Genomic DNA, 57,671 nt, shown 5'->3' on the forward strand with positions numbered 1-57,671 from the left:
TATGCGAAATGATATGGCTTCCTACGATGCAGATTCATCTAATTATACACAATCTCTAGGATGTTGGCATGGATTTGTAGCACAACAAAAAATGATTGCTGTTAAGAAACATCATAAAACAACAAGCAAACGTTATTTATATCTATCAGGATGGATGGTAGCTGCGTTACGTTCAGAATTCGGACCGTTACCAGATCAATCAATGCATGAAAAAACAGCAGTTGCAGCATTAATTGAAGAAATTTATGATTTTTTACGTCAAGCAGATGCTATAGAATTAAATGATTTATTTCGAAGATTAGAAAACGGAGAAGATGTACAGAGTGAAATTGATAATTTCGAAACACATATAGTACCAATTATAGCTGATATCGATGCAGGTTTTGGAAATGAAGAAGCAACATATTTATTAGCTAAAAAAATGATTCAAGCAGGTGCTTGTGCTATTCAAATAGAAAACCAAGTTTCAGACGCTAAACAATGTGGGCATCAAGACGGGAAAGTAACCGTACCACATGAAGATTTTATAGCAAAACTAAATGCCATTAGATATGCTTTCTTAGAATTAGGGGTTGACAACGGAATTATTGTTGCAAGAACAGATTCTGAAGGAGCAGGATTAACACAAAAATTACCAGTAAGTCAAGAACCAGGAGATTTAGCTTCTCAGTATTTAGCATTTGTAGAAGCTGAAGAAATTACGATTGATGAAGCAAGAGAAGATGATGTGCTGTTAAAACGTGAAGGAAAGTTAGTGCGTCCTGTACGTTTAGCAAATGGACTGTATAAATTTAGAGAAGGAACTAATATAGATAGGGTGGTGTTGGATTGTATAACAAGCTTACAAAACGGTGCAGATTTATTATGGATTGAAACGCCCACACCTCACGTTGGTCAGATAGCAAATATGGTAAATAGAGTGAGAGCAGTAGTGCCAAATGCAAAATTGGTATATAATAATTCGCCTTCATTTAACTGGACGTTAAACTTCCGTAATCAAGTATATGATGAAATGGTAGTACAAGGGTATGATGTTTCAATGTACGACAGAAATAATTTAATGGATATTGCGTATGATGGTTCAGAACTTTGTCAATTGGCAGATGAGAAAATCCGCACTTTCCAAATAGATGGAGCAAGAGAAGCAGGAATCTTCCATCACTTAATAACTTTACCAACGTATCACACAACAGCGTTGCATATGAATGATTTAACAGAAGGGTATTTTGGAGAAGAAGGAATGTTAGCATATGTAAAAGGTGTACAACGACAAGAGATTAGAAAAGGCGTATCGTGTGTAAAGCACCAACGAATGGCAGGTTCTGACTTAGGTGATGATCATAAAACATTTTTTGCAGGTGATAAAGCATTGAAAGCAGGAGGAGCAAAAAATACATCTGATCAGTTTGAAGCAAAAAATAAAGTAGAATTACAACAAGCACCTGTAGTAGCTTAGTTTGTAAGTAATTCATTCATTTTTAAATATATAAAAACTTATAAAGTTATTATCTTTCAGCTAAATAGCTTTATATTATTTTGAAGTAGAACTCCGCTTGTAAAAGTGGAGTTTTTTTATAGAAATAATTAGCTTCAAATACTAGCTATATCATTTTAGTGCTCCTATAAAAAATAATTAATTTATTTTTTATTACTAAGATTATTGCTCTTATGTATGAAAATGATATACTTATGACTTTTTTTCTGAGATTAACGGATTAATTCTTCAAATTTGAATAATCTGATAATATAATGAATGAAGGTTATTTTATCAGAACTTTTAGGGGTATTAAATACTTGTAATATAATGACAAGATATTTAATGAACTATAATCAATTTTTATTGGCATAGGTGGTATCCGAAAAACCTCTAATAAAAGAGTAGGAATTATTCAATAACTTAACTAATTATGGAAACAGGCACAACTATTGAAATTCATGAAGCAGTTGTAGAGCAACTGAAAAGTATTATAGATGGTAATCCAGCAATGGAAAAAAGTCTTGGAGAATCATTAAAAAAAGCGGTAGAATTATCAAAAAATGGAAGTTCTGACAAAACTATACCACCTTTAAATAAAGAGCTATACAAAGCAATTGATAAAGAGTTTAAAGGAAAAGGGTGGCCAGAAACTGTAGCTACATATTATGACTACTTAGATATCTATGTAAAAATGATTCCTAACGAAAGTAGAGATCCAGAATACCCTAATGCTTGGACAAGTGATGGAACTAAAAATGGATACAACCAAAAAGTATATGATTTACTTTGTCAATCTTATTGGTTAATTGATCAAAAAGATTCAGAAGGAAAAACGATGCAGAGTTATCCTGAGTTTGCTAATTGGTTAGTGAGTTTTGCAAATGCTTGGGGTACTTTTTTAGATACGGAAGCTTCTTTAACAGAAGAAACCTTACAATCGTTTAAAGATGATAAAAATAATCAAGGCGAAAGTGTGTATAATTTTCCTTTGTATTCTGATAATGAAAGTAGTTGGAAAACATTCAATCAATTTTTTTACAGAGAATTTAATCATGCGGATCCAAAAACAGGAATATCTCCTTTGCGTCCTATAGCAGCTCCAGATGATAATACAACTATTGTTTCTCCTGCAGATTGTACTTTCAAGGCATATTATCCAATTGATAAAAAGGGGAATGTAGATGAAATTACGTTAAAAGGAACACATACTATTGGTAGTGTAGATGAGTTGTTAGAGTTTAGTAAGTATGGAGAAAATTTTTATGGAGGTACATTTATTCATTATTTCTTAAGTCCGTTTGATTATCATCGTTTTCATACACCAGTTAGTGGAAAAATTTTAGAAATTCTTCCAGTAGAAGGAAAAGTGTATTTGAATGTTGAAACAGCAGCTGATGGACAGTTTGATGCTCCTGATGGTGGAGAAAATGGATATGAGTTTTCTCAAGCTAGAGGATTAGTAATTATGGACGCGGGGCCTGAAGTAGGGAAAGTAGCTATTTTACCAATAGGGATGTGTCAGGTTTCTGGGGTAGATATGTATACTGAACTACAAGGACAAACAGTAGTGAAAGGTCAAGAGTTTGGTAAATTTAGGTTTGGAGGTTCAGATATTATTATGTTATTTGAAAAACCACCTCATGAACTATATATGTTCCAAAATAATCCTTCGCATATGCCAATTCATTTTCAGTATGGACAAGCTTCGGTTTATTGGAATAAGTAATGTCTTTTAAAAAAGGTAGTTGCCATTTAAGCAACTACCTTTTTTAATTGGTGTAATTTAATAAAGATTAAACTATACTTTTTATCTTGATATTTTAATACTTTTGTTTCTCAATAGATTTTGTGATAGGGGTTATTATCTCACCAGTATGTTTGGTAGATTTTGTTTCAATAAGCATAATTAAACAATCTTCCGAAGAACTAACTCTGTGATTTACACCTTTGGGAACTACAAATAAATCACCCTTTTTCATGGTGAAACTAGGTTGACTCTCTATTTCCATTAAAAGATTTCCATCAATAATATAAAAAAGCTCATCTTCATTTTCGTGATTATGCCATGGAATATCTTCCCCTTTAATTTTGGCGAGCTTAACATATTCATTGTTAACTTCTGAAATTATTTTAGGAGAAAAGTAATTTTTCAATTTTTCAGCTTCCTGTAGGGTATTAATTGTTTGAGTTGTATTCATATCGTAAATTATCAATATTTTGTTTTTAATTCCATTTTAATATTGCAACGTTCATAAGGACAACCTTCCTCAACAGGAATTTCTAAGAAACCAAATTTTCTATAAATGTAAATAGCGTTTTCAAGTCTAGTATTTGAGTATAAAACTAATTTATCAAACCGTTTGTCTTTTGCAAAATCAATACAATGTTGCATAAGTTGTTGTCCTATTTTGTAACCTCTATGTTTTGGAGAAACAGCCATTTTAGTTAATTCATAAACATTAGGTTCATTCATAGGCATTAAAGCAACAGTACCTACAACTTCATTATTTAATTTAGCAAAAAAAATGTGTCCGCCTTTGTCAATAATATACTTATGAGGATTACTTAAAACCTCTTTGTCATAAGGTTCTACATAGAAAAAGGTTTGTAACCATTCAATATTCAAATCATAAAAAGAAGTACTATATTCTTCTTTAAATGTGGTGATTGTCATTGAGTTTAGTGTTGTATTCATTTTTATGTGTTCTATAATAGCTTTGCTAAAGTCCTTTTCGTTAAACTTAATTTCTAATTTATTTATAAGTTCAGTAAGTGAGTCAGATTTAATACTTGTATATTCTTTTAAAATATTTTCAATACCGTTCCATATAGGAGTGATATCCTTTATAAGTTGTTTTCCTTTATCTGAAACAAAAACAACTTTTTTTCTTTTATCTACTTTATCTTCTTTTAAGATAACAAGCCCTTTTTTATAAAGCTTATTAATGGATTGGGTTGTAGATGGTTGTGATGTTTTTAAACTGTTAGTAATTTCGGTATTTGTAACGCCATTTTTATTCTTAATAATTTTAAAAGTTGGAAATAAATAAGGGTCAAAATCAATATTAAACTCATTATATACCAATTGCGTTTCACGCATCAAGTAATCACTAGTTCTTTTTAATCTAGAACCTAAACCAATCTCTCCTAAACTTTTCAATACATCCATAATTTATATAAATACTTATATAAGTGCAAATATATGTGTTTTTTAGAATTCAAACAATTCTTGTAGAATTAAATAAATACCTAGAGAATATATACCGTGGTAAATAATTTTCATATATTTGTTTAATAAATTTAAGAACAAGTAAAATGAAAAGAGATAAAATTATTTTTTACGTAGCTACAGGCTTATTAACATTATTAATGTTTTTTTCGGCAGGAATGTATTTTTTTAATCATGCAGAAGTAGCAAAAATGTTTATGGCATTTGGGTATCCAACATATATTATTTATCCGTATGCAGTAGTCAAACTATTAGGAGTAATAGCTTTGTGGTTTTTAAGAGGAAAATTTTTAAACGAATGGGCATATGCAGGTTTTTTCTTTGCATTTGTTCTCGCTTTTTTTGCTCATATTATGATTGGAGATGGAGAACAACTAGGAGCTGCAATTGCAATGGTACTATTAATAGTTTCATATATTTATAGTAAAAAAATATAATGAGCAACAATCCAACAGCAACAGTTACTCTAACTAGCCGAAATTACTTAGCAGAAAGTAAAATGAGAAATCATTTTGCAGTTATAGATGAACCTTTAGACAAAGGAGGAAATGATAATGGCCCCACTCCTGTAGAATACTTACTTACAGCAATTGGTGGATGTGTATCAATTACCTTACAAATGTATGCAGAAAGGAAAGGTTGGGATTTAGGAAGAATTATAGTAAATGTTAGTCAAAAAGAACAATTAACTTCTGAGGGAATAAAAAAAAGATTAGTAGAAGAAATTTCCTTTGAAAAAGAAGTTACTAATGAGCAACGTCTAAAACTATTAGAAATTGCAGGTAAATGTCCCGTAGCAAAAATGGTGAAAGGAGCAACAGAAATAGACTCAAAAATAACAACATAAAATGAAGAAAATAATCGCTTTTGCAGGTAGTAATAGTAAAAAATCAATTAATAAAGAATTAGTAACCTACGCTTCAAGTTTACTAAAGGATGCTGAGGTTACAGTAATAGATTTAAATGATTATCCATTACCTATCTATGGGATTGATGAAGAAATGGAGAATGGTATACCAGAAAACGCAATAAAATTCCTAGAAAAAATTAAAGAAAAAGATGGAGTAATTTTATCGCTAGCAGAGCATAATGGAAATTTTACAGTAGCTTTCAAGAACATATATGATTGGATGTCACGTGTAGAACAAAAACTATGGCTTAACAAACCTATGTTGTTGCTATCAACCTCACCAGGAGGTAGAGGAGGGGCTTCAGTTATGCAAATTGCTAAAAATGGATTTCCACATATGGGAGGTAATATCATAACCGATTTTTCTTTACCAAAATTTTATGATAACTTTAAAGATGGAAGTGTTGTAAATGAAGAGTTTAATAAAAAGATAAAAGAAGCAGTTACCACTTTCTTAAAAGCAGTATAAACATAAAAAGTAATAGTATGTCAGAAGCAAAAGAAATTATAAAAAAATATAGTAATAATGATATCACTGTAATTTGGAAACCCAGTATGTGTATCCATTCAAAAAAATGCTGGAAAGGTTTACTGCAAGTCTTTAATCCTCAAAATAGACCCTGGGTAAACATGGATGGAGCAACTACAGAAAGAATAAAAAAACAAGTAGAAGAGTGTCCGTCAGGAGCCTTATCATATACTTCAAAAAAAGAAGGCAGTCCTGTAGCAGCTCATACAGAAACTAAAGTAGAAGTATTAGAAAACGGCCCTCTATTAATTTATGGAACCTTGCATGTAACCAATCTAGATGGAACAACAGAGAAGAAAAACAAAACAACTGCTTTTTGTAGATGTGGAGCTTCCCTTAATAAACCTTATTGTGACGGTACGCATGTAAAAGTTGAGTTTAAAGGATAATTGAGAAGATTAGAGTAAAAAATGTTTCTTTTCATTATTTGCAAAGAATTTATTTTCCTTGGTATGTAAATGTTGTTTTTGTATTTTTGCATTCAAAATAAGGAAGCTAAAATAAAGATAGTTTTATATGGAAGAAAAGGATATGCACACACTGTTGCATATAAAAAAATCCTAAAATCTGTAGAAGTACTACTTGACTGCAAAGATGTTTCTGTTGATAATGAAGCAAAAGAACATAGTAAAGAGCTTTATGAAGGACAAGTGAAGTGCCCAACTTTATTTGTTGACAACGAAGTGTATTTAACACCATCATCAAATACGTTTAATAAGTTAATGTTAGACTTAATGTTAAAAGGCTAATCTTATCTAATTCAACAATAAAACAAGGGGCTAGTAGCTAATAGCTAATAACCAAAACAATGGGAGATATTTCAAAAGACATCAATTCAAAATTTCAAAATAATAAAGTTAAAGCATTCATTAATATTAAATATACTGCTAATTGGATAAATAGTAAAGAGAATAAGTTCTTTAAGCAGTATGGTATTTCACCACAACAATTTAATATTCTTCGTATTTTAAGAGGAGCAAAAGAAGCGATAAAAGTTCAAACAATAAAAGATAGAATGATTGAACGCGCTCCTAATGCCACGAGGTTGATGGATAAATTATTTGAAAAAAAATTAATAGATCGAGTACGATGTAAACATGATAGAAGAGTAGTGTACATAAGTATTACACAAGAAGGTAATAAACTATTAAAAGCTATCGACAATAATCTACATTTAGATTTTATTGATAATCTTACAGAAGAAGAAGCTCTTCAGTTAAGTAATTTACTGGATAAAATAAGATAACTTTAAGCATCAAATAACGATTTTTCCCTTGGTCGTATCTATTAAAATATTAGTTAGTGTATTTAAGAATTTGTTTTTAACCTAAATTAAAAACAATAGAAGGTAAAATATAATAAACTAATAAAGAGGATAACTAAATTTAAAAATATAAATTTACTCGAAGAAAATTTCTTCGAGTTTTTTATTTTCTAAAAAATCGTATCTTGCAATTTGTTATGCATGCATAATACTTTATAAAAACACGACAATGAAATACAAACATATTTTTGAACCCCTAGATTTAGGTTTTACAACCTTAAAAAATCGAGTATTAATGGGCTCAATGCATACTGGACTAGAAGAAGAGAAAAATGGAATAAAACGTATTGCTGCTTATTATGCAGAACGTGCTAAAGGTGGAGTAGGTTTGATTGTTACAGGAGGAATCTCTCCAAATATTCAAGGATGGACAGCTCCTTTTTCTGCTCGTATGAGTACAAAAAAACATGTACGAGAACATAAAAAAATAACAGAAGCAGTACATAAAGAAGGAGGTAAGATATGTATGCAAATTTTACATTCTGGACGTTATGGCTATCATCCATTCAATGTAGCACCTTCAAAAATTAAATCACCAATAACTCCTTTTAAACCTTTTGCCTTAAAGCAATCGGGAATACGAAGAACTGTAAAAGACTTTGTAAACTGTGCTAAACTATCACAAGAAGCAGGATATGATGGAGTAGAAATCATGGGGTCTGAAGGATATTTAATTAATCAGTTTATAGTTACAAGAACTAATAAAAGAACTGATGATTATGGAGGGAAGTATGAAAACAGAATTCGTTTAGCTGTTGAGTTGGTACGTAAAACTAGAGAAGCTGTTGGAGAGAAGTTTATCATTATTTATCGTTTATCAATGTTAGATTTGGTAGAACAAGGAAGTTCTTGGGAAGAAGTAGTACAATTAGGTAAAGAAATAGAAAAGGCAGGAGCTACAATTATTAATACAGGTATTGGTTGGCACGAAGCACGAATTCCTACCATTGCTACATCAGTTCCTAGGGCAGCATTTACTTGGGTAACTAAAAAAATGAAAGAAGAATTGTCTATTCCATTAATTACCTCTAATCGAATTAATATGCCTGATACTGCTGAAAAAGTATTAGCAGAAGGACATGCAGATATGGTTTCAATGGCACGTCCATTTTTAGCAGATCCAGAATGGGTAAACAAAGCCAAAGAAGAAAGAGTAGACGAAATAAATACGTGTATAGCCTGTAATCAAGCTTGTTTAGACCATGCTTTTCAGAAAAAAGTGGCAAGTTGTTTAGTAAACCCAAGAGCATGTCATGAAACAGAGCTAAACTACAATCCAACATCAAAAAAGAAAAAAATAGCAGTTGTAGGTGCAGGACCAGCAGGATTAGCAGCTTCAACAGTAGCAGCACAAAGAGGACATGATGTTACTTTATTTGATGCAGATAAAGAAACAGGAGGACAATTCAATATTGCAAAACAGATTCCAGGAAAAGAAGAGTTCTATGAAACCATTCGCTACTTTAATAAGCAGCTAGAATTACATAAGGTAAATTTAAAGTTAAACACAAGAGTTTCTGCAGAAGACTTATATAACGGTAATTTTGATGAGGTTATTTTAGCTACTGGAATAATACCTAGAACACCAAGAATTGAAGGTGTAGAGCACGAAAAAGTATTGAGTTATATTGATGTTGTAAAATTAAAGAAACCTGTAGGTAAGCGTGTTGCGGTTATTGGAGCAGGAGGAATTGGTTTTGATGTTTCAGAATATTTAGCACACGAAGGTGAAAGTACTTCACAAAATATTGATGCTTGGCTCGAAGAGTGGGGTATTGATAAAAGTCTAGAAGCACGTGCAGGTATAGAAGGAGTTACTCCAAAAATACACCCATCACCTAGAGAAATTTTTATGTTTAAGCGTAGCGAAGGAAAATTTGGAGCCAATCTAGGAAAAACTACAGGTTGGATTCATCGTTCGGTATTAAAAAAGAAAAAAGTACAATTTATAGGAGAGGTACAGTATACAAAAATAGATGATGAAGGTTTACATTATGTTCAAAAGGAAGAGCAAAAAGTATTGCCAGTTGATAATGTAATTATTTGTGCTGGTCAAGTCCCATTCAAAGAGTTATTAGAACCGCTAGAAGCGAAAGGAATGAAAGTTCATGTAATTGGAGGAGCAGATTTTGCGTCAGAATTGGATGCTAAAAGAGCCATAAACCAAGGAAGTAGACTGGCAGCTGAAATTTAGTTTTAGCTGAAATTTAATAATAGAAAAAAGTCTTACTGTGGTAAGACTTTTTTTATGAGAGAAACTAAAGTGAATAAGTCTAAATAATTACCGATATTTGTAGCTCAAATTTTTTGAAAAAAGTAAATTATGGCAATGAATAAAAACACTGTTCTTGGTTGGGCAACGCTTATAATGGTATTAATGGGAATTTTACTTATTGGATTAGCAGTATTTAAATATGATGAAATAGCTGGTTATGGTTTTGGTGCTGTTGGTTTAGGATTTTTTGCAAATGCATGGGTGTTTAACGCCTTAAAAGGAAGAGTTTAATTAAAGAAAATATAGAGAAATGAGCGACGATAAAAAAGTCATTTTTTCAATGAATAAGGTCTCTAAGACCTATCAAAGTACAGGAAAACAAGTTTTAAAAGATATTTATTTAAGTTTCTTTTACGGAGCTAAAATTGGTATTTTAGGTTTAAACGGTTCAGGTAAATCTACCTTATTAAAAATTATAGCTGGAGTAGAAAAAAATTACCAAGGAGATGTTACTTTTTCTCCAGGATATAAAGTAGGATACTTAGAACAAGAACCTAAGCTTGATGAAGATAAGACAGTAATGGAAGTTGTAAAAGAAGGGGTTGCAGAAACAGTTGCTATTCTTGATGAATACAACAAAATCAACGATATGTTTGGTTTAGAAGAAGTGTATTCTGATCCAGACAAGATGGAAAAGTTAATGAATCAACAGGCTGAGTTACAAGATAAAATTGATGCTTCTAATGCATGGGAACTTGATACGAAGTTAGAAATTGCAATGGATGCATTACGTACACCAGATGGAGATAAGAAAATAGGAGTATTATCAGGAGGAGAGCGTCGTCGTGTAGCTTTATGTCGCTTATTATTACAAGAACCAGAAATTTTATTATTAGATGAGCCTACCAACCACTTAGATGCTGAGTCTGTACATTGGTTAGAGCATCATTTAGCGCAATATAAAGGAACTGTAATTGCTGTAACACACGACCGTTATTTCTTAGATAATGTTGCAGGATGGATTTTAGAATTAGATAGAGGAGAAGGGATTCCATGGAAAGGAAATTATTCTTCTTGGTTAGATCAAAAATCACAACGTTTAGCACAAGAAAGTAAAACAGCTTCTAAGCGTCAAAAAACATTAGAGCGAGAGTTAGAATGGGTACGTCAAGGAGCAAAGGGACGTCAAACAAAGCAAAAAGCACGTTTGAAGAATTATGAAAAATTAATGAGCCAAGACCAAAAGCAAACGGAAGAAAAATTAGAAATTTACATTCCTAATGGTCCACGTTTAGGAACCAATGTAATTGAAGCTACAGGTGTTTCTAAAGCTTATGGAGATAAGTTATTATATGAAAACTTAGAGTTCAATCTTCCGCAAGCGGGAATTGTAGGTATTATTGGCCCTAACGGGGCAGGTAAAACTACTATTTTCAGAATGATAATGGGAGAGGAAACTCCAGATGCTGGAAGTTTTCAAGTAGGAGAAACTGCTAAAATTGCCTATGTTGATCAATCACATTCAAATATAGACCCTGAAAAGTCTATCTGGGAAAATTTCTCAGAAGGTCAAGATTTAGTCATGATGGGAGGAAAACAAGTAAACTCAAGAGCTTATTTAAGTCGTTTTAACTTCTCAGGAAGTGAGCAAAACAAAAAAGTAGCTACTTTATCAGGAGGTGAGCGTAACCGCTTGCACTTAGCCATGACCTTAAAAGAAGAAGGTAATGTGTTGTTATTAGATGAGCCTACCAACGATTTAGATGTAAACACATTAAGAGCTTTAGAAGAAGGTTTAGAGAATTTTGCTGGATGTGCTGTAGTAATCTCGCATGATAGATGGTTTTTAGATCGTATTTGTACACATATTTTAGCTTTTGAAGGTGATAGTCAAGTATATTTCTTTGAAGGATCTTTCTCTGATTATGAAGAGAATAAAAAGAAACGTTTGGGCGGTGATTTAATGCCAAAACGTATCAAGTATAAAAAATTAATTAGATAATTTCTTTAATTAAATTATATAAAAATAAAACTCGAAGTTAGCAGCTTCGAGTTTTCCTTTTTCTATAACAATTGTCCCCCCAATGCAAAACTTTCTTGTAAATAGTTTTCCATAGTATAGTAGATTGTATTAATGATAAATAATCATCAATTATTATACCTAAAAAATAAATAAATATTTTTTTTATTGAAAAAAATGTAATTTAAAATGATTTTAATTAATTATTGTTGACTTTTAGTTGTTTATGTTTTTTTGAAGAAAATAAGTGTTTTTTTAGGACGGCATATGTTTTTTAGTTTAGTAGCATTTTTGAAAGTATCCATCAACACAACAATATGGTACGTCAGTAATACAGTTTACAGGAGAAGGGTACTGGCTGTTACAGGTCAAACCTTCCTTAGGGCATACGCTAGTAATTCCACCAGTAATAAACTTTTGCTCAGATGTTTTTAATATTGAGCCCATGTTTGAAATATTTTTTAACATAATCATAAATTTTAAAGTTGTTATAAATTTATACAACAGGGCTTGAGTAAACCGTTAAAAAAACGTAATAAAAGTAAGGAGATTACATACTTTTTTAAAAGGAAAGGCAAGTAGGTTAATAATTTTTTCTTCTAAGTTTATTTAATAAAAACTTTTAAAAGTCTGTTTTATAATTACTATCATGAACATAGTGTTCAAGTATAAGGAATTATTAATAATTGATAGTTATGAAGTGCTTCAGAAGGTTGCTTAAACTGTGTAGTAAAAGAGAGGCGGTTACCTTTATTATAAACTTATCTAAGAATAAATTTTGTGTAAAAAAACAAACCTCACCAATTGGTGAGGCTTATCAATTTTTATATACTTTCTAAAAAATATATATATCTTATAAGTGAATCACTTCATCATACGCATCGGCAACAGCTTCCATAACCGCTTCACTCATCGTTGGGTGAGGGTGGATAGCTTTTAATACTTCATGACCAGTAGTTTCTAATTTACGACCTAAAACGGCTTCCGCAATCATATCAGTAACACCAGCACCAATCATGTGGCATCCTAACCATTCACCATACTTAGCATCAAAAATAACCTTTACAAATCCGTCAGGAGTACCTGCTGCTTTTGCTTTACCAGATGCAGAGAATGGGAATTTACCAATCTTTAATTCGTAACCAGCTTCTTTAGCTTGGTCTTCTGTTAAACCAACAGAAGCAATCTCAGGAGTAGCATAAGTACAACCAGGAATATTTCCGTAGTCAATTGCTTCAGTATGTAAACCTGCTATTTTTTCAACACAAGTAATTCCTTCTGCTGAAGCAACGTGTGCTAGTGCAGGACCAGGAGTTACATCTCCAATCGCATAGTATCCAGGAATGTTCGTTTGATACCAGTCGTTTACTAAGATTTTATCTCTATCAGTAATAATTCCAACATCTTCTAAACCAATATTTTCAATGTTTGTTTTAATTCCAACTGCAGATAATACGATGTCTGCTTCTAAAATTTCTTCTCCTTTTTTAGTTTTTACGGTAGCTTTTACTCCATCACCAGAAGTATCAACAGATTCAACAGAAGAGCTTGTCATTACTTTAATTCCAGCTTTTTTGAAAGAACGCTCCATTTGTTTAGAAACATCCTTATCTTCTACAGGAACAATTGTTGGCATAAATTCAACCACAGTTACATCCGTTCCCATTGAGTTATAGAAGTGCGCAAATTCAACTCCAATAGCACCAGAACCTACAACAATCATCGATTTAGGTTGTGTTGGTAAGCTCATAGCTTCACGGTAACCGATTACTTTTTTACCATCTTGAGGTAAACTAGGTAACTCACGAGAGCGTGCTCCTGTAGCAATAATAATATTGTCAGCTGAATATTCAGTTACTTTACCATCTTTATCAGTAACATCTACCTTTTTTCCAGCTTTTACTTTACCAAAACCGTCAATGATATCAATTTTGTTTTTTTTCATTAAGAACTGAACACCTTTGCTCATTCCTTCAGCAACACCACGACTACGCTTAATAACTGCCTCAAAATCTTTATCGATAGCTTCAGCTTTTAAACCGTATTCATCAACATGTTTTAAATAATCATATACTTGAGCAGATTTTAATAATGCTTTAGTAGGAATACATCCCCAGTTTAAGCAAATTCCACCTAAGTTTTCTTTTTCAACTACAGCGGTTTTAAATCCTAATTGAGATGCTCTAATGGCAGTTACATAACCTCCAGGACCACTTCCGATTATTAATACGTCGTATTTCATGTCGTTTATTTTTACTTGTTGTTTGTTAATTATTACATTCTTTCAGGAACTTGAATTCCTAATAAATTGAATGCAGATTTTATGGTGTCAGCTACTTTTTTAGATAACTGAACTCTAAATATTTTTTTATCTTGATTTTCTTCTCCTAAAATTGATACGTTTTGATAGAATGAGTTGAACTCTTTTACCAAATCGTATGTATAATTGGCAATCACAGCTGGTGAATAATTACTCGCTGCTTGCTGAATTACTTCAGGATACAATTCTAATTGCTTGATGAGTTCTTTTTCTTTCTCGTGTAATTCCACTTCGACTCCGCTCAGTGAACCACTGTAGTCAAAGTCAGCTTTACGTATGATAGACTGAATTCTTGCATAGGTATATTGTACAAACGGACCTGTGTTTCCTTGGAAATCTACCGATGCTTGTGGGTCAAACAAAATTCTCTTTTTAGGATCAACCTTTAAAATGAAATATTTTAAAGCTCCTAATCCGATAATTTTATACAACTCCTCTTTTTCTTCGGTTGAATATCCTTCTAATTTTCCTAATTCTTGTGAAATTTCACGAGCTGTATTCGTCATTTCGTCCATTAAATCATCGGCATCAACTACAGTCCCTTCACGAGATTTCATTTTCCCAGAAGGTAAATCCACCATTCCATAACTTAAATGGAATAATTGTTTTGCCCAAGAATAGCCTAGTTTTTGTAAGATTAAGAACAATACTTTAAAGTGGTAATCTTGTTCGTTACCTACAGTATACACCATTCCGTTTACATCAGGAAAATCTTTAGAACGTTGAATAGCAGTCCCAATATCTTGCGTCATATACACTGCTGTTCCATCAGAACGCAACACTAGTTTTTCGTCTAGTCCTTCCTCAGTTAAATCACACCAAACAGAACCATCTTCCTTTTTGAAGAAAACACCATTTTTAAGTCCTTCTTCAATAACATCTTTTCCTAGTAAATAGGTATTACTTTCGTAGTATAACTTGTCAAAGTTAACACCGATGTTTTCATACGTAACGTCGAAACCTTTGTATACCCATCCATTCATCATTTCCCAAAGAGCAACCACTTCTTTATCACCAGCTTCCCATTTACGTAGCATTTCTTGTGCTTCAACAAAAAGTGGAGCTTGTTTTTTAGCATCGTCTTCAGAAATTCCTTTGGAAACTAATTCAGCTATTTCTTTTTTATACTCTTGATCGAACTTTACATAGTAATTACCAACTAGTTTATCACCTTTTAATCCAGTAGATTCAGGTGTTTCACCATTTCCAAATTTTTGCCAAGCCAACATTGACTTACAAATATGGATACCCCGATCGTTGATAATTTGTGTTTTGTAAACTTTATGTCCCGCAGCTTTTAAAATTTCAGCAACCGAATATCCTAATAACACATTACGAACATGCCCTAAGTGTAAAGGTTTGTTGGTGTTAGGAGAAGAATACTCTACCATACGTGCATCCGTATCGTCTTCTTTCACAAAACCATAAGTTGAATTCGTAGCTATTTGATTAAAAAAGTTTACGTAGAAAGAATCGTCAACTACTAAGTTTAAAAAACCTTTGATTACATTGTAGCTAGTAATTTCGTTGATGTTTTCAACCAAATACTTTCCTAAATCTTCACCAATTTGAACAGGATTTCCTTTTTTGTACCGTAGTAATGGGAAGACAACAACAGTAATGTCACCTTCAAAATCTTTACGGGTTGCTTGAAATTCTACAGTTGGAATTTCTACATTATACAAGGCTAAAAATCCTTCTTTTACTTTCGTTTCTATTAACGATTGAATATTCATTGGTTCTTTTTAATTGTCGCACAAAATTAGTGTTTTTAATTTTTTCTTCCCACGATTTGCCTTATGATTTTTTAAGGTAGAATAATGTATGACTTCAAAGGTGCTTTCGTACCTTTGCACTATGGATAAAGACCTTGAAAACTTACCAAAATTAGCCAAAGACGCTTTGCAAGAAAATAAGAAGTATTTTCAACGATTAAAGAGAAGAACACCCAAACGCTTGGATTTATTGATGCAAGAATTGCATGATGAAGAATTTGGACGTACCGATTGTTTAGAATGTGCAAATTGTTGTAAAACGACCTCACCAATCTTTACAGAAAAGGATGTAGAACGTATCTCAAAACATCTAAAAATGAAAGTGATTGATTTTACAAAGCAATACTTGCAAAGAGATGAGGACAATTTCATGGTATTACAATCAGCTCCGTGTACTTTTTTAGATGAGTCTGATAACACCTGTTTTATTTATGATGTGCGCCCCAAAGCTTGTTCAGAATATCCACACACCAATCGTAAAAAATTTATTCAGATATCAGACTTAACTATTAAAAACACAGAGGTTTGTCCGGCAACCTATAGAATATTAGAGGAGCTAAAAAAGCGTTTACCACAATCGGGTAGTTCTAAAAAAAATTAAACTTAATAAAGTAGATATGTTTAGACTTCTCTTTACTTAATATTTTAGTGATTTTTATTATTTTAGAAAAAATATTATAATCCTTTGGAAACAATACTAAACTATTTTGAAACAATTCCATTTTCTCATAGAAGTATTATTTTAGTTGGTGGAATAACCTTTTTCTGGTTATTAGAAGGAGCTGTACCTTTATTTAGTTTTAAATACAACAAATGGAAACATGCATGGCCTAACTTATTTTTTACAGCAACTACGATAATCATTAATTTTGCATTGGCTTTTTTATTATTAAAAACAGCCGATTGGGTGCAAGCAAATAATTTTGGATTAATTAATTGGCTTCCTGAAATGCCATTATGGTTGTACATATTGTTAGGTGTGTTATTTTTAGACTTCTTCGGAGCTTATTTAGCGCATTTGGTAGAGCATAAAGTAAAACCTTTGTGGATGGTACATTTAGTACATCATTCAGATCATAAAGTAGATACCACAACAGCAAACAGACATCACCCGATAGAGAATGTTATCCGTTTTACATTTACTTTAGTAGGTGTTTTGTTAGTAGGAACGCCAATAGGTATAATCATGTTGTATCAGTCTATGTCGTTGGTGTTTACGCAATTAACACATGCCAATATTAAGATACCTAAAAAATTAGATAAACTGTTAAGTTATGTAATCGTTTCTCCTGATATGCATAAAGTACACCATCATAATTTACTACCATATACAGATTCTAACTACGGAAACATATTTTCTGTTTGGGATCGATTATTAGGAACGTACATGGAGTTAGATAGAGAAAAAATTGTGTATGGAGTAGATACGTTTCCTGATGAAATAAAAAACTCAAGTTTAAAAGAATTGTTAAAGCAACCTTTTCAAGGGTATCGTAAACCAACAAACTTTAAAAAGGATGTTAAATAAAAAAGCAAGCTATTAGGCTTATTTTTCTACTACTACTTCTTCTTCTTTAACTATAAAGGATACCATATGTAACCTCCATAACTTAAATCTTTGTAAGAATAAAAATAGGTAGGTGTATTACCTTTGCTCGTTTGGCTATGGTATCTCTATTTCTAACTTAGAACAGTATGCTTACCATAATCAGGCGTTGTGTTAAAGAATTACCCTACGATTGTACTCCATCTCCAACGCCCCCTTTGATTTCCTTTAGTTCAACTGTGTTTAATTTTTGAACACTCCTTAACTTTAAAACCTTTTTTTGCATAATAATTTAAATTGTTAATATTGATTTCAATCTATAATGATTTTCAAATGTAAAAGGTGTTGATAGTTAGTTTTTACAGAGAGGTTTATACTGGTAACTAACAACACAAGATTTATCTCCCAATCAAGTAAGTACCTATTTATTTTTTGACTGTTTTTTATAGTGTTATGGTGAAAGTTTACATAATCCTAGTTTTATTTAAAGGGTGATTTTCCTGTGTTAAAAATGATTGTTATCCTGATGGTTAGGTTTTAGGGGTCATATATATTTGCAACGATAATTAACCCCGAAAACTATTATTTTATGAAAAAACTACAAAACTTTGTAATTGTAGGAGTCGTTCTTATGGCACTACAAGCATGTCAAAAAGAAGACACTGCAAACGAATTGTTAAACAACAAAAACTTAGAGGTAAAACAAGCTCGAGCCTATTACGCACCATGGGTATATGTTATGGATTGGCGTTTTAGTAGAGGAACTTGTACTACAGGTCCTGGAGTATGTTTTAAAAACGACTATGGCGACATACTTGTATATGGAAGTGTAAGTTCAGACTCATCAGAAGAAGTAAAAGAAACTTTCTCGAAACTTATGGAAGGAAATAACGATGAAGATAATGGTGTGATAGCATTCAGAAATGAAGGTGAATCATTACGATTAGTGTTTTCTAGAAGTTTAGAAGAAGAAAACTTTATTATTTCAGAAGATGTATATCTAAGAGAAGATGTTGCAACAAAGTTAGATAAAACAAATGTTGTTTTACAAGCAGGTGAATACGTTGTAGATTATTCACGTTTTAAAAACGGAGAGGTTTTAATACCTGTAAAAAATTAGAAATAAACTAATCAACGAATTCTTAGTAAAAACTAAGAATCACAAAAAACAAGAAAAAAATGAAAAGACAAAATTTTTTATGGATAGCTATAATGTGTTTTACACTATTTTTTAGCTGTCAAAGCGAAGAAATTGTTGAAAATGAAATAAATAGTAAAAATACAGAACTAGCTAAAGAGGGCACAGTTACGATTAATCATATGTATGATTATTACGGTAAACAGTTCAAAGTTTCATATTTATATAATGAAGAGAGAGGAGAAGTTATAGAAACTAATGGTGATGTTGAACTTGCTCAAGAAATTTTTGGAAACGAAGAAAGAGCTCCAAAATCATTATTCTTCAATAACCCTAAAGAAGGAAGTACTGATATTGAAGTAAAGGTTTTTGATAATGGTGAAGATTTAAAAGAATATACATCAAGAGTAGCTGAAGGTTTTCCAGGTGATCAAGCTTCAACAGAAGGAAAATCATCAAAATGTAGTAGCTATGATGTTTATGGATCAGGAAATTTCTACTTTTATAAGCATGCCTACTATAATACAGAAATGACAGGAATGAGAAGGCTAAATCGTTATTACTATAGAGATCATTGGGTAGGATCAGGGAATAATGACCAATTATCGTCTTTAAAAATTAGAAAACCAACTTATAGACGACAAGTAGTATATTTATATCAACATTCTTGTTACGGAGGAAAAGTTATTGGTTTTTATTCACCAACAGGATACATAGGGCTAAACGTAGCGAACCTTAAGTGGTATACCATGTCTGGATGGTGGTGGTGGAAGAAATCTTGGAATGATCAAGTTTCTTCTACATCAGGATGGGCTTGGTAATAAAATAAAACTATAACTGTTTAGTTGTTTGTAAAATAATAAAAACCTCAGAAGATTTTTCTTCTGAGGTTTTATAAGTATTATTTTCCTGATAAACTTAGTCTTTAATGTTTCTCAATCAACTCTAATATTTTCTTGCCTCTAGCTTTACAACCCTTACTTTCATGAACTACCTTAGTACGAATAAGATGTTCTAATTCGGTATGTACCCAGTCTTTCTGTAAACCAAATAAGTATAGAGTATTCATGGTATAGGCTTTAACGGCTATTTTTTGATCAGTAATTAACCAGTCAAAACCAGCTTCTATAATTAAGTCAATATGATTTTTAGAAAGCTTTTGTTGAGTTAAGTTAACTTCTTTAGATGCGTATGCTGTAGCTAAATGTTCACAAATTTTAGCACAAGGTCTTATAGCACTATCAAAATGCACTTTCGAAATATTTTTTGTAAAAATAGTTAAATAAGGAACAATATGTTCAATTCCATTGTGTGTACAAATCCATTCTAATACCCAAGCAGCTTTAATAGATAGTTTATTATCAACATCAAAAGTAACAGTAACCAAATATTTTATCAATTCAGGTTGTGCTAACACAATATTAGCAGCCTTATTTCTGTTTACTCTAGCAGGATTATCAACATTTTCTAATACAGAAATTAAAAAATCAATACTCATATTGGTATGGTTTATGTAAATTTGAAATGAAAAACAGATTATAGCATGATAAATATAAAAAGGATATTTTCAATCGCACTTTTATTATCAGTATTTTTTACAATAGCTGCACAAGCACAAAAAATAAACCAATTTGATGCTAATGGAAAGAGACACGGTGTTTGGAAAAAGTATTACAACGATAATAAAAATAATATAAGATATTCAGGAAAGTTTAAAAATGGAAAAGAAATAGGGAAATTCAAATTTTATGAATCAAACTCTTATGGAATACCATCAGTCATAAAAGAATTTTCTTCAAAATCAGATAGTGCTTTTGTACAGTTTTTTACGCCAAAAGGAAAAGTAAAAACAAAAGGATGGATGATAGGAAAAAAGCGAGTAGGAAAATGGACATATTATTTTTCTGACGGAAAACTTTTTTCTGAAGAAGAATATGTTGATGGGAAGCTAGAAGGAGTTTTAAAAAACTACTATAGAAATGGTAAATTAACAGAAGAAAGTACTTATACAAACGGTAATAAAAATGGACTGTCTAAAATATTTACTGAAACAGGAATTATGATTGAAGAAGTGTATTATGTAGATGGAAAGTTAGAAGGAGAAGGAAAATACTATGACTTAAAAGGCGATTTAAAAGAAAAAGGGATGTATAAGAATGGTAAAAGATATGGCAAATGGGAGTTTTATATGGATGGTGAAGTTGTTACCGGTAAGAGAAAAAGAAAGGTACATTCAGTTCCTAAAAACTAAAATGATAGCATATCATAAGTGGTAAGCCTATAAGTATTCACATAAAGGAGTATTCTATTTCGAAATAAGTATAGAATATTAAAATCTCAATTACTGAGTAAAAAGAAAATGTTTATTATTTCGTAAATTTGCAGCTTCAAAAGTATAAAATGCAAAGAGTAGTAGTAGGACTTTCAGGAGGAGTAGATAGTAGTGTAACAGCTTATTTACTTAAAGAGCAAGGATACGACGTTATTGGGCTGTTCATGAAGAACTGGCATGATGACTCGGTAACCATTTCTGATGAATGTCCATGGTTAGAAGATAGCAACGACGCTATGATTGTTGCTGAAAAATTGGGAATTCCTTTTCAAACAGTAGATTTAAGCGGACAATATAAAGAGCGTATCGTTGATTATATGTTCAACGAATACGAAAAAGGACGTACACCAAATCCAGATGTATTGTGTAATCGTGAAATTAAGTTTGATGTGTTTATGGATATCGCTCTAAGCTTGGGAGCCGATTACGTAGCAACGGGACATTATTGTAGAAAAGCAGAGGAAATTATTGATGGAAAGCCTGTATATAAATTATTAGCAGGAAAAGATATTAATAAAGATCAATCATACTTTTTATGTCAATTATCACAAGAACAGTTGTCTAGAGCATTGTTTCCTATAGGTGAATTGACAAAACCTGAGGTTAGAGAAATAGCTAAAGAAGCAGATTTAATTACAGCGGATAAAAAAGATAGTCAAGGGTTATGTTTTATTGGAAAAGTAAGACTTCCCGATTTTTTACAGCAAAAACTACAACCTAAAGAAGGAGAAATTGTTCAGATTCCTACAGATTTTGAGCAATACAATCGTTCGGTTCCTAAATTTGAGAATAAAGAAGCTGAATTAGCCTATTTTTCTACGAAGTTTTCATACAAGCAAGATGATGGAAAAATAGTAGGTAAGCATCAAGGAGCACACTATTTTACCAAAGGTCAGCGTAAAGGATTAGCGGTAGGAGGAACCAAAGAACCTCTATTCGTTATAGAAACGGATGTTGACACCAATGTTATTTATACAGGGGAGGGGAAGAATCACCAAGGATTGTATCGCAATGTATTATTTGTGTCAAACGAAGAACTGCATTGGGTACGTGAAGATTTGGCATTACAAACAGGTGAGTCTATGGAAGTAGAAGCACGTATTCGTTACCGTCAATCTTTAGAAAAAGCAATTTTATATAAAGTGGAAAATGGCTTATATGTGGAGTTTGAAAACCCACAATCAGCTATTCAAGAAGGACAATTTGTAGCTTGGTATATAAATGAGGAGTTGTTAGGTTCGGGAGTAATTTCGTAAATAATCAACATAAAAAAGTAATAAATGACCTCGATTTTTTCGAGGTTTTTTTGTGCTTACTATTTAATGATTGTACATTTACGCGATGCAAAATAAAATTACCAAACTATTTAATATACAATATCCAATTGTTCAAGGAGGAATGATTTGGGTTAGTGGCTGGAAGTTAGCTTCAGCAGTGTCAAATGCAGGCGGATTAGGACTAATAGGAGCAGGATCAATGTATCCAGATGTACTTCGTGAACACATTCAAAAATGTAAAAAGGCGACCGATAAGCCTTTCGGTGTAAACGTACCGATGTTATATCCTGATATTGAAAAAATCATGGATATTATAGTAGAAGAGGGAGTGAAAATAGTGTTTACATCCGCAGGAAATCCAAAAACATGGACCTCTTTTTTAAAGGAAAAAGGTATAACGGTAGTGCATGTAGTAAGTTCAGTTAAATTTGCCTTAAAAGCAGAAGCAGCTGGTGTAGATGCTGTAGTATGTGAAGGTTTTGAAGCAGGAGGTCATAACGGACGTGAAGAAACTACAACATTTACGTTGATTCCCATGGTAAAAGAACAAGTGAAAATTCCTGTAATTGCAGCAGGAGGAATAGGTTCAGGTAGAGGAATGCTAGCGGCGATGGTATTAGGTGCAGATGGAGTACAAATAGGAAGTCGTTTTGCAGCTACTGTAGAATCTTCAGCACATGATAATTTTAAAAAGACAATTGTTGATGTAAAAGATGGCGGTACACAGTTAACATTAAAAGAGTTGGCTCCTGTACGTTTGGTAAAAAATAAGTTTTATGAAGAAGTACAAGAACTATATCAACAAAATCCAACAATAGAACAGTTAAAAAAATTGTTAGGACGTGCTCGTGCAAAACGAGGTATGTTTGAAGGAAATTTAGAGGATGGAGAGCTAGAAATAGGTCAGGTTGCAGGATTAATTCATGAAATTAAACCAGCCAAAGAAGTGTTAGAAACTATCGTTGCTGAATATGAGCAAGTGAAAAAACAGCAGTTGTTTTAATCGTAGAATGATAGCCAAAACTTTAATGTAAATTGTCATTCCGAACAAGGAACGAGGAGAAATTTTATTAAGATAAGATATAAACATGTTTTACCGTCATAATGAGGAGTGGTAGCGACGTGGTTATCTTTTTAAAAGGAGTTTAATATTCTTTTACTTGATGAAAAGAACCAAAATCAAGACTTATAATAAAATCGTAAGAATTAATGTCATTGCGAACCGAGTGAAATGGAGTGTGAGAAACCTTAAGAAAATGAGTAACTCATTTCAATGAGATTTCTCCCTTCGATCGAAATGACAGATTTGTTTCTTGCGTCATAACGAGGAGTAGTAACGACGTGGTTATCTTACAGTCGACACAAAGAGATTGCTTCACTATGTTCGTAATAACGGATACTTAATTACTTTTCGCTTTTATAAAATCAGAAATTAAGTAACTAATATACTTTCCAACTTGTCCGTTAGCAATTTCATCTTTTACCACTACAGGAGCACCTTCGCAAATATGTAAATAGGAAGCATTTGGTAATTTTCCAAAAGAATGTGTAAATCGACGCGCTTGTTGTGGGGTAAATCCACTTGGAGTCATAGCACTACTTGGGAAATGTTGAATACAATCCAAATCGATTTCAATTCCGAAAGCTGTATCTTTTATAAAATTTTCAGCACGTTGTAATTCTCCTTCAAAAGAAGTAGATTGATATACCTCTAATTCTTCAAAAGTATTGTACTCTAAGTTTAAACTATCGTGAATCATTTCAAAAATATACTGAGGAGTATAATTTTCATGCAATCCAAACATAAAATACTTATTAATAAAACCTTCATGTAAAGCATATGAAAATCCGTTACCACTGTGTCGTTCTTCTAAACGACGTAAATCAGTATGCGCATCTAAGTTAATCACATTTACAGGTTTATTTTTCCCTTCAGAAAGCCCTTTAATATTTCCGTATGCGTTATTGTGTCCTCCACCGATGATAATTGGGATTTTGCCGCTTTTAACAATAAGTTTGATGAGGTTTGAGAGTTCTTTATCTATTGCTTTTACTAATAAATCACCTTTTTCTCTATCAGAAACATCAAAACTATATACATCATCCAAACAATCTAAATACCCTAAAACTAAGATGTCATTTCCATCAATAAATTGATTTTGTTGGGTGTTTAAAAATGATTTTAAAGCGGGAATAAAAGCAGTGTGTGCACCACCGTTTCCACCATTCATACGAACCCCAATATCTTCTGGAACTCCTAAAATAACAAAAGAGGTATCAGAATTTTCAAGTTCATCTTGTAATTCTTTTTTAGGATTGATGACAGCAACACATTCTCCTAATTTTGTCTCTCCTTCACGAGGAGCTACAAATTGCTGTATGTCTTTTTCGTTGAATATTGTTAGCATATTGTATTGTCTTTTTAGAAAATGTCATTTCGAACTGAAGTGTAACGAAAGGAGAAATCTTAAGTATGTTTGTAGCCCACCTTAATGAGATTCCTCATTATCATTCGGAATGACAGGGTGTAATTTACATTTCTTTCCCATTAATAAATACTGAATCGATTAAATTACTTCCGAAGGAATAAGGAAGAAATCCGTAAGAAGGAATTTCTTTGGTAAGAATTAAATTCGCCTTTTTTCCTTTGGTAATACTACCTACTTCATCAGATAAATTCATAGCATAAGCTCCGTTAATCGTTGCTGCATTAATCGCTTCTTCTGGCGTCATTTTCATTTTAATACAAGCCGTTGCTACGACAAAATTCATATTTCCTGAAGGAGTTGATCCTGGATTGTAATCAGTAGCTAAAGCAAGAGGTAATCCAGCTTTGATAATATCACGAGCAGGTGTGTACGGAATACTTAAAAAATACGAACACGATGGTAATGCCACAGGCATAGTTTGCGTTCCTTTCAACGCTTCAATATCTTCTGTATTCATTACTTCTAAATGATCTACCGACAACGCATTGTGTTTTACACTTACCTGAACACCACCAATAGTTGTAAACTGATTTACATGTACTTTTGGAGTTAATCCGTATTGTTGCGCAGCGGTTAAAATTCTATCGGTATCTTCTACCGAGAAATACCCAGTTTCACAGAAAGCATCTACAAAATCAGCTAAATTTCCCTCAGCAACCTTAGGCAACATTTCCTCAATAATTAAATTGATATATCCTTCTTTGTTGTTTTTATATTCAGTAGGAAAAGCATGGGCTCCTAAAAAAGTAGCTTTGATAGGAATGTTATAGTTCTCACGTAGTTTTTTAATAACACGTAGCATTTTCAATTCAGCGGCTACGGTTAAGCCATAACCAGATTTTATTTCAACTGCACCTGTACCTAAAGCAATAACTTCCTCTAATCGTTTTGCCGATTGTTGGTATAGTTTTTCTTCAGAGCTTTCTTGTAGTTTTTTTGCGGAGTTTAAAATACCCCCACCACGGTTGGCTATTTCTTCATAACTCAATCCGTTAATTCTATCTACAAATTCTTGTTCACGATTGCCCGCATACACAATATGTGTGTGTGAATCGCACCACGTTGGTAAAATCATTTTACCTGTACAGTCAATTGTTTTATCAGCAGAATTTGGTGCTTTCTTCATGCTTCCATAATCGATAATAACATCATTTTCAACCAATAAAAAAGCATTTTTTATCGTAGGCAAAATATTCATTTCAGCTCCCGATACTTTTTTAGTAGTTGTCTCTCTTACTTGAATTAATTCTTTGATGTTTATGAATAAAGTTGTCATGTTGAATGCTTAAATTTGTTAGACAAACTTACGGTAAAAACTACAATTTATGATACATTTTTTAGGAGTGATGTGCGTTTTAATACTCTTTTTTATCTCGTTAATTCACGTTTACTGGGCTTTTGGAGGAACTTTATGGGTACATGCTGTAATACCAACCAAAACAGCAAATGAAAAAGCAATGAATCCTCCTAAACTACTAACTTTTGTAGTGGCGATGGTTATCAGCGGTTTTGCTGTTGTGTATGCAGAAAAAATACAACTATTTACGTTACGTTCAATGCCTACATGGTTACAAGACTATGGACTTTATGTTGTGGCTAGTATTTTTCTCATTAGAGCGATTGGTGATTTTAAATATGTAGGCTTTTTTAAGAAAGTTAAAACAACTGAGTTCGCCATAAACGATACCAACTACTTTTCTCCACTGTGTTTGTTTTTGGGTGTGGTTGGGGTGCTGATTGAGTTTTCGTAAATAGTTTTGTACTAGCAATTATTTTTATACAGTATTGTAACTAACTTCTATTTCTTTATCAGTTTAAACAAGTCAAAAGTTTCAGCTTTTGGTTGATATTTATTACGCAATCTTTATATCAATATCCAATAGTTTTTGCTTTAACTCTTTCATAGTTCCTTTATATTCCCAATACATAACTCTATCATGAGAAGATTTTACTAAAATATATTTTTCGCTAATTGATTGTATACGATCTATAGAGATAATTTTTTTCATATAATCAGTTTCATTGAAAACCTCTTCAATTTCTTTATTTTTATTATCATATCCATGAACAACGATGCCTAATTTCACTTCTATTTCTATAAACATTATAATAATTTTTAATCTCCCAAATATAAAAAATAACACAAGAAGATAAGTTAACATTGTAAAAACAAAAAAGCTATAAAAAGAATGGTTTTATATTTTTTATAGAGTTGTACAACAGTTAGTTGTGTGTGTTTTTTTCTTTTATGGATGGAATTTGTGTTTTTGTGATTGATTATCAGGTGTTTGTGGTCTTTTTTAAAGATTGAGTCTATTAATTTCTCAACTTTATAATAGCAAATAATTAAATATAATATATTATGAAAACTTCTCAATTACCTTATGGCATTAACGCTTGGATTTTTTTAAATGAAGATGAACCGCCAAAAACGAACTACAATAGTCCTGATAGTAGCTTTCAATCACTTATTAAATACAAAGTGTATAATAGTGTAACATCCCTTGGAATAGCCTTTTTTGAGGTAGTACCAGCTACCAAAGGTTCCACCATTAAAATTGGTGATGCATCTCATCCGGGTGGGCTTACAAATCAAGATTATTTAAATTTTGTACTTAGAGATGCACGTCAAGTGAACCCGAATATTAAGTTTTTAGCTACTATGGTTTACTCGGGAGAAAACACACTAGCATCAATTTTTTCACCAGGTGGAAACGAACAAGAAGAGGCTACTAATTTTGCAAATAATCTGGTTGTTTATCTAAAAGATAATGGAATGAACGGATTGGATGTCGACTGGGAAGGTAATGTGTCTACGAGCATGACCCAATCTCAATTTAAAATCTTGTTTTCTACGATTCGTTCAGTGTTTGATCAGCAGCAAGTAAAATATTATTTGTCGTTCACTCCTGCATGGCCAACGAGTTCAATTGACTACCCGACCGTGAATAGCGCATTCGATTTTGTATCACCGCAGTTTTATGATGGTACACCGTTATCTAGCTTTATAGATGTTGGAATATCACCAGAAAAAATTGGTTATGGAGCGCAATTTGAACCAGGAAACGCAGCACCTAACACTAGCGCTCAACAAGTTTGGAGCAAGGTTTCTAATGGGTTTACTAGTAATGGAACTTCTTATGATTATCAAAATATTTTTATGTGGCGTTTGAACTCTGGAAACTTCCAGTTTGAGCAAGCACAATTTATGATTCTTAATCAACTATTCAATCCATTAACAAATGACATATTCGACGATACTTCAATAGTTGGAGCTGCTGGAAATCCAAATATAACACAAATGACGATTCGTTCAGGCGATGTACTAGATGCTATTCAGACTGTAAATACTGGAACTGGATCTTATAATATGGGTACCCAAGGTAATAACACAGGTGTGTTTACTTTACCACAACATGGAGGAAATAGTGGAGTGGCTAAAACGATAGATATTCCTCAAAATGACCCAATTGTGACTGTTTCTGGTTACACAGGTATATGGTATGGTTGGCAATGTGTGTTACAAATAACTTTAGTAGGTAAAAGTGGGGTTTCTTATGGTCCTTTCGGAACTGTAAAAGGTTCAGCTATGCAAACACCTTTTAAACAATCTGCTGAGGCAGGACAAAGTTTAGTAGCATTTAAAGGATCTACCGTGAGAGTTCCGTTGGCAGGTGGTAGCCATACAGAAATCATTGCTAGTCTAAATGCTGTTTTTGCGGAGTCTTTTGTAACTCAGAAATTGCAAGAAAAAACACTTTCTTTTTAAGTATTAGAAGTATAAAAGAAAAGAGTATATAAGATACTCTTGAAATAATATAGGTTATGTGTTTTTAAAGAGAGACATATAGCCTATGCTTTTTTTTATTGATGTAACTTTATTTTCGCTTGGGTATATGTTCATTCAACAAAATCACCCACTTTACTTCAATTTCAGTTATCAACTTTTGAGGGTTAGACCAAAAGCAAACCATATTTACACTCATAACACGATTAAAAGAATTGTCTTTAAACGGAATAGTTTCTCCGTCGTACAAAGAAAACTTAGCTTGTTTAGTTGTATTGTTTTTTTGAGCCTCTTTATACATTGTTTTAGAAAATTCTAATCTAAAATAATCAATATTGTTTGCTTTTGCTAATAAGTACTGCAAATGTCCACAATTACCATGACCAAACTTTAACACCGAATTAGCGTCTTCTAACTCTAAAAAATCAAAGGTACTTAAGGTCATCCCAATATTAGTCTCGTTCATGTTTTTTCCAACTTTAACGCCTAATTTACCATCAGGATAACTTACTTGGTTCTCTAACTCTTTAATTTCTTCTTGTGTTAATTGCGTAGCTTTTTTTAATTGAGATTAATAGTTGTGTTCAAAAAACGAAGTTATTGAAAATAAAACATGAAAACAAAAGGTATAAATTTGTATCTTAGTAAGAGCTTAGTTACATAACAATCAATCTAGTATCCAATTAATGGTTGATTGAATGAATTATAAGAGTGCTGAAAAGTGTTATAAAATTTAAAAGTTATGATGTCTTTATGGATTATTTCATTTTTTGATAATTCTTTTAGTACTCTGGTATGTAAAAAGAGATAAGTAAATAATTTACAGGACGTAAGTTACTTTCCTGTATAAAATTCAAGCATATGCATTATCATGATGGTCATTTTTGGGGCATGCATTTTGTATGGTGGATTATTTGGATAGTTGTTGGAGTGCTTTTTTTCTGTTTTATAGTTCGTTTTTTCAAGTTACAAAAAAAGAATCTCCGTTAGATGTTCTTAAAAGACGTTTTGCAAAAGGTGAAATAACTAAAGAAGAATATGAAGAAGCAAAAAAAGTACTCAATTCTTAATAGCACAATTTTGTCCAACTATGGATGAACTACCATTAAATTATATACTTCTTCTGCTGAATACAAGTTGGCTAGTCTTACAGTATCTTTAGCGGTAAAAAAAACTGAGTACGCTTTATTCGCTGCTTCAATCTCTGTTTTGGCAGTGTTCAAGCCAAAAGTAGGTTTGTTACTAGTGTCTTCCTTGTCTTTCGTTGTTATGTTATTGTAGTTCGTAATTGAAAAAATAAGGAATAATGTTAAAGTAAGACCTATCAAAAAGTTGGTTGGCTTTTTTTATGATATTATTAATTGATGCCTACTCTGTTTGGTTTTCGGCTTCCCCTAAAGTTAAAATGAGAGGAGTTTTGACCCAACAAGACACAAAATTATAAACTCGGTACAGTATTTTTGTTTTCATATTTTTTGATTATTAGTGTTTTATGTAGTATGATAGCTACTTTTTTAGCAATCTATTTAAAAGCTTAAATATTTTTATTTCTTCTTAACCAGAGACAATTTTTTACTATTAGATAAGACTTTTTTAATAAAGTTACACCAAATCTTAACTAAATTAACGTCAATCTTTCAAACCTAATATTTTAATTTTTATGCTCAATAAATAAACACTTGTGACTTTTTTGAGGTTTGTATAAAAAAAAAACAATAAATTGGTAGTGTCAACTTAAAAACTTTAAATAATGAAACTAACACTTAACTCCCTCGTACTATTAATATTTAGTATAAGTGTTTTTTACTCTTGTAAAAACAAAGAAAAATCAAATGAAGAAAAAGGAAAAATAGCTGAATATAATATCGCTGTTAGTGATACCTTATGTTCTAGTTCTTGGTTTCCGCACAATCAAACACCGCCCCCTGAAGAAGGAAAAGGAAGCCCGTTTGATGTATCGAGTACAACTAATGCTATTTTTCATCAATGGTCATGGCAAAAATTCTTATGGGTAACCAAACCTATTTCAGAAACCAAGTTACCATTGTTTTTAAGTAACAGGTCAATTCATCAGGTTACTTCAGAGATGGAGTTGGTTAAACAACAAGAAGGAGCAGCAGTAGTATTAATAGATACTGCACAGGCAGGACGTGATTCGGCGATATTAACAACAAATCCAACGTATAATACTACAAATACGTCTGAAACGGTGTTTTATTCGATACACACGAGTGATATTATGAAAAAAGCGGCCGATAAATTTAAAGATTCAATTTTAGCAGGAACATTAGACAAGAACAATTTATCGTCTTTCCCAGTAGGCTCGTTAGAATTAAAAGTCTCTTGGGTAGCTACAAGTGCTATAGCGAGTGATAAGGTTGCAAATTACTTTACCACTACAGCTGCTGTGAGTAGAGATGGAGAAAACTATACGAATACAGAAGTTGCTTTGTTAGGAATGCATGTTGTAGGTGTTGTTGAAAATCATCCAGAATTTATTTGGGCAACATTTGAACATGAAGATTTAGCACCTAACTATGATTGGAAAATGAACGAAGCTTCGTCTGATACGAATAAATTAGTATTTGCTAAAGGAAATACTACGGGAATTGATGGGATTGTTTGGAACACAAATACTAATAGTGCTAAACTGCCAAATAAAGCTTTTGATTTATTTCAATATGGAGTACCTAGAGACAATTTTGGAGGGTTTATGACCACCTGCCAGCAAGAACCACTTAATTATGATAATGTGAGAGACATTAATGCTTGTGTAAAAGAGAATTTAAAAGATGTTTTTAAGCATTACTTTTATAACGGTTCTCTTTGGATTGATACAGATGGTTTAACACCAGAAGAGCAAGCGACGTTACTTGTTGATGAAGGAGGAAATATAGATAAGGCAACTCCAGGCTCTGTAGCGAGAGGATCTTTAAACAATGCCAATGTAACTATGGAAACTTTTACTCAGACATTTCAGAGTGATATATCAGGAATAAACGTAAACAATTTAGCCAATTGTTTTAGTTGTCATAACGCAATTAGTTATAGTGGAGATAAATCGCCTATTTATATAAGTCATATTTTCGATGCGTTTATGAATACATCTGAAGGAAGAGCGAAAAACGAAATTGAATTGCTGAAAGCAAAACAAGAAGTAGAGCAGTTTATGAAGAAAAGTTTACAATAAACATATTGTTTATTGATAAAAATAAAAAAATCCCTTATCAATTTAATAAGGGATTTTTGTTTTAGTACTCTGTTTTATCTTCCTTTTCAGACCACTTTTGAAAAGGTTCTAAAGCAATATTACGTCCTATTTGCTCAAAAGGAATACTGCGTTTTTCGTAAGGTAACGGAATTTCTTTGTAAATGAATTCATCATCAAAACCTATATTGGCTGCATCTTGTTGGTTACTTCCGTAATATACTTTGTCAGGACGCGCCCAATAAATAGCTCCTAAACACATAGGACAAGGCTCACAAGATGTATAAACCACACATCCATCTAACTGGAAAGAACCTATTTTTTTACAGGCATCTCTAATAGCTGTTACCTCGGCATGTGCAGTTGGATCGTTGGTAGAAGTAACTTTATTATTTCCTCGCCCAATAATATCTCCATCTTTTACTACAATGCATCCAAACGGACCACCTTCGTTGTTCTGCATTCCTTTTAAAGCTGCTTTTACAGCTTCACTCATATATTCTTCGTGTGTATTCATCTTCGTATTTTTAAATAAAACGGAAAGGTAAAATTAAGCGATTTCTTTGTTTTAAAAACTGTTTTAAGATGTTAAATATTGTTTTGTCTTCTTTTCCAAAAAGGAGCTTCTTTCCACCTTGTTTCTGCCTTATAAAAAAAGTTTTTGTGTTGTACATAAAGATTCCACACTTGGTTTACTTGATGATTGTATGCGGTATTAAATTGTTTCATTTTGATGGAATCTAAATCTTTGATAAAATTAAAATTACGAAGTAGTTTTTTTACTTGCATAGCATTTGCCATGGCATTGAACATTCCTTGTGAGGAAAGAGGATCAAAACTAATTGCAGCATCACCTAAAGCAATCCATTGGTTACCCGCTATCTGTTCTAAACGAGTGGAATTTGCACTAACTGTACCATGAAAGTTAAAGTATGCTTCGTTGCCTTTAAGGAAAGGCTGAATGAGTTTGTGTTCTTTGGCAAAGGATAGAAAAGAATTTAAATGTTTAAAGGTGTTTCTACCCACTAAATCAGCATCTGTTTGAAAAGCGACAATTCTTTTATTATTAGGTATCACAGCACTATACCACCAACCCAATTCATCAGAAACAATGGTGCTCATAGTATTTTCTAGGGTATTAGGTAAGCTTATCCAACAAGATATCAATTTATCATAGTGTGTACGTTTAATACCTAAGCTTTTGGTGAAATGTGACTGTCTGCCAGTGGCGTCAATTACTAATTTTGCCTGAATAGTATGTGTGGTTCTGTTTTTTACATCATCGGACTTTGTAGTTACTTTCCAGTAATTATCTTCATAAGAACTACTAGAAAGTCGTGTTCCCCAAATACAGTCAACATTTCTTTCAGTAGCAACTTGTCTTAGGTAAACCTCAAAGTTCTTTCTGTCCAAACTTTTAGAGAAGCCATCGGGGTTTCTCATATGATCGACAATTTGAAGTTGATTACTTCCCCAGTAGGATTGCATACCTAAATTGTTACGATATATGGTTTGTTTTACAGTATCCGATTCATTTTCTAATAAATCTAACTCTTTTAAAATTCGTTGTGCTACAGGTGCTAGTGATTCTCCAATTCTATCAACAGGTTCAACTAGTTTATCTAGTAATGTAACATTATAATCTTTAACCAAAGAAATGGCGGCAATGCAACCTGCAATGCCACCACCTATAATTAGTATGTCAGTAGTACTATTATATTCTTTCAACACTCATCAGTTATTTAGGAATATATCTTGAAAAACGTGTCATCTTCTCAGGAATACCAACTTCAACTCTTTTAGGAGCTGCTTCTTGATGTGAATCAGACTGTTTCATGTGGTGTAACTTAGAAGCAATTAAATGTATGGTTTTAATAACATTTGGTGTTGCTTTAAAGTCTTTTGCTAGTTCATCGTCTGTTAACGTTAATAAACTACGTTGAGCATCTTCTAATATAAATTGCTCGTTTAATAAACTATCGTGTGATAGTTTTTCTACGGCTGCATCTATTGTATTTTGTATTCCTTTTTGTAACGTACGTTTAGCAGTTAAAACACCTTGTAAATCTTGTATAGTAGCTTTTAATAATGCTGCCTCTTGTTCTGGAGTAGGAGTAATACCTACCTGCATTTCTTCAGGGAAATTAGGATCATGCTGAACTCCTGGACGTTTTTGAACCACGGCTAACTTATCAAAATACTTAATCATGCTATTAATTTGATTCGTATAGGTTGGAGCTTCACCATCTAAGGGAAGATTATCTAACCAATCGGAACGGAAATTAAAGGCTTGAATACGGGTTTCCTCTGATAAATTAGAATCCATTGTTTCTTTATAACGTTCTTCATTTAAAACATTGTTGGGTACTCTAGCAGGCCAAAACGTTGGTAAATACGGATCATATTCACTAGTGTATCCGTCTCTACAACTAGCGGTATCTGTTTGCCAAGGTATTGCCATCCAACGCGTAATTCCCCCAGCTACTTGTCCACCCAAAATAGGACCTTTTGCTAATGGCAATACATCGTTATTCATCATAGCACCATAATATGTAGTATTAACAGGCGGTATTTTTGGAGCATGTTTAATTCTAAAAGGCGCCATATACATTCCTGATGAACGCATAGGCCATGTCATTTCACAACCAGGGTGAAAAGCATCAGCTAAACAAAACTCCATAGCAGCTTTGGTCAACATATCTGGTTGTTCTGAAACAGAAAGTTCGTCTATCGTGGGTGGTTTTGGAATGTGAGGACATCCAGTCATGTCTACATAATCAGCTTCAAAATCACCTTGTACCCATTGATCTAAAAACTCTAATTGTAAATCTGATAAGGTAGCATGTTGTCGAACAGAACCTGTAGAAGGAATGCTAATCGCATCACCATACAACCAAGGCCATAACTGTGGAGCTTCTGCTCCTGACACATCAAAACGTCGGAAGTTGTTAGAAATCGTTCTTCGCATTTCCATATAAGCAGGCGACGGATTTCCTAATCGTTTTATCCATTCGTTAGTAGTATAATTAAACTGACCTCCAAAACCAAAGGCTCCAGCAAAACCAGCATTTACCCACTGTAAATCGGTCATACGTTGGAATATTGGTAAAATATCCTTGGTAAAAGAAGGTCTGGTAGGACGCACTAACATTTTAGATTTTACAGCCACATCACGCATTAAATCCCACATAGTACGTACCGATTTTTGCATCGGTGCATAATCTGGTGGAGCACAAATAACCCAAGCTGGGTCTACTTTTAATTTTGTTCCTTCGTATTCTACTTCCGCAGTAACAGGACCATCAGAAATGTCATCGTGCCATCCTTCGTTATTTGCAAAAGTAATGGCAATATCACCATTGATGTTTTCCGATTTTCCGTGACCACCTAACATGATTAGACGTCCTTTTTCATCGGTACGCATTTCACCTAAGTACACTTTTTTTGAAAGAAATTCTCCTTCAAAGAAAGGACCTTCGGTAACATTGGTTCCAGTAATAGTTTTTGCGCCACCATCAATTAATAAAGAGTCACGATCTTTTACATCAATATTTCGTAGCATAGAAGGAGGCATATCCGCAGCTTCGGGAATGTCTAAGGCAATGTTAAACTGATACCAAGACGATTTTTGGTTGGCTAAATGACTATGCCACATGATTTTTGCATTTTCAGCAGTTAATTCCTTTACCGCTTTTCCTGCGGCATTAAATCCATAGATTCTAAACTGTGCTGCTTGTCTTTTTAGGGCTCCTGTTTTATCTCGATACGCATACGGATCGGTTTGTGGTTCAGGATTGTCAACTAACGGACCAATAAAGTATTCGTGTTCACTATTTCCAACCCGCATAACACCAATAGGAGGGTAGATACCTGCTTTTACAATACAGTCGCTATTTTCATCAGTATTCCCTTCAAAATGAGGGTTGATTTCTTTAGGTTCTTGTAATTGCTGTCCGTTGGCTTGATGTCGTGCTTCGGCACTTGCTGCATAAACCACTTTTCTTGCTTGTGCAATAGACCCTAAAGGCTCATGTTGCGGTAGTGTTCTCCAAATATTGAAGGCTAAATTACTTCCAAACTCTGCTTGACCAATACTAGCTACATCTTGTTGAGGTAAATGCAATTTTGCAATACAGATATACGGACTTTCTTCTGTGCTCCAAACTACTTGTGCATCATCTAACGGCATGGTAGCATCGTTAGTACGCAATTGTATTTCGAAACGGAAGGTCGCTTCTTTGGTTAACAAACGTTGTTGTAAGTTGATACCCAAGTAATTGTTGTCGTTAAAAGGAGTTCCTTTATAAGTGTCTTCAGGAACTAAACGATATTTTACAATTTGTGAATCGCCTAATTTAAAAGGAAGAATTGCCCAGTAGCTAGCACTCAGCACACTAGCTTCTTCTTTAGTCATCGCTTTTAAAATACTAGCTAATTCAGGGTGTTTTGCTATGTACGAATCATAATCTCGATCAATAACACCAGCAGTGGTAAAACTACACATTTGTTGTGCATCGCGTGCAAAAAAACGATCGATGTTTTGAAAGATAAAATCGGCATTGGTACCGTTTCCTAATAATTTAGGGCCTTCTACACCAAAGAGTTTTAAACCAACTCCTAAGGTAGAGTGTAAGTCGGGAGAAGTGGACCCGGTATCACTTGAAAAACGAACAGCACATTCGTAAGTATCACCAGTAAAAATCCCGATTTTGAACTTTTCTTCGATGTCTTTGTTTACAACAAAACGACCGTAGGCAATACCGTGTTGTTTTCTAAATACCGCCCTTTCTGCAGGCTGTTGTCCGTTTTCAATGCGTGTTTTTTGCCCCATTTCTACAAACATTTCTTTTAAACGTTGTGTAACTTGGGTAATGTCTCCATCGCAGTTCCAGCATGATGAAGATTGATTTAGTGAGGGGTTTGTCATTTTTTGGTTAGTTTAAGTTTGACATTATATACCTTTAAAAATAAGAAATATAAGTTAGAGTTGGTTTTAAGAAATTCTTAAGCGTTTGGTTTTCGAGTATTAGTTGTTTGTATTGAGTAATAAATATTGATACTTGAGAGAGAAGTTTTTACCGTTATTTAGAACGCTACTAAAATCAAAATATATTCTGATTGAAAGTATATTGCGAAGCAACTGAGAGGAATTTCATTTAGGAGAGCAACTAATCTTAAACAGATTTAGCTCCGCTGAACCTTACGGTTTCTTCTTTTGGTTAAAATGATGAACCCTAATGGCATTCCATCATGAAGAGGAATGATAGCGACATGGTTGTCTCGTTAAAAGTAGTAGCGAATGTTCTTTTAACGAGATTCTTGTAAAACAGTTAGATAATTAGAAACTACTAGATATCAAAAATCCACAACAAAACGTTGTGGATTTTTGATATCTATAAATAAGTTTATATTATTTTAAACTTCCAGTCATATCTTCTGGTTTTACCCATTCGTCGTATTGTTCTGGAGTTACATATCCTAAACGTACCGCTTCTTCTTTTAAAGTAGTTCCATTTGCATGTGCTGTATTGGCAATTTCAGCAGCTTTGTAATATCCAATTTTAGTATTTAATGCTGTAACTAACATTAACGAGTTGTTTAATAACTCCGTAATTCGTGTTTGGTTAGGTTCAATACCTGCAGCACAATTTACATCAAACGATACACAAGCATCTCCAATTAATTCAGCCGATTGTAATACGTTAGCAGCCATCATAGGTTTGAAAACGTTTAGCTCGTAGTGTCCTTGTGTACCACCTACAGTTACCGCAACATCGTTCCCCATTACTTGTGCACAAACCATAGTCATAGCTTCTGCTTGTGTAGGGTTTACTTTTCCTGGCATGATAGAAGATCCTGGTTCGTTAGCAGGAATGATGATTTCTCCAATTCCAGAACGAGGTCCAGATGCCATTAAACGAATATCGTTTGCTATTTTATTTAATGAAACAGCTAATTGTTTTAAAGCTCCGTGTGTTTCTACTAAAGCATCGTGTGCAGCTAATGCTTCAAATTTATTTTCAGCAGTTACAAATGGTAATCCAGTAAATTCAGCAATGTATTTAGCTACTAACACATCGTAACCAGCAGGAGTGTTTAATCCAGTACCTACGGCAGTTCCTCCTAAAGCTAATTGTGCTAAATGTGCTAAAGTATTCTTTAAGGCTTTTAATCCGAAGTTTAATTGAGCTACATATCCAGAAAACTCTTGACCTAAGGTAAGGGGAGTAGCATCCATTAAGTGTGTACGACCAATTTTAACTACATCTTTAAAAGCTTCTGCTTTAGCTTGTAAGGTATCACGTAACTGCTCAACACCTGGAATCGTTACTTCTACAATCTTTTTGTAGGCAGCAATATGCATTCCGGTAGGAAAGGTATCGTTTGACGATTGCGATTTGTTCACATCATCGTTTGGCTGAATGGTTTTTTCTCCTTCACCAATTACATTTCCAGCAATTTCGTGTGCACGATTGGCTATAACTTCGTTTACATTCATGTTCGACTGTGTACCAGAACCTGTTTGCCAGATAACTAAAGGGAATTGGTCGTTGTGCTTTCCTGCTAAAATTTCATCACATACTTGTGCGATTAAATCACGTTTTTCAGTAGCTAAAACACCTAACTCGGCGTTAGTGTAAGCAGCAGCTTTTTTTAGGTAAGCGAATCCGTGTACTACCTCTAAAGGCATAGAGGCAGCAGGACCAATTTTAAAGTTGTTACGAGAACGCTCAGTTTGTGCTCCCCAATATTTATCAGCAGGAACTTCTACTTGTCCCATCGTATCTTTCTCAATTCTATATTTTGTCATTTGGAATGATTTAAAATGCTTAAAATTAATGATGTTCAAAATTACAAATTCTTATAGTTTTTAATAGTGAATTTTATCAGATTTTATTGGAGGAAAAGAAAAATAGTTATAATTTTGTACCATAACAATTTTTAATAAGAAACAAATGTTAGATTTTTCAGAATTTTCAGGATTAGTATTATTCATGTTTATTTTTACGGCTGGATTTTGGCTGTTAATTTTCTTATTAACATTTGTAGTTCCTTACTGGATTGGTGGAACTATCTGGGAAAACATGAAATTGAAGAGAGAAGCAAAAAGAGCTGCTGAGGAAGGTAAGTAAGCTTTTATTACAATATAATTTCAAGAACCACGCTAATGGCGTGGTTTTTTTATGGCGTTGTCTTAGCATTAGGGGATACTCTAACCTGATTTAATTCTTAGCGCAAATAAAAAAGAGAACTATTATAGTTCTCTTTTTTTATTAAGTATTGTTGTAGTTTTAAGAATTAAAAACCTTCACCACCTCCGTCAAAGTCACCATTACGACCTGAGCGTTCACTTTTTTTCTTTTGATTAAATCTATAAGTAAAGCTTAATGTAATTTGGCGCTCTCTCCATTGGAAAGCTCCTTCAGATATAGAACTAGGATTGTTTCGACCTCCTAAGTAAGTAATACTTTCACGTTTACGAGAGTTAAATAAGTCGCTAACATTCAATACTAAAGATGCTTTTTCTTTAAATAAATCTCTACTTAAAGCAAGGTTAGCCATAAACATACCTTCTCTGTCGCTTTGTGCATCAGATTGTGGTCCACGATACATTAGGCGCGTTTGCCATTGAACTTTCCAAGGAAGTGTAACTCTTGAGTTAAAACGAGCAAACCAACTACTATTATTAACTTCTTCCAATTCAGTAGTAATTTGTGATCCATTTGATGCGGTATATACGTAGGTAAAGGCACCTGTATTAAACTTAAAATAGTTAAAGGATGCTGATAAACGAATTTTTTTAGTAGGATTATAGTTGGTTGTAAACTCAAAACCGTAACGGTCTTCATCATTTAAGTTTACAGGTTGTCTTACCGTTACATCAGTCAATACACCATTAACATCTCTTTCTTCTAAGGTAGAAACTCTTTGAATAATATTTGTAGAGTATTGATAATATAAAGAGGCACCTAAGTTAAATTTACTAATTCTTGTATTGTATCCTAAATCGAAAGAGTTTGTAAAAGTTGGATCTAGGTCTGGGTTTCCTCTAAATACATTGGTAGCAGAGCTACGACTTTCAAAAGGATTTAAAAACCAGTGACGAGGTCTACGTAATCTTCTACTATATCCTAATGAAACATTATCTCCTTCGTTAATTTCATATCCTAAGTTAACAGTAGGGAACCATTCAGTATAGTTTTTTTCTTTGAATTGATCTGTTGTAAAAACTGTTAAGTCTATGTCAGTAATTTCTGTTCTTAAACCTAATAAGTATGAGAATTTATCTATTTTACTTCCATATTGTGAGTAAAAAGCATAAATATATTGTTTAAACTCAATAGCGTTTGAAGGATCATTAGGTAAAGGGTTTCCAAAAGCATCGCGAACTCTAAAGTCAGAGTTTAAATCTTGTAAAGTAGCTTTATGACCTACTTCAAACTGGCTGTTTTCACCAATAGGTAATACATAGTCTATTTGTAAAAGGCGGTCTTTAGAAGTTGTAGTTTGTGAGTTTTGTTCAGAAAGCACTCCATCTACAATAATTTCAGCAGGTTCAGATTCGTCACTATCGCTATACTGTAAATCTATGGTTAGTTTTTGTCCTTTTTCGTCAATATTATTTGTATAGTTTAAAGAGTATTGCTTGTCTATAGAGTCTTCTTTTTCATTTTCAATTCTCACTTCATTGTCAGTAAAAACTTTATTCTCATTATAAAAAGTAGTTTTATTGGTAGCTATGTCATCGTCTTTTGAATTTCTATAAAAGAAGCTTCCAGTAATAGAATTTTTTTTATTGATATAATATTCAACACCTAAAGAACCGTTATAGTTATTATTTTTTCTATCAAAAGTTCTGTCTTCGTTTCTATAGTCGGAAATGATACCATTATCATCAAAGTTTGTAAAAAAGCTTTGAGAATTACCAGGTCCTTTTCTGTATGAATATGCTAAGTTTGAAAAAATATTAAATTTTTTAGTTCTATAATTTAGATTAGGTGAAACTCTTAACATGTCAGGAGTACCTACAGTTAAGTTTACGGAACCGTTAAATCCTGTAATTTTTCCTTTTCTAAGGATAATGTTTAAAATACCAGCTGTCCCTTCAGCATCGTAACGAGCAGAAGGAGAAGTGATAACTTCTACTTTTTCTATAGCATCAGCAGGTAAATTACGTAAAGCATCTGTACCCGTTAATCCTACTAAAGCAGAAGGTTTACCATCAATTAAAATACGTACATTCTCGTTACCTCGTAAACTAACAGCTCCTTCAGCATCTACATTAACAGAGGGTACATTATCTAAAACATCAGAAGCATTACCACCTTTTACAGTCATATCTTTTCCAACGTTGTAAATCTTTTTATCCAAACGGATTTCAACGGTAGATTTTTCTGCAATAACTTCAACTTCATTTAACGTTTCTGCATCTTCAGAAAGTAGAATAGTGCCCAAACTTTTACTTTCTGTTAAATTGTAATTACCTAAGTTTTTTGTTTTAAAGCCTATGAATTCAACCTTTATATTATATGTACCAGATGATGCATCGATAGAGAAACTTCCTTTAGCACCGGTAACTCCTCCAATAACTTGTTGTGTGTTAGTATTTGTTATTACTAAAGTTGCGTATTCTAAAGGTTGTTTAGATTTTGTTTCTAAAACTTTACCTGTTAGAGTTATTTTGGAGGGTTTATCTTTTGTAGTACGCTGTGCAAAAGCTGTAAAACTAATAAGTAAAATAAGTAAGGTAATTTTCTTCATTATGTTGATTTATAAGCTTGTTAGACCGCAAATTTCCCTAAAGGTTTAACGGGGTTTAGTTAAAAAAATGTTAAATAAAAAAAGGATGCAATTAAGCATCCTTTTAATCAAGTTATATATTGAAAAGTTATTTTTTTCCTTTTGTTTTTTGTTGCGCAGCTTGTTGTTCTTGAGCTTGTTTCATGGCTGCATCTAAACGCTCACGGAACTTACTTTTTTTAACAGGCTTCTTTTTGTTTTCTTCAATTTTAGCATGAATTTTAGCTTCATCTATTACATAGTTTTTAATAACAAACATAATTGCAATAGTTAACAAGTTAGAAATAAAGTAATATAAACTTAATCCACTAGCATAGTTGTTAAAGAAGAATAACATCATAATAGGAGAGAAGTAAATCATCCACTTCATCATTTTACTCATATCAGGCATTCCTTCTTGCGTTGGTGCTTGCATATTCGCTTGTTGACTTTGGTTCATTTTCATGTAAAAGAAAATTGCAATAGAAGCTAAAATTGGGAATAAACTTACATGATCTCCGTAGAAAGGAATCTTAAAAGGTAATTTAAAAATAGTATCGTATGAAGATAAATCATTTGCCCACAAGAAGCTTTTTTGACGGAAGTCAATGTTTGTAGGGAAGAATTTAAATAGGGCAAAGAATACAGGCATTTGCATTAATGCAGGTATACAACCAGACATCATATTTACCCCCGCTTTTCGTTGTACCGCCATAATTTCTTGTTGGCGCTTCATAGCGTTTTCCTTACCTGGATATTTTTTATTGATTTCTTCCATTTCTGGACGAATCACTTTCATTTTGGCACTTGATAGGTACGATTTGTATAATACTGGAGACATTATAATACGTACTACAATGGTCATTAAAATGATGATTAATCCGTAGTTCCCAATAAACCCTTTTAACATATTGAATACAGGGTAGAATACAGTACGGTTTAAGAAACCAAAAATACCCCAACCTAAGTCAGCAATTTCATCCAAACCTGTTCCTTCGTAAGATTTTAATAAATTATAATTAGTAGGTCCATAAAACCATTGCATGTTATAATTTAACTCTCCATTTGTTAAGGCTAGAGGAGTTTTTAAGCCATAAGTTTTAGTATATACACTATCTTTTTCTTCTCCAGCAAAGTCTACAGATTTTAACGTTGCGTTGTTAAACGGTGTGTCTGATGTTAAAATAGAAGAGAAGAAGTGTTGTTTATAAGCAATCCAATCAATATCACTAACAACTTCATCATCATTCATTTGTAAGTAATCTACTTCATCATCTGCTTTATAGTAATAATAAGAGTACATGTTTTCGGTTTTTAAACTCTTTTCGTGTCTAAAACCTTTTAAACTCCAATCTAAATTAATTTCTTGAGAACTATTAATAGTATTATTTAACCCTTGTGAACGAACAGCAAAACCTACTCGGTAATCACCTTCTTTCATTTCGTAACGATACTCTAAAAACTTAGCTTCTGAAACTTTTAACTTTAATGAAAGCACCTGAGTATCTCCATTTTTGGTAAGGGTAGGAGTAAATAATAAGTCTTTAGTATTTAAAATTCGGTTATCAGTAGTTCCGAAATTGATATTAAATGAAGCATTATTATCTTTAACTAAGAATAGTGGTAATGAATCGTATGTTTTATAGTTTTTAATTAAGGCTTCGATAATTTGTCCACCTTTATTATCGATAGTTAACTTTACAAGATCGTTTTCTAGTATAGTATTTCCTTCTTGGCTATTTGAAACGGCGTATGCAAAAGCACCAAACTTATTTTGTAAAGCAATTTGTTGTAATGAGTCGTTAACAACTACATTATCAGTTAAATTGTTTTGAGTGTTGATTGTAGCATCGGTAGTTTGTTCTGTTTGGGTAGTTGCTTCAGGAGTTTCTTCTGGCTTTTGTGTATTCATCCACCAAAGCATAATTCCTCCTAATAAAAGCATTCCTATAAAGGAATTTAAATCAAATTTTTTTTGTTCCATCGATATATGTTAAAATGTCAACTTGTCATTATAAAGTTTTTCTTAATAGTTGAAAAACCGGACAAAGGTAGTAAAACCCTATAGTTTTTTGAGGTTTTATGGTGAATAATTTTGTTAGTAATGGTAGTTCAAACAGTGTTCCAACTTTTATTTGTCAAAAAAATCCTGTAATTTTAGTTACAGGATTTTTAACTTATTTTTTTGATTGTTTTAAAGCTGCTTTAATAAAGCTTACAAATAAGGGATGTGGGTTTAATACTGTACTCTTGTATTCTGGGTGATATTGAACACCAACAAACCAAGGATGTGAATCGATTTCGACAATTTCTACTAACCCCGTTTTAGGGTTAACACCTGCAGTTTTCATTCCAGCATTTTCTAATTGTTCTTTATAATCGTTATTGTATTCAAATCTGTGACGATGACGCTCACTTATTAATTCTTCTTTATAAGCTTGAAAAACTTTTGAATCTTGTGTTAACTGACAATCCCAAGCACCTAAACGCATAGTACCTCCTTTTTCAGTAACATTTTTCTGTTCTTTCATTAAGTTAATAACAGGATGTGCTACTTTAGGGTTCATTTCGGTAGAGTTTGCATCTTTAAGTCCTAACACATTTCTAGCAAATTCAATAACTGCCATTTGCATTCCTAAACAAATACCTAAGAAAGGGATATTGTTTTCACGTACGTATTGTACGGCTGCAATTTTACCTTCAATTCCTCTATCACCAAATCCAGGTGCAACTAACACACCGTTTAAACCTTCTAATTGTTTAACAGCATTTTCAGGAGTTAATTCTTCAGAATGAATCCAACGAACATTAACCTTTGTTTTATTACTAGCTGCTGCTCCTGCATGGATAAAGGCTTCTGTAATTGACTTATATGAATCGTGTAATTCAACATATTTTCCAACCAAACCAATTTCAATACTAGAAGTAGGGTTTTTGTGACGTTCTAAAAATTTATTCCATGTTTTTAAGTTAGGTTGTTTACGTGTAGATAAGTTTAACTTATCTAATACAACATAATCCAATCCTTCTTTAAACATAAGGTTAGGAACATCGTAAATAGTTTCAGCATCTAACGATTGAATTACGTTTTGCTTTTTAACATTACAAAACAACGCTAGTTTACGTTTAATTTCATCAGAAATTTCATGTTCTGAACGACATACTAAAATGTCAGGTTTTACACCACTTTGCATTAAAGTTTTTACAGAATGTTGTGTAGGCTTTGTTTTTAATTCACCAGCGGCTGCTAAGTAAGGGACTAGAGTTAGGTGAATAACAATTGCATTGTCCTCTCCTAAATCCCACTGTAGTTGGCGAACTGCTTCTATATATGGTAATGATTCAATATCACCTACGGTTCCTCCAATTTCGGTAATTACGATGTCATAATCACCTGTATTTCCTAAAATTTGGATTCTGTTCTTAATTTCATCTGTAATATGAGGAATCACTTGAACTGTTTTTCCTAAAAACGCTCCTTTGCGCTCTTTATTTATTACAGATTGATATATTCTACCTGTAGTAACATTATTAGCTTGTGAAGTAGGAATATTTAAGTAACGTTCGTAGTGTCCTAAATCTAAATCGGTTTCAGCTCCATCATCGGTAACATAACACTCTCCATGTTCGTATGGGTTTAATGTTCCTGGATCTATATTAATATATGGATCTAATTTTTGAATGGTTACTGAGTATCCTCTTTCTTGTAATAATTTGGCTAAAGAAGCGGCTATAATTCCTTTCCCTAGTGATGAAGTTACGCCTCCGGTTACAAAAACGTATTTTGTGTTATTCATGGTGCTGTTAGGTTTGCGCAAAAGTAAGAAGTCTGGCAATTACAGCAAATAAAAAAGAGAAAAAACATACATAAAAATTACGTAAATTTGCCAAACGGCCTTTTTTTAAAAAAAAATAAAATAAGGGTTTGTCAGACTGAAAAACTGTTGTATATTTGCCAACGCTTTTAGCAGACGGAATTTCACAAAAGTAAAACATATTTAAAGAAGATATTTAAGATATACTGTAATGAGTAAAAGAACGTACCAACCATCGAAAAGAAAAAGAAGAAACAAACACGGTTTCCGCGAAAGAATGGCTTCTGCTAATGGACGTAAAGTATTAGCTAGAAGAAGAGCAAAGGGAAGAAAGAAGTTGTCTGTTTCATCTGAATCTAGACCAAAGAAATAATGATTAACTATTGTTAATATTTTAAAGGCGTTACTGTTAAGTATCGCCTTTTTTTATAACCAAACAATTTTTATTTTTACATCACAACACAACACAAACTAAAATGCCTAAAAGACAAGACCTTAAATCGATTTTAATTATTGGATCTGGGCCAATTGTTATTGGTCAAGCATGTGAATTTGATTATTCAGGATCTCAAGCGTTAAGATCTTTGAGAGAGGATGGAATTGAAACCATCTTAATTAATTCGAATCCAGCAACAATTATGACAGACCCCTCGATGGCTGATCATGTATACCTGTTGCCTCTTAATACAAAGTCTATTGTTCAAATCTTAAAAGAACACCCACAAATTGATGCTGTTTTACCTACTATGGGAGGACAAACGGCATTAAACTTATGTATTGAAGCTGATGAAAAGGGGATTTGGGAAGATTTTGATGTTGAAATTATAGGAGTAGATATTGATGCTATTAATATTACGGAAGATAGAGATAAGTTTCGTTTGTTAATGGAAAAAATAGGAGTACCTATGGCACCTCAAGCTACTGCAACCTCATTCTTAAAAGGAAAAGAAATAGCGCAAAAATTTGGGTTCCCTTTATGTATTAGAGCGTCTTTTACATTAGGAGGAGCAGGAGCATCTATTGTATATGATGAAAAAGAGTTTGAAGAATCATTATCTAGAGGGTTAGAAATTTCTCCGATCCACGAAGTAATGATTGATAAAGCAATGATGGGATGGAAAGAATATGAGTTAGAGTTATTACGTGATGATAACGATAATGTTGTAATTATCTGTTCTATTGAAAATATGGATCCAATGGGAATTCATACAGGAGACTCTATTACAGTAGCTCCAGCTATGACTCTTTCTGATAAAACATATCAGAAAATGAGAGATATGGCAATTAAAATGATGCGTTCTATTGGAGAGTTTGCAGGTGGGTGTAATGTACAGTTTGCTGTTTCTCCAGATGAGAAAGAAGATATTATTGCTATCGAAATAAACCCACGTGTATCACGTTCATCAGCATTAGCATCAAAAGCAACAGGATATCCTATTGCGAAAATTGCTGCTAAATTAGCAACGGGTTATACATTAGATGAGTTAGATAACCAAATTACAAAATCAACTTCAGCTTTATTTGAACCAACACTAGATTACGTAATTGTAAAAATACCTCGCTGGAATTTTGATAAATTTGAAGGTTCTGATAGAACATTAGGTTTACAGATGAAAGCAGTTGGAGAAGTAATGGGAATTGGACGTTCGTTTCAAGAAGCCTTACACAAAGCAACACAATCATTAGAAATTAAACGAAATGGTTTAGGGGCAGATGGCAAAGGGTATAAAGATTACAATCAAATTATAGATAAATTAAAATATGCTTCTTGGGATCGTGTTTTTGCTATTTATGATGCCATTGCTATGGGAATTCCTTTAAGTAAGATTTACGACATCACTAAAATTGATATGTGGTACTTAAGACAATATGAGGAATTATTTAACTTAGAAAAAGAAATTTCTACTTACACCATCGATACGTTAGATAGAGAATTATTATTAGAAGCTAAACAAAAAGGATATGGTGATCGTCAAATTGCTCATATGCTAGGATGTTTAGAAAGTGAGGTGTATAAAAAACGTGAAGAGTTAAAAATAAAGAGAGTTTATAAGTTAGTAGATACCTGTGCTGCTGAGTTTAAAGCAAAAACACCTTATTACTACTCAACATTTGAAAGCGAAATAGAAACAGCAGAAGGTACTGTTTCTGTGTCTAATGAAAGTGTTGTTTCTGATAAGAAAAAAGTAATTGTATTAGGTTCTGGACCTAATAGAATTGGACAAGGTATTGAATTTGACTACTGTTGTGTTCACGGTGTATATGCAGCTAAAGAGTGCGGTTATGAAACCATAATGATTAACTGTAACCCTGAAACAGTTTCTACTGATTTTGATACGGCAGATAAACTATACTTTGAGCCAGTTTTCTGGGAACATATTTACGATATCATTAAACATGAAAAACCAGAAGGAGTTATTGTTCAATTAGGAGGGCAAACAGCCCTAAAATTAGCTGAAAAACTAGAGCGTTATGGAATTCCAATTTTAGGAACTAGTTTTAAGGCATTAGATTTAGCAGAAGATCGTGGAAGTTTTTCTAGCTTATTGAAAGAAAATAACATTCCTTATCCTGAGTTTGGAGTTGCTGAAAATGCAGATGAAGCTTTAGCTTTAGCAGATGAATTAGATTTTCCAATTTTAGTGCGTCCATCATATGTATTAGGTGGGCAAGGAATGAAGATTGTGATTAATAAAGAAGAGTTATTAGAACATGTAGTAGATTTATTGCGTAAGATTCCTAATAACAAATTATTATTAGATCACTACTTAGAAGGAGCTATTGAAGCGGAAGCAGATGCAATTTGTGACGGTGAGAATGTATACATTATCGGAATTATGGAGCATATTGAGCCTTGTGGAATTCACTCAGGAGATTCAAATGCTACATTACCAGCCTTCAACTTAGGAGAATTAGTATTGGAGCAAATTAGAGAATACACTAAAACAATTGCTTTAGCACTTGATACAGTTGGATTAATTAACATTCAGTTTGCGATTAAAGATGATAAAGTGTATATCATTGAAGCGAATCCACGTGCGTCTCGTACAGTTCCATTTATAGCAAAAGCTTATAAAGAACCATATGTAAACTATGCTACAAAAGTGATGTTAGGAGACAAAAAAGTAACGGATTTTGATTTCAATCCACAGTTAGAAGGTTTTGCAATTAAGCAACCTGTATTTTCATTTAACAAGTTCCCTAATGTAAATAAGAATTTAGGACCTGAAATGAAATCTACAGGTGAAAGTATTTTATTTATAGATTCATTAAGAGATGATGCTTTTTACGATTTATATGCAAGACGTAAAATGTATTTGAGTAAATAGGTTTTAAAACACCAATAAAATTGAAGTCCGGAGTGTAAACTCTGGACTTTTTTTATTAAAATATTAACTGGTTCTATATGCAACTAAATGTTGGTTTCTCTTTTTTAGGACACCTTTAAATTCGACAAATAATTATTATTAATGTTAGGTTTGATGAAGAGTTTAGTTATTTTTTAACTCAGATCTTTGTTATGCAGTCGTTTTTAATTCTTTTTTAGCTAAATAATTTCGTGTACGGGCTATCTCACTTAAGTTTTCTTTTCCATATCTTTTATAAATAAAAATGGCTACAAACACAAAGCCTGTACTTAGTACCGCAACTATTATTTCTTTATCAAATCCTGAGCAAAAATTATTTAGAAAGTGAAATAACATTGCAGGGATAAGAAATCCACGACTTGAATTGTAAATAGAAGTCATAATAATTGTTCCTATAAAAAGTCCAAAAAAGAAACCAATAGATATTCCAAGTGAAAAGTCAAAGCGATAAAAGAAAAAAGGTATATGCCAAAAAGCCCAAATAACGAAAAGAATTACTGTTGACTTGAAAGCTGTATATTTTTCTTGTAAGTGAGGGAGCAAAAATCCACGCCAACCGATTTCTTCAAAAATAGAGTAGGTTAGTATTGGTAAGAGCCAAACAATAACTACATTCCAAGAGGACCAATTAGAATTGGCAAAATTCTTGAAATTGTAAAACTCAGATTTCACTATTGGAAAAATGAGTGCACCTAAGAAAAAAAATAAGAGCGGAGAAACGACTATTAAAACCGTTTTTTTATCTAAAGAGGGGAGTTTAATTTTTGTTAATAATTTTCGAAGTCCCTCATTTCCATAAAACATATAGGTTGCTATTAATGCTCCAAAAGTTGGACCTATTGCTGCAAATGAGTGATAAAAATTTAATTGGTAAACACTTAGACGACCTATTTTATAAAGTTGTATTATAAAAAAAGCTATAAGCCAAGTTATGGCATAGGCTATAGTAGTATAGGTAATAATTTTTTTATTTAAATCTTTTGTAATCAAGCCTTTTGGTATTTTTAATACTGCATAACGTATTTCGCGATGTTTTCGTTGCGTTGACTTAGCACTAAGTTAACAAATAAATCCTAAAAATCAATGAACAATGAAATATAGCCCTCCTAAGCTTGTAATTCATTAAATTTAGTATTGTAAATCATAGAGGAAGGTATGATATACGTAAAAACTTAGATTTCGTCAACATTGATAATCCCTACGCTTTTTACTACTTCGAATTTGTTCAGTTCTATGAGACCAAAATCTCGATTTCAAGTTGTTGAATTGAGAGTAGTTAATTTCTTTCCAATCCTTTTTTAGGATTTGATGTGAGTAAAGGTGTTTTAGATATATATGATAATTAAGGTAATTGGTATCAGTTTAACTGATTGTGTTATAGAAGCTACAGGATAGATACTATCATGTACGATTAGCCTATTTTTTAACAGAAAAAGGAATTAGTGTGTCAGTAGAGAATATGTTGAAGGTAAAACGTTTTATTCAAATGAGTTTATAAAAAGTAAAGACGGACAAGAGTGATGCAAGGCAGTTATATAATTATGATGTAAGTCAAGAAACTTCTTTATAGATAAGATGATTGTAAGGAACAACAAGAGAACTTACAAATAGCACGTTTGTTGTTCGTTTACACAAAACAATCTACACAGTTAAAGAATAAGCTTTACGATGATACTGTATTAGAAAGCCCATCAAAACCTGTAGTTAGTTTATTAAAAAGGCAACTAAAAATCTTAGAGATAGGGAAAGTTAAACTAGAGGAGTTGTTGTTAGAGAATGTAAAAAGAGGTAACGTTATTAAAATCTATTTCAGGAATAGGCAGTAAAATAGCACTAATGTTATTGGTCTTTACAGACGGTTTTAAGCAGTTTACTTCAGCAAAGGAGGAGTAAAATACTTGTTTTAAGGCGGTATGTAATAAGTTATCAAAACAAGTTTTTGCTATTGTAAAAAGTGGTTTACCGTATGATGTGAACTATAAAAGTACTTTGATATAAAATTTGTGAAATTTACTTGTTTTCCACCTCAGTTATTTGTTGTAGCCAGTGAGTTTCTATTTATAAACTACTTCATTTTTTTCAAAAAAGAAAGTGCTTTTGCATGAGCACCCATAATATCACTCATAAGTAATACTTCTTCAAAATATATTTTGGCTTTTTCCTGATTTTCTGTTTCAAAATAATATTCACCCAAAGCCAGATATAAAAACATCTTATGTACTTTATCTCCTTCTCCTTTTGAATGTTCTTTTTCGGCAAGCAACAAATAATCCAAGGCTTTGTCGTATTGCTTACTATTTACAAAGGCAATTCCCAGCAAGCCATTAGCTCTCAAGTCTAATGGTTTGTGTTCAAGATACTTTGTCAGAGTATCAACAGCCTCTTCGTTTCTACCTTGTATCAAACTCATCATCCCTTTTCCGAGTAATGGTAGGTGTTTTGTTTCTTCCGACCACCTTAATATCTTTCTGTCAGGGTCAAAAATAACTACATGTGGTTTTCTATCCGTAACATAAGAAAACGGGTTTTCCTTTTTATTAATTTTCAATTTTTCTACCTCTCTGTAATCATCATACGACAATTCTATTTCAGCATTCACATCATATATTTCTCTTTTTTGGGTAACTAATCCTTCAACTTTATATTTACCATCATTCGTTTCTTTAACAGAATATTCAATCGCAAATTCAGGTGCGCCTGTACGGAAAAACCACTGTTCGAAAAAAACATCTAGATTCATTTCACTTTCTTCTTCCATTATTTTTTTGAAATCGTCTAGTCCCATTCGCTTATTGACATATTCTGAAACAACTCGCTTAATGCCTTTGTTAAACGAATAATAACCAATGGTTTCCATTAGCATAGCATATACAAAATGTGCTTTGACACGAGCAAGCATAGTTATATCACTGTTTCTGTTTACATCATATTTGCCTAATGGAATATCGTTAATACTGTATCGTTCGAAGTAGAGTTTAGCAGATTGAGAATATCTTGGTGCACCATCATTAAGAAATTTCCACATTGCTCTTTCTCCATAAAAATGTCTGTAGCATATTACAGAAGAAAATTGAGCAAAACCTTCATCGAACAATGATCCAGAATTTTCTTTACCAGTTACCCATGATCCCCACCACATATGTCCAATTTCATGAGCCAAAAGTGGAAACTCAAAAACAGTATCTCTTAGTGCAGTTTCTGGATAAAAATTCATGCCTTGCCCTCCTGCACCTCCTAAATCCTTTGTAATGGATGATGGTACTTCTGAAATAGAGTAGCTATCAAAGGGAAATATACCATAAAATTCACTTAAAAATGAAACCATTTGCGCTGCTTTATCAGCATACATTTCGGCTTTTTTTGAATTACTATTGAACAGAAACACATTAATAGATACATCATTAACATTTTTGTAAAAAGTGGTAAATTTATTTGCGTTGAATGTATAGTCCATTGGTGTATTAACATGAAACGTATATGTGGTCATTTCAGCTTCCTCTTTCTTATCTGATAAAACTCCTACACTTGCAACGGTAAGATGTTTGGGTACCTTGTATACTAATTTGGCTTTAGATTTGGTTAAGGTTCCATTTAATTTAGGATACCATTGGGTTACAAAATTAGCAAAACACCCCTCTTTCCCTAAATATGCTAAGCAATAATTTTGTTCAGCATATTCATTAAATAATGTGCCAGAATAAGAAAATATCAAATTTAGTTTTTCTTTTTCTTTAAGGGTATGTTTCAATGGTATCAATACTTCTAATCCATTTCTGCTAAATTTTAACTCTTTTCCAGTTTCATCCGTAATCGCATTTATTGTCAACCCTCTATTTAGCCAAAACAGAACATTATTTTCACCTCCCTGTAAAATTGAAATGTGGATATTTGCTTTAGCAGTCATTTTTCCCTTATCAGGATTAATGAGAACTTTCAACTCTGTAAAATCAGCTTGCAAATAATTTCGTTCTTTGGTTTCAGTGATAATCCATTCTTTTTTTATTTTCATTAATGTATATGTGTACCACTGACTTTCTGAGTAATTACGTTTGTTTTTTACATATTCCTTCTTTTCAAAAACAACAGCAAAAGCTGTACCTCCGTCTATAACAAAATCATTCATTTTAATGGTATATGAAAGGCTGTCCAATTTCAATATGTTCTCGTATCGTTGTTGAATTTTTTGAGCAAATTCAACATTTTGGGTATTATAAAATTTTAAAATGCTTTCAATATCATTGTTAATGATAAGTTGATTGATTTCTTTAAACGTTTTTTCAATTTTCTTTTCTTGTGAAAACAAATTAGTAAAAAAGAAAACCGCCATAATTAACAATATATATTTTGTTTTCATAAAATTTATATTTAATAATTCTAGACAAATATTTTTCGATGATTGTTTGATTTCGATCTTTCTTTTGAGAATTGGCTCTAACTTATTTGGCTATGTTTTCGTTGCGTTGATTCAGTACTAAGTTAACAAATAAATCCCAAAAATTGAACTAACCGTTGGTTTTTCCGGAGGAAAAATCAACCAGCAATGAACTATATCTGCCCTAAGTTTGTAATTTATTTAAATTAGATATTTTATTATTAAAGAACAAAAGGTTATCCTAATACAACGGTAGGTTTTAAATCATTTCAAAAAGTGTTGAGAGCTAATTCTCATTGTGTCATGGAAGCCACAGGGTACTATCATCATAAACTGACTATGTTTTTATATGAAAAAAGCATAGCGCAAAGTATTATAAACCCTGTAGTGATAAAACGGTTTATCCAAATGAAACTAAAACGAGTTAAAAAGGATAAAAGGGATGTTTTTATGATTTGTAACCACGTAGGAGAACAACCTCTTAAATATAGGCAACCAGAGGCTTCATATATTGTAAAAGCCAAAGCTGGGTATATTTGGTTTCTATGAAATTCTTTTCACATCAGTTCTTAAACGTTTTAGAGATAAATTCTGGATCATTGTCACATCTAACATACTTTGGCGCTCCTATCTCTTGTTTTAAATTTTCAAGTGTTTGCTAGAACTGTTCGAGCTAGATAGGTAAGTCCAGCGTTTATTGCTAGAGCTTCACGATTACAATCATCTATAACATTGAATACGCGTAATTTTCAGCCATCAATAAGTGAGTCGCTCATAAAATAGATACTCCAACATTCATTAAGTTTTAAAGCTGTTAACAAGGGTTGTTTCACACGTTTATGAAAGGAAGACGGCAAAGTATTGTAGAACCTTGGAACACTGACTTAGTTTTTAGGACTCCAAAAATAAATACATTGGGATTAAAACAGGCTAATAAAGTGATGCATTTACCTGGCTATAGCTTATAATTTAAAGAAATATCTAAAATTCACTTCTAAAACAGTGAAAAGTAATGCAGAAGTTTTGCACTTCTTTTTTAAAAGTATAAAACAGGCCTTTATACTTGAATTTAAGCAGCTAAAAACATCTATAAAGATTGTTTAATTTTGCATTAAAATAAATAAAAACCCCTTAAAACAGCACAAAATAGATGTTTTTTGCCATTTTATAAGGCTTGTGCAACGGTTACCATTGTTAGCAAATGTTTAATTACAAAATTCTATACCCCAGTCAGTATGTCCTCTACCATCCCAACATTTCCAGTTCTTTTTTATGGAAAGAACAGTCCATTTGTTGTTGTTTTTCGTTAATTCCATAATATATTTCTCTCCTCTTACAGAATCATCCAGTAGATTATCGTGAATTAATGTTACTACAACATTTCCATTGTTGGAGACCTTTTCCAATAACTCTATTTTCTCATTTCCTTCGCTAGTTTCCACTTTGTTAGGATAAAACAACATCATAACTTCCTTGGGAGATAAATCCCCTTCCTTTTCGGCTAGCAGTTGATTCAAATTATCAGAACTTATTTCTTTAAATTTTTCATTATCATCTATAATCTTCACTAGAACTTCTTGTTCTTTTTGAGATAATGTAGTTTCTTTATTTTTCTTATCTGTCTTAATATTACAAGAAATTAGAGTAAATGTTAAGATTGTTATTATTGTTTTTTTCATAATCATTGTTTTTTAATGTTTGCTAACGGTTTTGTATATGGCTTGTAGTGTGTAAATTAACATTATCCTTTCGGTTAAGTACGAGCTAATTTTCTCATTAACCTGAGTTCGATTAATATTTATGATTATCTACTCTAAATTTACAGAAATATTTTGTTTAGTTGACAAGCTTTGTAAAGAATATGATTAAATTGTTGAAAAATCATTATTTGGTAACAAATCTAAGCGTCCACCAATAATATCTAGAAGTGAAGTGATGACCATTATGATTATTTTTTTCAGCTTAGTGGTTTTAAAAGTATTGCTAATACAGGTAACCCCACCATGTGTTAAACTCCATATTGTTCTTAATGATAAAGGAGAAATATTAATTTTTTGTATAACACAGGTTAGTTAAGATGATAGAAGTCCGTTAAAAAATGAACGCTTTTTAGATAAAATAATTGGAAAAATTTTTGCTTATAAAAGTCATATTCGAAAGGAACTAGCACAAATGCTTTTTATTAATGGTGTGCAACTTATAGCTCAAGTTAAAAAGAGTATGAAGAATTGTTTAATGACAATATTCTAGACGTAGAAGCTTTGGTAATTTTATAACAAACTTAACCTCTGTACTTATTGCATATAGTTTTTTACCTAAAAAACCTTCCATAAAATATCAAACTGTAAATACTCAGCAAATTTGTCTCTTTTAATAATCGAATTTAGGTTAATAGGTAATTAAAACAAGCTTTTGCTGTAGTAAAAGCTGGATTAAAATATGAAGAAAACTATAAAAAGTGTTTTGTTTAAAAAATTAAGTGAATTTTATTTGTTTTTAGTCACAGTTCTTTGTTGTAATGCGTTTTTTCTTTTATTTAAAATGAACATTAGTCCATTCAAACATCTTTTTATATACATTTTCTCTTACTAGTTTTTTAGAGAGAATTAAATCGTGCATGCCATTTTCTATTTCGCATGAAGTTACATTTCCCCTAATTTTATTAGCATAATATTTAATATGATTTACGTTCAACACAGCATCTCCTTCATTAAATTTATCAGACCATTTTTTTTCATAAATAGATTGACTACTGTACAAAACAAGTGTTGGTACATCTATAACTAAATTGTTTTGAATGTTTTTTTGTGCCTTATATATGGCGCTAATAAAACTTAGATTCACGTTAGGAATGTCATGAGGTTTCCAGTAGAGCGAATAGTTCCATTCTCCATATTTGTCGTTATGAAGGCTATAACCATATAATTTAGAAAAGCCACTAGAAATCAACTTGTTTGGAAAATACTTGCTTAGGTATGAAAGTACGGGAACCCCTATTTTTCGTTCAAGTACATTGAGATTAAATTCATAAAACGGACTGTTACAGATTATGCCATGAAATAAGTCGCTGTTTAAATGATTACCTGCATAATTTGTTACAATTAATCCGCCTGTAGAATGTCCCATTAAAATCACTTGCTTGTTCCTTTCAGATTTAATGATTTGTAAGGCAAGGTCTATTTCCTCATCATATTCTATTAAGGAACGTACATTGTTTAATTTTTGATGATTTAGGTGCGAACGTCCATACTTTCGTAAATCTAAAGCGTAGAAGCTATAACCTTGATTATTAAATTCTTTCGACATTTCTTCTTGAAAAAAATAATCGTTAAAACCATGTATGTACAAGATTGCCTTGCTTGTTTTTGTTAATGATTTCCTGCGAATTAATGTTGCAACTACTTCTCCTTCATAATCGTCATCAAAGGATAAAGTTAATTTAGTAAACCCATCACCTAAAACATCTGGAAGATAATTATTATTACTCTTTCCTGTTAATTTATTCGCTTTCATTTGAATTAGTTTTGAATGGTGTTCAATTTTCTTTTCTTGTTTTTGTTAAACAAGAATATTTTGAGCTGAAGCAGTATTACCATCGCGACAAGAGCAACAACCGTTATAAGAATTAACATGTTAACTTCAGATTTAATAGATGATAAATTACCACCATAAAAAGCGATTTTCCTAAAACCACTTAGAAATGATGTTGAAGGTATGCATTGCGCAAAGTTTGCAATAGCATTAGGAAAAGCAATTGTTGGCCAAGTAAACCCACTAAGTATAAATGCAGGTGTAGAAATAACCATTAAAAGTTCTGTTGCTTTTAATTGACTAGGAATTGCAATAGAAAATAACATACCAATACACATAGAGGCAAAGGATAAAAGTGTTACCAAAACCAACATAGGAAAATTAAAAATGTCAATATCAATTTTAAAATATGGAATCATTAAGCTAACAAGAAACCACATTATTGGTATCATTAATAAAAAAGGAAGTGATTTAAGCGTAATGTGATATAAAGAGTATTTACTCTTTTCTATTAAAACTTCAAAATGACCATCTTCAAAATCTCTAGAAAAAACCAATGCCATAGCCAAAAAGATAATTTGTTGCATTATGGCAGCAAGTAAACCAGGCAGCATAAATGCTACATAGTTTCCTGTAGAATTATAGAGCTTGTTAAAATTGATTTTAAAACTTTCAAAAGATGCTAAAGCTTGAGTAGGGTGAAGTCCTTGTTTTTTGAGCCCTTCAATTTCTATTCCAGCATTTAAGGTCATTAAAACGGATTGAATGTTTTTGCTAGCTGTATTCGCATTTAATATATTTGCCATATTCAAGTCAACCCTTATTTCAGGATGTCTTTTCTGGAGAATATCTGCTTCAAAATTGGCAGGTAAAGTAACCACAGCATCATATTGTTTTGTAGGCATTTCTGCCATAATATTACCTGGTGAAAACCGAACATCAGATACAAATAAAGCTTCATTATCCTCAAAGGCATCTATAATTTTATCTGAAGTTGGACTGTGATCTTGATCAATAATAACAATTGGTAAGTCAATCACTTTTGCTTGTTGATACACGTATCCAAATAAAATTCCATAAAATATAGGTGCTCCAATAAAAATAGCAAGCAATACATTATTTGAAAAAATACGTTTAAACTCAATTTTAAGTAATTTTAAAAAATCTTTCATGCTCGTTGATTATTTTATAAGAATGGTCGCATTTATGTAAAATTTCTGTTCGGAAAT

At 32.4% G+C, this 57,671-nt stretch carries 49 protein-coding genes and 2 pseudogenes (2 of these 51 cut by a window edge); 27 read left to right on the forward strand and 24 right to left on the reverse strand.

The window, feature by feature from the left end:
* On the forward strand, positions 1-1,456 hold the 3' portion of the coding sequence (locus ACKTSW_RS07330) for an isocitrate lyase (protein ID WP_408024626.1). The gene continues 170 nt to the left of window position 1, outside the view; 1,456 of the gene's 1,626 nt are visible here — the last part of the coding sequence; its start codon lies off the left edge, out of view; it ends in the stop codon at positions 1,454-1,456.
* A gap of 451 nt (positions 1,457-1,907) precedes the next feature.
* Positions 1,908-3,203, forward strand: a complete 1,296-nt coding sequence (locus ACKTSW_RS07335; protein ID WP_408024627.1) for a phosphatidylserine decarboxylase — start codon at positions 1,908-1,910, stop codon at positions 3,201-3,203.
* A 94-nt stretch (positions 3,204-3,297) separates the two neighbouring features.
* Here ACKTSW_RS07335 and ACKTSW_RS07340 read toward each other — a convergent pair whose 3' ends face one another.
* Positions 3,298-3,675: a cupin domain-containing protein gene (locus ACKTSW_RS07340; RefSeq protein ID WP_408024628.1), complete on the reverse strand. Its 378-nt coding sequence runs from the start codon at positions 3,673-3,675 to the stop codon at positions 3,298-3,300.
* 11 nt (positions 3,676-3,686) lie between these two features.
* A complete protein-coding gene (locus tag ACKTSW_RS07345; protein ID WP_408024629.1) occupies positions 3,687-4,646 on the reverse strand; it encodes a bifunctional helix-turn-helix transcriptional regulator/GNAT family N-acetyltransferase in 960 nt (319 codons plus the stop codon).
* Positions 4,647-4,792: 146 nt separating this feature from the next.
* Here ACKTSW_RS07345 and ACKTSW_RS07350 point away from each other — a divergent pair, with 146 nt between their 5' ends.
* The 9 genes from ACKTSW_RS07350 (at position 4,793) to ettA (ending at position 11,686) form a co-directional block, all read left to right on the forward strand.
* Positions 4,793-5,143: a DoxX family protein gene (locus tag ACKTSW_RS07350; RefSeq protein ID WP_408024630.1), complete on the forward strand. Its 351-nt coding sequence runs from the start codon at positions 4,793-4,795 to the stop codon at positions 5,141-5,143.
* Positions 5,143-5,553, forward strand: a complete 411-nt coding sequence (locus tag ACKTSW_RS07355) for an OsmC family protein (RefSeq protein WP_408024631.1) — start codon at positions 5,143-5,145, stop codon at positions 5,551-5,553. Before ACKTSW_RS07350 ends, ACKTSW_RS07355 begins: the two co-directional genes overlap by 1 nt.
* A gap of 1 nt (position 5,554) precedes the next feature.
* A complete protein-coding gene (locus ACKTSW_RS07360; protein ID WP_408024632.1) occupies positions 5,555-6,085 on the forward strand; it encodes an NADPH-dependent FMN reductase in 531 nt (176 codons plus the stop codon).
* A gap of 17 nt (positions 6,086-6,102) precedes the next feature.
* On the forward strand, positions 6,103-6,534 hold the full coding sequence (locus ACKTSW_RS07365) for a (4Fe-4S)-binding protein (RefSeq protein ID WP_408024633.1): 432 nt from the start codon (positions 6,103-6,105) through the stop codon (positions 6,532-6,534).
* 78 nt (positions 6,535-6,612) lie between these two features.
* On the forward strand, positions 6,613-6,894 hold the full coding sequence (locus ACKTSW_RS07370) for a glutaredoxin domain-containing protein (protein ID WP_408024634.1): 282 nt from the start codon (positions 6,613-6,615) through the stop codon (positions 6,892-6,894).
* A gap of 59 nt (positions 6,895-6,953) precedes the next feature.
* Positions 6,954-7,391 (forward strand): MarR family winged helix-turn-helix transcriptional regulator, encoded by a 438-nt coding sequence (locus ACKTSW_RS07375; protein WP_408024635.1) that lies wholly within the window; start codon positions 6,954-6,956, stop codon positions 7,389-7,391.
* A 247-nt stretch (positions 7,392-7,638) separates the two neighbouring features.
* Entirely contained in the window at positions 7,639-9,663 is a 2,025-nt protein-coding gene (locus tag ACKTSW_RS07380; protein WP_408024636.1) for an oxidoreductase, read from the forward strand.
* 135 nt (positions 9,664-9,798) lie between these two features.
* Positions 9,799-9,975 (forward strand): CAL67264 family membrane protein, encoded by a 177-nt coding sequence (locus ACKTSW_RS07385; protein WP_231128403.1) that lies wholly within the window; start codon positions 9,799-9,801, stop codon positions 9,973-9,975.
* A 19-nt stretch (positions 9,976-9,994) separates the two neighbouring features.
* Complete coding sequence (gene ettA / locus ACKTSW_RS07390) at positions 9,995-11,686, forward strand: energy-dependent translational throttle protein EttA (protein WP_408024637.1); 1,692 nt, start codon at positions 9,995-9,997, stop codon at positions 11,684-11,686.
* A 297-nt stretch (positions 11,687-11,983) separates the two neighbouring features.
* Here ettA and ACKTSW_RS07395 read toward each other — a convergent pair whose 3' ends face one another.
* The 3 genes from ACKTSW_RS07395 to argS form a co-directional block, all read right to left on the reverse strand.
* On the reverse strand, positions 11,984-12,172 hold the full coding sequence (locus ACKTSW_RS07395) for a hypothetical protein (protein WP_408024638.1): 189 nt from the start codon (positions 12,170-12,172) through the stop codon (positions 11,984-11,986).
* A 385-nt stretch (positions 12,173-12,557) separates the two neighbouring features.
* Positions 12,558-13,946, reverse strand: coding sequence for a dihydrolipoyl dehydrogenase (gene lpdA / locus ACKTSW_RS07400; RefSeq protein WP_408024639.1), 1,389 nt, complete (start codon positions 13,944-13,946; stop codon positions 12,558-12,560).
* A 32-nt stretch (positions 13,947-13,978) separates the two neighbouring features.
* Complete coding sequence (gene argS / locus ACKTSW_RS07405) at positions 13,979-15,760, reverse strand: arginine--tRNA ligase (RefSeq protein ID WP_408024640.1); 1,782 nt, start codon at positions 15,758-15,760, stop codon at positions 13,979-13,981.
* A 121-nt stretch (positions 15,761-15,881) separates the two neighbouring features.
* On the opposite strand from argS, the gene ACKTSW_RS07410 reads away from it, so the two are divergent.
* The 4 genes from ACKTSW_RS07410 (at position 15,882) to ACKTSW_RS07425 (ending at position 19,304) form a co-directional block, all read left to right on the forward strand.
* Complete coding sequence (locus tag ACKTSW_RS07410; protein ID WP_408024641.1) at positions 15,882-16,400, forward strand: YkgJ family cysteine cluster protein; 519 nt, start codon at positions 15,882-15,884, stop codon at positions 16,398-16,400.
* A gap of 84 nt (positions 16,401-16,484) precedes the next feature.
* Positions 16,485-17,327: a sterol desaturase family protein gene (locus tag ACKTSW_RS07415; protein ID WP_408024642.1), complete on the forward strand. Its 843-nt coding sequence runs from the start codon at positions 16,485-16,487 to the stop codon at positions 17,325-17,327.
* A gap of 607 nt (positions 17,328-17,934) precedes the next feature.
* Complete coding sequence (locus ACKTSW_RS07420) at positions 17,935-18,465, forward strand: hypothetical protein (protein ID WP_408024643.1); 531 nt, start codon at positions 17,935-17,937, stop codon at positions 18,463-18,465.
* A gap of 59 nt (positions 18,466-18,524) precedes the next feature.
* On the forward strand, positions 18,525-19,304 hold the full coding sequence (locus ACKTSW_RS07425; RefSeq protein WP_408024644.1) for a hypothetical protein: 780 nt from the start codon (positions 18,525-18,527) through the stop codon (positions 19,302-19,304).
* Between the two features lie 104 nt (positions 19,305-19,408).
* On the opposite strand, the gene ACKTSW_RS07430 is transcribed toward ACKTSW_RS07425, so the two are convergent.
* Positions 19,409-19,981, reverse strand: a complete 573-nt coding sequence (locus tag ACKTSW_RS07430) for an adenylosuccinate lyase (protein ID WP_408024645.1) — start codon at positions 19,979-19,981, stop codon at positions 19,409-19,411.
* Positions 19,982-20,026: 45 nt separating this feature from the next.
* Between ACKTSW_RS07430 and ACKTSW_RS07435 the strand changes: the two genes are divergently transcribed.
* The 3 genes from ACKTSW_RS07435 to ACKTSW_RS07445 all read left to right on the forward strand — a co-directional run bounded on the left by ACKTSW_RS07435 (position 20,027) and on the right by ACKTSW_RS07445 (position 23,095).
* The gene (locus tag ACKTSW_RS07435; RefSeq protein WP_408024646.1) at positions 20,027-20,734 is read left to right on the forward strand and encodes a toxin-antitoxin system YwqK family antitoxin; all 708 of its coding nucleotides are present in this window, start codon (positions 20,027-20,029) and stop codon (positions 20,732-20,734) included.
* A 149-nt stretch (positions 20,735-20,883) separates the two neighbouring features.
* Positions 20,884-22,071, forward strand: coding sequence for a tRNA 2-thiouridine(34) synthase MnmA (gene mnmA, locus ACKTSW_RS07440; RefSeq protein WP_408024647.1), 1,188 nt, complete (start codon positions 20,884-20,886; stop codon positions 22,069-22,071).
* Positions 22,072-22,156: 85 nt separating this feature from the next.
* Positions 22,157-23,095, forward strand: a complete 939-nt coding sequence (locus ACKTSW_RS07445; protein WP_408024648.1) for an NAD(P)H-dependent flavin oxidoreductase — start codon at positions 22,157-22,159, stop codon at positions 23,093-23,095.
* A gap of 397 nt (positions 23,096-23,492) precedes the next feature.
* Here ACKTSW_RS07445 and ACKTSW_RS07450 read toward each other — a convergent pair whose 3' ends face one another.
* Together ACKTSW_RS07450 and hutI are read right to left on the reverse strand one after the other, a co-directional pair.
* Positions 23,493-24,500, reverse strand: a complete 1,008-nt coding sequence (locus ACKTSW_RS07450; protein ID WP_408024649.1) for a formimidoylglutamase — start codon at positions 24,498-24,500, stop codon at positions 23,493-23,495.
* Between the two features lie 124 nt (positions 24,501-24,624).
* Entirely contained in the window at positions 24,625-25,857 is a 1,233-nt protein-coding gene (gene hutI / locus ACKTSW_RS07455; RefSeq protein WP_408024650.1) for an imidazolonepropionase, read from the reverse strand.
* A 49-nt stretch (positions 25,858-25,906) separates the two neighbouring features.
* On the opposite strand from hutI, the gene ACKTSW_RS07460 reads away from it, so the two are divergent.
* Positions 25,907-26,332 (forward strand): DUF3995 domain-containing protein, encoded by a 426-nt coding sequence (locus ACKTSW_RS07460; protein WP_408024651.1) that lies wholly within the window; start codon positions 25,907-25,909, stop codon positions 26,330-26,332.
* 102 nt (positions 26,333-26,434) lie between these two features.
* On the opposite strand, the gene ACKTSW_RS07465 is transcribed toward ACKTSW_RS07460, so the two are convergent.
* Entirely contained in the window at positions 26,435-26,668 is a 234-nt protein-coding gene (locus ACKTSW_RS07465) for a hypothetical protein (protein ID WP_408024652.1), read from the reverse strand.
* A 275-nt stretch (positions 26,669-26,943) separates the two neighbouring features.
* Between ACKTSW_RS07465 and ACKTSW_RS07470 the strand changes: the two genes are divergently transcribed.
* Positions 26,944-28,350, forward strand: coding sequence for a glycosyl hydrolase family 18 protein (locus ACKTSW_RS07470; RefSeq protein ID WP_408024653.1), 1,407 nt, complete (start codon positions 26,944-26,946; stop codon positions 28,348-28,350).
* A 109-nt stretch (positions 28,351-28,459) separates the two neighbouring features.
* Here the strand turns inward: ACKTSW_RS07470 and ACKTSW_RS07475 are convergent, their stop codons facing one another.
* A complete protein-coding gene (locus ACKTSW_RS07475; RefSeq protein WP_408024654.1) occupies positions 28,460-28,834 on the reverse strand; it encodes a methyltransferase domain-containing protein in 375 nt (124 codons plus the stop codon).
* A 436-nt stretch (positions 28,835-29,270) separates the two neighbouring features.
* On the opposite strand from ACKTSW_RS07475, the gene ACKTSW_RS07480 reads away from it, so the two are divergent.
* Entirely contained in the window at positions 29,271-29,438 is a 168-nt protein-coding gene (locus tag ACKTSW_RS07480; RefSeq protein WP_408024655.1) for an SHOCT domain-containing protein, read from the forward strand.
* An 18-nt stretch (positions 29,439-29,456) separates the two neighbouring features.
* On the opposite strand, the gene ACKTSW_RS07485 is transcribed toward ACKTSW_RS07480, so the two are convergent.
* On the reverse strand, positions 29,457-29,696 hold the full coding sequence (locus ACKTSW_RS07485; RefSeq protein ID WP_408024656.1) for a hypothetical protein: 240 nt from the start codon (positions 29,694-29,696) through the stop codon (positions 29,457-29,459).
* Between the two features lie 422 nt (positions 29,697-30,118).
* Between ACKTSW_RS07485 and ACKTSW_RS07490 the strand changes: the two genes are divergently transcribed.
* On the forward strand, positions 30,119-31,558 hold the full coding sequence (locus ACKTSW_RS07490) for a hypothetical protein (RefSeq protein WP_408024657.1): 1,440 nt from the start codon (positions 30,119-30,121) through the stop codon (positions 31,556-31,558).
* Positions 31,559-31,619: 61 nt separating this feature from the next.
* Here ACKTSW_RS07490 and ACKTSW_RS07495 read toward each other — a convergent pair whose 3' ends face one another.
* From ACKTSW_RS07495 to fumC, 4 genes are all read right to left on the reverse strand, one after another.
* On the reverse strand, positions 31,620-32,093 hold the full coding sequence (locus ACKTSW_RS07495) for a nucleoside deaminase (protein ID WP_408024658.1): 474 nt from the start codon (positions 32,091-32,093) through the stop codon (positions 31,620-31,622).
* 71 nt (positions 32,094-32,164) lie between these two features.
* Positions 32,165-33,304 (reverse strand): NAD(P)/FAD-dependent oxidoreductase, encoded by a 1,140-nt coding sequence (locus ACKTSW_RS07500; RefSeq protein WP_408024659.1) that lies wholly within the window; start codon positions 33,302-33,304, stop codon positions 32,165-32,167.
* 10 nt (positions 33,305-33,314) lie between these two features.
* The gene (locus tag ACKTSW_RS07505) at positions 33,315-36,503 is read right to left on the reverse strand and encodes a LodA/GoxA family CTQ-dependent oxidase (protein WP_408024660.1); all 3,189 of its coding nucleotides are present in this window, start codon (positions 36,501-36,503) and stop codon (positions 33,315-33,317) included.
* Between the two features lie 483 nt (positions 36,504-36,986).
* The gene (gene fumC / locus ACKTSW_RS07510) at positions 36,987-38,387 is read right to left on the reverse strand and encodes a class II fumarate hydratase (protein ID WP_408024661.1); all 1,401 of its coding nucleotides are present in this window, start codon (positions 38,385-38,387) and stop codon (positions 36,987-36,989) included.
* 145 nt (positions 38,388-38,532) lie between these two features.
* Between fumC and ACKTSW_RS07515 the strand changes: the two genes are divergently transcribed.
* Positions 38,533-38,709 (forward strand): hypothetical protein, encoded by a 177-nt coding sequence (locus ACKTSW_RS07515; protein ID WP_028891109.1) that lies wholly within the window; start codon positions 38,533-38,535, stop codon positions 38,707-38,709.
* Positions 38,710-38,875: 166 nt separating this feature from the next.
* On the opposite strand, the gene ACKTSW_RS07520 is transcribed toward ACKTSW_RS07515, so the two are convergent.
* The 3 genes from ACKTSW_RS07520 to ACKTSW_RS07530 form a co-directional block, all read right to left on the reverse strand.
* Positions 38,876-41,338: a TonB-dependent receptor domain-containing protein gene (locus ACKTSW_RS07520; protein ID WP_408024662.1), complete on the reverse strand. Its 2,463-nt coding sequence runs from the start codon at positions 41,336-41,338 to the stop codon at positions 38,876-38,878.
* Between the two features lie 127 nt (positions 41,339-41,465).
* Positions 41,466-43,340: a membrane protein insertase YidC gene (yidC, locus tag ACKTSW_RS07525; RefSeq protein WP_408024663.1), complete on the reverse strand. Its 1,875-nt coding sequence runs from the start codon at positions 43,338-43,340 to the stop codon at positions 41,466-41,468.
* A gap of 193 nt (positions 43,341-43,533) precedes the next feature.
* Complete coding sequence (locus tag ACKTSW_RS07530) at positions 43,534-45,153, reverse strand: CTP synthase (protein ID WP_408024664.1); 1,620 nt, start codon at positions 45,151-45,153, stop codon at positions 43,534-43,536.
* Positions 45,154-45,382: 229 nt separating this feature from the next.
* On the opposite strand from ACKTSW_RS07530, the gene rpmH reads away from it, so the two are divergent.
* Complete coding sequence (rpmH, locus tag ACKTSW_RS07535; protein ID WP_028891113.1) at positions 45,383-45,544, forward strand: 50S ribosomal protein L34; 162 nt, start codon at positions 45,383-45,385, stop codon at positions 45,542-45,544.
* Positions 45,545-45,647: 103 nt separating this feature from the next.
* Complete coding sequence (gene carB / locus ACKTSW_RS07540; protein WP_408024665.1) at positions 45,648-48,500, forward strand: carbamoyl-phosphate synthase large subunit; 2,853 nt, start codon at positions 45,648-45,650, stop codon at positions 48,498-48,500.
* A 189-nt stretch (positions 48,501-48,689) separates the two neighbouring features.
* On the opposite strand, the gene ACKTSW_RS07545 is transcribed toward carB, so the two are convergent.
* Together ACKTSW_RS07545 and ACKTSW_RS07550 are read right to left on the reverse strand one after the other, a co-directional pair.
* Complete coding sequence (locus ACKTSW_RS07545; RefSeq protein WP_408024666.1) at positions 48,690-49,529, reverse strand: CPBP family intramembrane glutamic endopeptidase; 840 nt, start codon at positions 49,527-49,529, stop codon at positions 48,690-48,692.
* Between the two features lie 1,075 nt (positions 49,530-50,604).
* Positions 50,605-52,893 carry a M1 family aminopeptidase gene (locus ACKTSW_RS07550; RefSeq protein WP_408024667.1) on the reverse strand — a complete coding sequence of 763 codons (2,289 nt, stop codon included), beginning with the start codon at positions 52,891-52,893 and terminating at the stop codon, positions 50,605-50,607.
* Between the two features lie 270 nt (positions 52,894-53,163).
* Here ACKTSW_RS07550 and ACKTSW_RS07555 point away from each other — a divergent pair.
* Positions 53,164-53,460, forward strand: a pseudogene (locus ACKTSW_RS07555) (IS110 family transposase); the annotation flags it as partial.
* 656 nt (positions 53,461-54,116) lie between these two features.
* On the opposite strand, the gene ACKTSW_RS07560 reads toward ACKTSW_RS07555, so the two are convergent.
* Positions 54,117-54,590 carry a hypothetical protein gene (locus tag ACKTSW_RS07560; protein ID WP_408024668.1) on the reverse strand — a complete coding sequence of 158 codons (474 nt, stop codon included), beginning with the start codon at positions 54,588-54,590 and terminating at the stop codon, positions 54,117-54,119.
* Positions 54,591-54,711: 121 nt separating this feature from the next.
* Between ACKTSW_RS07560 and ACKTSW_RS14310 the strand changes: the two are divergent.
* Positions 54,712-55,285: pseudogene (locus ACKTSW_RS14310) on the forward strand (transposase).
* Between the two features lie 158 nt (positions 55,286-55,443).
* On the opposite strand, the gene ACKTSW_RS07570 reads toward ACKTSW_RS14310, so the two are convergent.
* The 3 genes in view from ACKTSW_RS07570 to ACKTSW_RS07580 are tightly spaced (at most 9 nt apart) and all read right to left on the reverse strand, a layout consistent with a single transcriptional unit that may run on beyond the window.
* Entirely contained in the window at positions 55,444-56,424 is a 981-nt protein-coding gene (locus tag ACKTSW_RS07570) for an alpha/beta hydrolase (protein ID WP_408024669.1), read from the reverse strand.
* A gap of 5 nt (positions 56,425-56,429) precedes the next feature.
* Positions 56,430-57,614 carry an ABC transporter permease gene (locus ACKTSW_RS07575; protein WP_408024670.1) on the reverse strand — a complete coding sequence of 395 codons (1,185 nt, stop codon included), beginning with the start codon at positions 57,612-57,614 and terminating at the stop codon, positions 56,430-56,432.
* Between the two features lie 9 nt (positions 57,615-57,623).
* On the reverse strand, positions 57,624-57,671 hold the final stretch of the coding sequence (locus ACKTSW_RS07580) for an HlyD family secretion protein (RefSeq protein WP_408024671.1). 912 nt of this gene lie beyond the right edge of the window; only the last 48 of its 960 coding nucleotides appear in the window; its start codon lies beyond the right edge, outside the window; its stop codon occupies positions 57,624-57,626.

Origin of the sequence: Tenacibaculum sediminilitoris, assembly GCF_964513795.1 — a bacterium.
Classification (GTDB): domain Bacteria; phylum Bacteroidota; class Bacteroidia; order Flavobacteriales; family Flavobacteriaceae; genus Polaribacter; species Polaribacter sediminilitoris.

What these genes read in the sequence shown, in the direction of transcription:
- ACKTSW_RS07335 (WP_408024627.1), top strand. Translation starts at nt 1,908, where the DNA reads ATGGAAACAGGCACAACTATTGAAATTCATGAAGCAGTTGTAGAGCAA.
- ACKTSW_RS07340 (WP_408024628.1), bottom strand. Translation starts at nt 3,675, where the DNA reads ATGAATACAACTCAAACAATTAATACCCTACAGGAAGCTGAAAAATTG.
- ACKTSW_RS07345 (WP_408024629.1), bottom strand. Translation starts at nt 4,646, where the DNA reads ATGGATGTATTGAAAAGTTTAGGAGAGATTGGTTTAGGTTCTAGATTA.
- ACKTSW_RS07350 (WP_408024630.1), top strand. Translation starts at nt 4,793, where the DNA reads ATGAAAAGAGATAAAATTATTTTTTACGTAGCTACAGGCTTATTAACA.
- ACKTSW_RS07355 (WP_408024631.1), top strand. Translation starts at nt 5,143, where the DNA reads ATGAGCAACAATCCAACAGCAACAGTTACTCTAACTAGCCGAAATTAC.
- ACKTSW_RS07360 (WP_408024632.1), top strand. Translation starts at nt 5,555, where the DNA reads ATGAAGAAAATAATCGCTTTTGCAGGTAGTAATAGTAAAAAATCAATT.
- ACKTSW_RS07365 (WP_408024633.1), top strand. Translation starts at nt 6,103, where the DNA reads ATGTCAGAAGCAAAAGAAATTATAAAAAAATATAGTAATAATGATATC.
- ACKTSW_RS07375 (WP_408024635.1), top strand. Translation starts at nt 6,954, where the DNA reads ATGGGAGATATTTCAAAAGACATCAATTCAAAATTTCAAAATAATAAA.
- ACKTSW_RS07380 (WP_408024636.1), top strand. Translation starts at nt 7,639, where the DNA reads ATGAAATACAAACATATTTTTGAACCCCTAGATTTAGGTTTTACAACC.
- ACKTSW_RS07385 (WP_231128403.1), top strand. Translation starts at nt 9,799, where the DNA reads ATGAATAAAAACACTGTTCTTGGTTGGGCAACGCTTATAATGGTATTA.
- ettA (WP_408024637.1), top strand. Translation starts at nt 9,995, where the DNA reads ATGAGCGACGATAAAAAAGTCATTTTTTCAATGAATAAGGTCTCTAAG.
- ACKTSW_RS07395 (WP_408024638.1), bottom strand. Translation starts at nt 12,172, where the DNA reads ATGTTAAAAAATATTTCAAACATGGGCTCAATATTAAAAACATCTGAG.
- lpdA (WP_408024639.1), bottom strand. Translation starts at nt 13,946, where the DNA reads ATGAAATACGACGTATTAATAATCGGAAGTGGTCCTGGAGGTTATGTA.
- argS (WP_408024640.1), bottom strand. Translation starts at nt 15,760, where the DNA reads ATGAATATTCAATCGTTAATAGAAACGAAAGTAAAAGAAGGATTTTTA.
- ACKTSW_RS07410 (WP_408024641.1), top strand. Translation starts at nt 15,882, where the DNA reads ATGGATAAAGACCTTGAAAACTTACCAAAATTAGCCAAAGACGCTTTG.
- ACKTSW_RS07420 (WP_408024643.1), top strand. Translation starts at nt 17,935, where the DNA reads ATGAAAAAACTACAAAACTTTGTAATTGTAGGAGTCGTTCTTATGGCA.
- ACKTSW_RS07425 (WP_408024644.1), top strand. Translation starts at nt 18,525, where the DNA reads ATGAAAAGACAAAATTTTTTATGGATAGCTATAATGTGTTTTACACTA.
- ACKTSW_RS07430 (WP_408024645.1), bottom strand. Translation starts at nt 19,981, where the DNA reads ATGAGTATTGATTTTTTAATTTCTGTATTAGAAAATGTTGATAATCCT.
- ACKTSW_RS07435 (WP_408024646.1), top strand. Translation starts at nt 20,027, where the DNA reads ATGATAAATATAAAAAGGATATTTTCAATCGCACTTTTATTATCAGTA.
- mnmA (WP_408024647.1), top strand. Translation starts at nt 20,884, where the DNA reads ATGCAAAGAGTAGTAGTAGGACTTTCAGGAGGAGTAGATAGTAGTGTA.
- ACKTSW_RS07445 (WP_408024648.1), top strand. Translation starts at nt 22,157, where the DNA reads ATGCAAAATAAAATTACCAAACTATTTAATATACAATATCCAATTGTT.
- ACKTSW_RS07450 (WP_408024649.1), bottom strand. Translation starts at nt 24,500, where the DNA reads ATGCTAACAATATTCAACGAAAAAGACATACAGCAATTTGTAGCTCCT.
- hutI (WP_408024650.1), bottom strand. Translation starts at nt 25,857, where the DNA reads ATGACAACTTTATTCATAAACATCAAAGAATTAATTCAAGTAAGAGAG.
- ACKTSW_RS07460 (WP_408024651.1), top strand. Translation starts at nt 25,907, where the DNA reads ATGATACATTTTTTAGGAGTGATGTGCGTTTTAATACTCTTTTTTATC.
- ACKTSW_RS07470 (WP_408024653.1), top strand. Translation starts at nt 26,944, where the DNA reads ATGAAAACTTCTCAATTACCTTATGGCATTAACGCTTGGATTTTTTTA.
- ACKTSW_RS07475 (WP_408024654.1), bottom strand. Translation starts at nt 28,834, where the DNA reads ATGAACGAGACTAATATTGGGATGACCTTAAGTACCTTTGATTTTTTA.
- ACKTSW_RS07480 (WP_408024655.1), top strand. Translation starts at nt 29,271, where the DNA reads ATGGTGGATTATTTGGATAGTTGTTGGAGTGCTTTTTTTCTGTTTTAT.
- ACKTSW_RS07490 (WP_408024657.1), top strand. Translation starts at nt 30,119, where the DNA reads ATGAAACTAACACTTAACTCCCTCGTACTATTAATATTTAGTATAAGT.
- ACKTSW_RS07495 (WP_408024658.1), bottom strand. Translation starts at nt 32,093, where the DNA reads ATGAATACACACGAAGAATATATGAGTGAAGCTGTAAAAGCAGCTTTA.
- ACKTSW_RS07505 (WP_408024660.1), bottom strand. Translation starts at nt 36,503, where the DNA reads ATGACAAACCCCTCACTAAATCAATCTTCATCATGCTGGAACTGCGAT.
- fumC (WP_408024661.1), bottom strand. Translation starts at nt 38,387, where the DNA reads ATGACAAAATATAGAATTGAGAAAGATACGATGGGACAAGTAGAAGTT.
- ACKTSW_RS07515 (WP_028891109.1), top strand. Translation starts at nt 38,533, where the DNA reads ATGTTAGATTTTTCAGAATTTTCAGGATTAGTATTATTCATGTTTATT.
- ACKTSW_RS07520 (WP_408024662.1), bottom strand. Translation starts at nt 41,338, where the DNA reads ATGAAGAAAATTACCTTACTTATTTTACTTATTAGTTTTACAGCTTTT.
- yidC (WP_408024663.1), bottom strand. Translation starts at nt 43,340, where the DNA reads ATGGAACAAAAAAAATTTGATTTAAATTCCTTTATAGGAATGCTTTTA.
- ACKTSW_RS07530 (WP_408024664.1), bottom strand. Translation starts at nt 45,153, where the DNA reads ATGAATAACACAAAATACGTTTTTGTAACCGGAGGCGTAACTTCATCA.
- rpmH (WP_028891113.1), top strand. Translation starts at nt 45,383, where the DNA reads ATGAGTAAAAGAACGTACCAACCATCGAAAAGAAAAAGAAGAAACAAA.
- carB (WP_408024665.1), top strand. Translation starts at nt 45,648, where the DNA reads ATGCCTAAAAGACAAGACCTTAAATCGATTTTAATTATTGGATCTGGG.
- ACKTSW_RS07550 (WP_408024667.1), bottom strand. Translation starts at nt 52,893, where the DNA reads ATGAAAACAAAATATATATTGTTAATTATGGCGGTTTTCTTTTTTACT.
- ACKTSW_RS07560 (WP_408024668.1), bottom strand. Translation starts at nt 54,590, where the DNA reads ATGAAAAAAACAATAATAACAATCTTAACATTTACTCTAATTTCTTGT.
- ACKTSW_RS07570 (WP_408024669.1), bottom strand. Translation starts at nt 56,424, where the DNA reads ATGAAAGCGAATAAATTAACAGGAAAGAGTAATAATAATTATCTTCCA.
- ACKTSW_RS07575 (WP_408024670.1), bottom strand. Translation starts at nt 57,614, where the DNA reads ATGAAAGATTTTTTAAAATTACTTAAAATTGAGTTTAAACGTATTTTT.